Source organism: Herbaspirillum aquaticum, from assembly GCF_002213425.1.
Classification (GTDB): domain Bacteria; phylum Pseudomonadota; class Gammaproteobacteria; order Burkholderiales; family Burkholderiaceae_D; genus Herbaspirillum; species Herbaspirillum aquaticum.
This window is the reverse complement of sequence record NZ_NJGV01000026.1, coordinates 1-57,671: the sequence shown is the minus strand read 5'-3', so window position 1 is coordinate 57,671 and position 57,671 is coordinate 1. Positions and strand designations below refer to the sequence as shown.

Genomic DNA, 57,671 nt, shown 5'->3' with positions numbered 1-57,671 from the left:
AGCGCGGCCGGGTTCTCCATCACGGACATTGCATTCTCCAGGTGGCTTGCATCAGAATGAAGTCGAGTGTAGGGAGCGGCGTATCCCGGTTCAATCGGGAGCGCTGCAGCTTTTTTAGGGGAATAGGTGAAGCTTTCTAAAGAAAACCCCTAGAACCCATTTCACAAAGCAGCGCCGATGCGCACTTCCATGCGTGAACTCATCCTTGGCGGCGAGACCGGCCTGCAGATCATGAAGCAATCACCGAGACGAGCGATGCCAGAACAAACCGCTGCCCCAGTTTCCCCTGCCCTGCCGGATGACAGCATCCGCTTCGGGCTGGACGATTTCCGCCGCATGATGGAAGCACTGCCCATGTGCATCATCCTGCATGACGCCCAGACCAAGTCCATCCTCTGGGCCAATCCCTCGGCCTGCCAGGTACTGGGGTTCACGCTGGAAGAACTGCTGCCGCTCAAAGCCCCGGACATGAGCCGGCAGTCGCACGAATACCGCCGCGAGATCGGCCGCAAGTGGCTGCACGATGCCGTGCTCCACGGCAGCAACATGGTGGAGTGGTGCTACCGCGCCAAGAACGGCGACGAGATTCTTTCGGAGGCCATTGCCACGCTGGTGCCGCTGACCGAGCGTGACGTGATCATGGTGCAGTTCCGCGATATCGCGCGCGAGGAACAGATCCGGCGCGAGATGAAGAAGCTGGAGAGCCGCCTCAAGGAATTCATGCAGGACTCCGACGAAGGCGTGACGGTGCTGCGTTCGGATGGCGGCATCGAATACCTGAGCGACGCCGGACGCAAGCTGCTGGGCGTGCGGCCGGGCCAGAACCCGCCCAAGAACTTCGTCGAGCAATGCCTGCCGGAGTCGCGCGATGAATTGCTGGAACTGCTCACGCTGGCGCTGCCGGATGCGATCAGCTTCCCGCTGCGCTACCAGATCCTGCGCAAGGATGGAGCGGTGCGCTGGCATCATGCGGTGTGCCGCTACATCGAGATCGAGAACGACCTCAAGGGCCACCTGCTGCATTTCCACGACATCACCGACCAGGTCGAGGCGGAGGAAGCACGCCGCCGCGACCAGGCCTCGCTGGAATACCTGGCGCGCCACAATGCCATGGGCGAGATGGCCACTGCCATCGCGCACGAGCTGTCGCAACCGCTGGCGGCGATCCGCAATTTCCTCGAAGGCTCGGTGTTGCGCATCAAGCAGAGCGAGGCCCTGCTTGAGCAGGCCGGACAGATCGTGTGGGGGCTGGAGAGCGCCGGACGGCAGGTCGACCATGCCGCCACCATCATCAAGAGCGTGCGCGAATACGTGGTACGGCTGGAGCAGAGCGAAGGCCTGATCGACCTCAATGCCGTGCTGGAGGAAGTGCGCTGGTTCATCGAGATGAAGGCGGCCGAGGGCAAGGTACACCTGCATATCGAACCGGGCACGCAGCCGCTGGTGGTGAGCTGCGAGAAGGTGCTGGTGGGCCAGGTGATCTTGAACCTCGCCTTCAACGCCATCGAGGAAATGATGGCCTTTCCCGAGGGCGCAAGGCATGTGCGCATCAGCACCGCACGCAGCGCCGGCAATGCCCTGCTGACGGTGGCCGACGAGGGACGCGGCATCGATGCCGGCCATCGCGAGCGGCTCTTCGATGGCTTCTTTTCTTCCAAGGTCAGCGGCAACGGGATCGGATTGGCGCTGTGCAAGAACATCATTGCGCGCCATCGCGGCGATATCTGGGCACAGCCCGGAGAGACCTGCGGCACGCGCTTCTGCTTCACGCTGCCGTTGGTGGAACGCCACAACTAAAGATACCTTTAGCCGCACCACACGGCGCGCCGCCTTGGTGATCGCGCGCACTCGCGTGGTGAAGTTCTGCACGTTTATCCCGTCCACCAGGGGATTCATGCACCGGATTCGAGAGTCGGGGACTTATCTGCCACATGCATGAATCGGGCTTATTCCATCTATCCGCTGCATCAATTTGATCTGGCGCAAATGCGCTTCCTATGATGGGCACACATGACGACTTGTCATGCACGCCACGCAGACCTCCACCGCACCAGGCTGCGTTCGCCGCTGCGCACCGGACTCACCCGGCACGCTGCGCGACCATCACACTGCAACACCACAGGGAGCCTTGTCACATGAAGAAGAAACTACTGGCCGCCGCCTTGCTCGCGGCCGGCACGGGGATGGCACATGCACAAAGCAGCGTTTCCATCTATGGCCTGATCGATCTGGGCCTGACCTATTATTCCAACGCCCCCAAGACCGGAGGCGGCAGCGCTTCGCTGCTGCGCATGGACAGCGGCATTGCCCAAGGCAGCCGCATCGGCTTCAAGGGCATCGAAGACCTGGGCGGTGGCTTGAACGCCTTCTTCACCCTGGAAACCGGCTTCGGCGCCGATGACGGCAGCCTGGGCCAGGGCGGCCTGATTTTCGGCCGCCAGTCCTTCGTCGGCCTGGGCAGCAAGGAACTGGGCTCCATCAGCGTGGGCCGCCAGTACGACTTCATGGCCAACATCGGTGGCCAGTATGCGATGGGCGCGCTCTCGCCGGCCGGCTCCTTCGGCTGGGGCCTGCACGCCGATGCCGCGCACGGCACGGCCTTGAACAACCACATCTATGCGGGGGACCGCACCAACAATTCCATCAAGGTCAACAGCGCCAAGCTCGGTGGTTTCAGCTTTGGCGCCATGCTGGGCATGGGTGAGGTGGCGGGCAACAGCAATGCCGGACGTACCGTCAGCGCCCTCGGCCAGTACGACAGCGGCGCCTTCAGCGGCGGCCTGGCCTACACCGACATCAAGAACAGCACCGGCAGCGCGGCCACCCGCATCTACGGTGGCGGTGCGCGTTACCAGATCGGTGCCTTCACCCCCTTCGGCGTGATCACCCAGGTCAAGAACACCGGCACCGGCGCCAAGGCCACCACTTATGAACTGGGCACGGTCTATGCATTGACGCCGCTGTGGGATCTGGCTGCCGCTTACCAGTTCCAGAAGCGCAACCAGGGCGTGGGCAATGCCCAGGCACTGGTGGCGACGGTGGACTACAAGATCTCCAAGCGCACCGACCTCTACGTGGGCGCCGTCTATGACCGCGACAAGGGCTACAACGCCTATCCGGTCTTCGGTGGCGGCATCCAGTCGTCGACCGGCAACCAGACGGCCGTCCGCCTGGGCATGCGTCACCGGTTCTGAGAACGGGCTACTTGAGGAGGGACGGCCGCTGCCGACATCCGGTGGCCGTCCCGCACGCAGGAGAGAACGGCCCGCCGCAGTGGCGGGCCTTCTGCTTTGCGGCGAGATGGATCAGCTGCTGCGGCCGTAGCTCTGCAGCATGTCGATGACGATCTGGCGCAGCCAGGTATTGCCGGCGTCGGCATCGAAGGCCGGATGCCAGTGCAGGGTGATATCCACCGCCGGCAGCTTGACCGGCAGTTCGTAGGAAAGGAACACGTCCGGATGCTCGCTGTGGAACAGCTTGGCGATGCGCGCCGGCACGGTGGCCACCAGGTCGGATTTGCCGAGGATGCGCGGCAGCACCGTGAAGTGCGGAATCGACAGGCTGATCTTGCGCTGCACGCCGAGGTTGCGGAACGCGTTCTCGACCTGGTGATGGCTGCTCTCGGCCGACTCCACCAGCACGTGCGAGAGCGCCAGGAATTCGTCGAGCTCCAGTTGTTCCCGCGCAGGCAGTGCCGGGCGCTTGCGCATCATGCAGACATAGGTTTCGCGGAACAGCTGTTCGTGACAGGTCACCGCCTTGAGCGCCGGCAGGTTGCCGAAGGCGAAGTCGAGCTGGCCGGTGCGCAGCGCTTCTTCCAGGTGCGCCGGCGGTACCTGCTCCACCTGCAGGCGCGTATGCGGGGCCTGCGCGGTCAGCAGTTCGCACAGCTGCGGCAGGAACATCATCTCGGCCACGTCCGTCATCGAGGCGCGAAAGACGCGCGTGCTGGCGGCCGGGTCGAAACGCTCGGTGTAGCGCAGCGCATCCTGCACCGCCTGCAGCGCGCGGTTGATGGGCTTGGCCAGTTCCAGCGCCGCCGGGGTGGGCTGCATGCCCTCCTTGGTGCGGATGAAGAGCGGGTCGTCAAAGATCTGGCGCAGCCGGCCCAACGCATAGCTCACAGCGGGCTGCGACAGGTGCAGGCGGTTGCCGGCCAGGGTCAGGCTGCGTTCGTCGGCAATGGCCTGGAAGACGCGCAGCAGGTTCAGGTCCATGTTGTTGAAGGTCGCCATAGCAGTCTCCGGATGGGGTCGCGCGGGGCCTGGGCCCGATGAGTCAAATCAGGGAAAGCGGCGATCACTATCCATGCCGCTTATGTGAAAAATATTTTACATCAATTTGATCTATTTTAAGGCGACTTTTAGAATGCTTCACATCAGCCAAGGAAACCGCCTGCATGCCGCGCCCGACGTGGATTGCCAGCCTGGTCGGCCCCATTTGAACGGATGCGCGATGAGCCCTCAGCCAATTTCTTCATCTCCCTCGCCGACGCCGCGCAAGCGCAACGGCCAGGCGGCCCTCGCCGCCCTGCAGCAACAGGCCCGCATTGCCTGCCTGGGAGCGGCAGGATGAGCCACACTTCCCCGCGCACCGTCCCCGGCACCGGCAACGCCCTGCTCTCGCGTTTTCACCTCGGCGGCAGCGGCCCCACGGTGGCCATCAAGGATTGCATCGACATCGCCGGCCAGCCCACTTGCGGTGGCAGCGCCGCCCTGGCCGATGCGCCGCCGGCCACGGCCCACGCCGACGTGGTCAGGAAGCTGCTCGACGCCGGCTGGCAGATCACCGCACGTGCCAACATGCACGAGCTGGCCTATGGCATGACCGGCATCAATGACTGGAACGGCACTGCCGTCAATCCGCAGGATGCCAGCCGCATGACCGGCGGTTCTTCCAGCGGCTCGGCCTCGGCCGTGGGCGCGGGGCTGGTGGATGTGTCCATCGGCAGCGATACCGGCGGCTCGATCCGCCTGCCCGCGGCCTGCTGCGGCGTGATTGGTTTCAAGCCGACCTTCGGCCGCGTCAGCCGCGCCGGCGCCTATCCGGCGGTAAGCAGCCTGGATTGCGTAGGCCCCTTTGCGCGCAGCATGGACCTCATCATCAGCGCCATGGCCAGCATCGCGCCCGGTTTTGACCGCGCTGCCGCTACCGCAGCGGCAGCACAGGCCCGCGTCAAACTGGTGACCGTGCAGGCCGATCCCGGGATCGCGCAAGCAGTGGCCGCCGCCTTCGCCGCCAGCGGCTGGACGGGCGACGCCTGGCCCCCGCAGTACATGCAGCCCGCCTTCGAAGCCGGCATGACCCTCATCAACCGCGAGACGCACGATGCCTTCGGCCACCTGCTCGGCCTGGGCAAACTGGGCGCCGATATCGAGAAGCGCCTGGCGGCCGCAGCCGCCACCACCGATGAAGCCGTGGCCCAGGCCGAAGCCGTGCGTGCCGCCTTCAGCGCCGAAGTCGACGCCGCGCTGACTGACGCCGATGCGCTGCTGCTGCCGACCCTGCCGTCGCTGCCACCAACGCTGGAGGCGATCCGCCAGGGCGCCTCGGTGCTGATGCTGTCCTCGCTGGTGCGGCCCTTCAACCTGTCCGGCCATCCGGCCCTGAGCATCCCGGTGGCGATTGCCGGCAGCCCGCTCAAGGCCGGACTGCAACTGGTCGGCCGCAAGGGGGATGACGAACGCATCTGCGCACTGGGCCTGCACCTGGAACAGGTACTCAAGCAACGGCAATGACCACCACGCGGATCACGCATTGACCGCATCAAGCTCGCCACATCAACACTGACAACGACTGCAAGCCACTGGAGAAAGCCATGAACGCACCGCTACGCTTCCACCCGCGCAAGACCGATTCATCCTATGCCGACCTGGTACAGGATGCGGTGGTGGACCCTTCGCTCTACACCGATCCGGCCATCTTCGAAGCGGAGATGGACAAGATCTTCTACAAGACCTGGATCTGGGTCGCCCATGAAAGCGAGATCAAGAATCCGGGCGACTTCAAGACCGCCCAGATCGGCCGCCAGCCGGTGATCGTGGTGCGAGACAAGACCGGCAAGATCAACGTGCTGGAAAACCGCTGCCGCCACCGTGGCGCCACCGTCTGCGAAAAGCACAAGGGCAATGCCACCGGTTTCACCTGTCCTTACCACAGCTGGTCCTATGGCCTGGACGGCAAGCTGCGCGGCCTGCCCTATCCGGAAGGCTACGAAGACGTTATCGAGAAGGCCGACCTGCCCCTGCAGAGCCTGCGTGCGGAAAGCTACAACGGCATGATCTTCGCCTCCTTCAACCAGGAGATCGAACCGCTGTCGGACTTCCTCGGCCATGCCAAGAAGTGGATCGACCTGTTCATGAAGCAAGGCGCGGGCTTCCCCGTGAAGGTGCAGGGCGAGCACAAGTTCAGCTTCAAGGGCAACTGGAAGATCCAGCTGGAGAACACCACGGACGGCTATCACTTCCCGGTGGTGCACAAGACCTTCCTGTCGTCGGTCGATGAAGAAACTTCCGAGATGCTCTCCTTCATGACCGATGACCAGTCCATCACCCGCTCGCTGGGCAATGGCCACAGCGTCATGATCATGGTGCCGGAACACGTGGACCTGGATGTGGATGATGGCAGCGAACAACTGCAGGAGCGCTTCGCCCACGTCACCGAAGAACTCTCCAAGACCATGCCGCCCGAACAGGTGCGCCGCATCGTGCGCTCGCTGCACGGCGCCGGCTTCAACCTGAACCTGTTCCCCAACGTGGCCATGTCGATGTCCTTCTTCCGGGTGCTGCATCCGGTGTCGGTGGGCGAGACCCAGATCCGCCACGTGGCCCTGGGCATGGACGGCGGCCCCGAGATCGCCAACCGCGAACGCCTGCGCATCCACGAGCACTTCCAGGGTCCGTTCGGTTTCGGCAGCCCCGACGATGCCGAAGCCTGGGAACGCGTGCAGGCCGGTTCGCACGCCGGCCGCGATGCGCCCATCCTGGTCAACCGTGGCCTGAACCGTGAGTGGGTGGACGACAACGGCGACAAGGTGTCGCACTCGACCGATGAAACCGGCATGCGCGAAGCCTATGCCATGTGGAAAAAGATGATGGAGAAATGATCACCATGAACCAACAAGACACCCTGCAAGGCATCCCCGCGCCCATGGCGCGTGCCATCGCCTTCATCTGGAAAGAAGCTGAACTGCTGGACAAGAAGGACTATGCCGCCTGGCAAGCCCTGTGGACCGACGATGGCTACTACGTGGTGCCCATCGATCCCGACACCACCGATTACGCAGCCACGCTGAACTACGCCTACGACAATGCCCACATGCGCAAGATCCGCATCGAGCGCCTGACCTCGGGTCACGCGATGTCGGCCGTGGATGCGGCTGCGACCGTGCGTACCGTGTCGCGCTTCGTGCCGGTGCACCTGTCGGAGGAGCTGGTGGAGATCACCTCGGCGCAGGTCCTGGTGGGCTACAAGCGCCAGCAGCATACGATGTTCGTGGCCAACGTCACGCATCGCCTGCGCTTCACGCCCCAGGGTCCGAAGATCGAGCAGAAGGTGATCCGCCTGATCAACTCCATGGATAGCCTCAACGCCCTGGGCTTCCTGCTCTGAGCGCGCAGCGCACATTCGCAATTGAAATGAACCGACGAGTATTGGCCTCATGAAACTGATCGTAGACACCGTTACCGACGAAACCGGCGACATCCGTTCCTTCCGCCTGGTGCGCGCCGATGGCGCCCCGCTGCCGGCTTACGAGCCGGGGGCCCACATCGACGTCACCGGGCCGACCGGGATCATGCGCCAATACTCGCTGTGCGGTCCGCTCGAAGACCGCTGCGGCTACACCATCGCGGTCAAGCGCGAACCCGCCTCGCGGGGCGGTTCAGCGGCCCTGCACGATGCCGTGCGGGCCGGCACGGAACTGGAAGTGGGCACGCCCCGCAATCTCTTCGCCCTCGACAGCAGCGCACCGGAACACCTGCTCTTTGGCGCGGGCATCGGCGTGACGCCGCTCTTGGCCATGGCCTATCGCCTGTGGGCCGAACAGAAACCTTTCACGCTGCATTACTTCGTGCGCGCGCGCGAACATGCGGCCTTTGCCGACCTGCTGGAAAACGCGCCCTTCGCCGCGCAGGTGCGTTTCCACTACGCGGTCATGCCGGCGCAAATGGAGCATTACCTGACGGCCTGCCTGGAAGCCGGCAGCAGGGAAGCCCACGTCTACACCTGCGGCCCCGCCCCCTTCATGGATGCGGTGGTCAAGTGTGCCGCGGCCAGCCGCAGCGAGGATGCCATCCACCTGGAACACTTCGCCGCACCGGTGGCCCCGGCCGCTTCTGCCGACGGTGCTGCCGGCGGCGATGGCGCCTTCGAAGTGAAGCTGGCCAGCTCGGGCAAGGTGGTGCAGATCCCGGTGGGCATTCCCATCGTCGATATCCTGGCGCGCGAGGGCATCGTCATCGATACCTCCTGCCGCGAGGGCATCTGCGGCACCTGCGTGGTGCCGCTGCTGGAGGGCGAGCCGGATCATCGCGACAATTGCCTCTCCAAGAAGGAGAAGGCGGCCAATGACCAGATCTGCACCTGTGTCTCGCGGGCCAGGTCGGGGATGCTGGTGCTGGATCTCTGAGCACTGCTTTACCTTCTCTCCATTTTCTTTTTTCAGACAACCGTTCGGACTGGGTAGCGGCTTGGCCGCGTATCGACGGCGCCCAGAGGGGAGCGTCTTCGATACGTCGCTGCGCGACTAGCCGCGCAGGAGATGGATACCCAACCCCTCTCGCCCCGGTTCGATCTCCGGGCGCAACGTCAGCGCGGGTATCTCATAGTCTCCAGCGTTCTGCTTGCGGAAAGGGATGGGCGCTGTCGTCCCGAGTGCGTCCAGCCGCTGTCCCAGCGCCTCGCAGACCTGTGCGAATCCGACCTCATCGATCTTGCTCGTGCGGTAGATCACATGCGGGGGCAGTACGTCAAATCCCGGATAGAACAGGATGCCATGCTGGATCGGGAACAGGATGTCATTGATCGGACCGTTGATGCCGCGCGGCCCGTAATGCGATTCCCATCCGCCGGTGGTCACCACCAGCATCGCACGCTTTCCGGCAAACCGGCCTTCTCCGTAACGATCCCCCCAATGCGTATCGGAATGCTCGCCAACGCCGTAGGCGAGACCATAGGCATATACCCGCTCAACCCATCCCTTGAGGATGGCGGGCAATGAGAACCACCACAGTGGAAATTGCAGGATGACAGCGTCTGCCCAGCGCAGCTTTTCCTGCTCGCGTGCAATGTCGGCGCTTTGGGTGCCGTTCTCGAAAGCCTGCCTGGAGTTCAGAGAGACATCCAGACGTACGCCCGGCTGTAATGCAGTGTTATCTTCTGCATCCAGTGCAGCCTTCCACTGCATTGCATAGAGATCGGATACCTGGACGACATGTCCACCTCGCTGCAAGCGCTGGACAGCGAAATCCTTGAGCGAGCCATTGAGCGAACGCGGCTCCGGGTGGGCATAGACAAGAAGAATGTTCATCAGCGGATGCTCCATCAGTAAGTCAATCAATGAGCACACGATAGGCCTGTCTAAGATATATTGGAAATTAATTTCCAAAATTTCAGGTATTTCCATGGACAATCCACTGAGACGACTGGACCTCAATCTTCTGGTGACACTGGATGCCTTGCTGGTCGAACACAACGTCACCCGCGCGGCCGAGCGCCTGCACTTGGCGCAACCGACCGTCAGCCTGCAACTGGCCCGATTGAGGGACTTCTTCGGTGACCCCTTGTTGCTGCCCGGTCCACGCGGCATGCGTACCACCGCCCGCGCCGAAGAACTGCGCGAACCACTGCAACAGGCCTTGGCCGCCCTGGCACAAGCCGTGACTCCCTCAACTGCCTTCGATCCTGCCCATTCTCAACAGACCTGGCGCGCTGCGGCATTCGATTACAGCGAGTACACGATCCTGATGCCGGCCCTGGACGGCCTACGCAAGGCCGCGCCCGCGACCCGCCTCGCCGTGATTCAGACTACCCCCGCTCTGGTGGCGAGAAAGATGCAACAAGGAGAAATCGACTTGGCCTTCCTCACGGACACCGAGGCGCCACCAGAACTGCGCCGTCTGCCAATGTTCACGGAACGCTACGTACTTGCCGGACGTGCTGGACACCCGAAGTTGAAGCGACGCCCGACGCTGGCGCAGTTCTGCAAGTTGGAACATGTCATCGTATCCTCGGATGGCGGAGGATTTCACGGCGTGACCGATACCGTGCTGGCAGAAATGGGGGTGACGCGAAAGGTCGCCCTGTCAGTACCGCACTTCCTGTTTATCACCGCAGTCCTGACCAACACCGATCTGGTAGCGATGCTGCCTTCGCGTCTGGTGCACGGCAATGCCGCGCTGAAAGTGGTGGAAGCGCCTATCGAAGTCCCCGGCTTCGAGATGTTCATGCTCTGGCATGAACGGGTTCATCGCGACCCGGCGCATCAGTGGCTGCGGGAGCATATCGCCAGTTCTGTATGAGCATCACCACACATTTCGTTAATTGTGAACAGGCCCTAATCAGTCCGAACGGCTTTTCAATACGAAAAAACACCGCCGTAAAAGCATGAATGCCGTTCAGCATTGCGCTGAACGGCATTCATCGTTAACTCCAGGGAAAGAATCTTACAGGGCCGTACGCTTGACCTTGTGGAACAGCCGATTGAAATAGATGAGGCTGTCCTTCTTCTCATTGACCTTGACCTCGGCCAGCTCCACGAACATCACCGAGTGCGTACCCACTTCCTTGAATTCGCGGATGCGTCCCTGCAGCTTGACCAGCGCATCGGCCAGCACCGGCTGCCCCAGTTCGCCGGGTTCTTCCCAGATATCCCAGCCGAAGCGCTCTTCCATCGGGACCTTGGTGGCACCGGAGAAATGCATGGCCAGTTGTTCCAGCTCGTCCGAGAGGACGTTGACGCACAGCCGGCCATTCTTCTTGAACACGTCATGCATGGCGCTGCCACGATTGATGCAGACCAGGATCGTGGGCGGCGTATCGGTCACCGAACAGACGGCCGAGGCGGTGATGCCGCAACGGCCGCCTTCGCCATCGGTGGTGATGATGGACACGGCGGCCGGCAGGTGTGCCATGGCATTGCGGAATTCCAGTTGCTCGGGGGCAAGGGGCGCGCGCACCACAGGTGCGGCGGGCGGTTCTTTTTGGATGGCGGTGGTGCTCATGGGATCTCCCTGTTATGCACGCCGATGAAGCACGGCGCTCGATGACAGCAGGTTAAGGCATGCCCATGGTGCGGGCAATCCGTGCCACACGCCCGCCCCACAGGGGATTGCGGCAGACGATCTAGGTAAAAATACCTAGACCATCGTCCGGATGGGGGTGTTACAGTGTCGCTGATCCCAAGAATTTCAGGCCTGCTTTTTGCATAAGTCAAAGCATGACGTGTTGATTTGTGCCGACCAGTCCATCAAGAAATCGAGAGGGTCGGAAATAGCGCCGGTGCAAGCCGGCACCATTTTGACGAGACGAGGAGTGCAGATGGAAACCAACCCGCCGGTGGTCTACATCGTCGATGATGATGAAGCCGTTCGGACTTCGCTGGCCTGGCTGCTGAGCTCGGTCAATATCCGGACCGAATGCTTCGATGGCCCCGAGGCCTTCTTGAAGGCCTATGACGCCAACAGCCTGTCCTGCCTGATCCTGGACGTGCGCATGCCTGAAATCAGCGGCTTCCAGCTGCAGGATCGCTTGAAGGAAATCGGCGCCGACATCCCCGTGATCTTCGTCTCGGGCCATGGCGACATTCCCATGTCGGTACGCGCCCTGCACAATGGCGCGGTCGACTTCCTGGAAAAACCCTACAACTCGCAACAGATGCTGGAGCGCATCCAGATGACGCTCAAGAACGTGGCCGGCAACATGCAGGCCCGCGAGCGCCGCCAGCAGCTCAAGGCGCGCCTCAAGACCCTCACCGCACGCGAACGCGAAATCCTGGAGAAGGTCATCATGGGCCAGTCCAGCAAGCTCATCGCACGCGACCTCAACATCAGCGTCAAGACGGTGGACGTGCATCGCGCCAGCGTCAAGGACAAGCTGGGCTGCCAGAGCACGGCCACGCTGGTGCGCGACGTGCTGATGGATTTCGGGCCGGAATTTCTCAAGGCGGCCTGATTCTTTCTGATCGTTCCTGAGCCTGCATGAAAAGGGCCGCAGCATGCTGCGGCCCCCTCCGATATTTCCCGCTGCGCCCGATCGGCCTACGCTGCCTGCAAGGCGAAGAAGGCCACGGCGCGCTTCAATTGCGCCGCCTGGTCTTCCAGCGACTTCGCTGCTGCAGCCGCCTGCTCCACCAGTGCCGCGTTCTGCTGGGTCACCCCGTCCATCTGCCCCACGGCCTGGTTGACCTGGTGGATGCCTTCGGCCTGCTCGCGGCTGGCGGTGCTGATGTCGCCTACCAGCGCATGCGCGCCCTGCACGCTGCCCACCACTTCCTGCATGGTCTTGCCGGCCCGTTCCACCAGTGCGCTGCCGGCATCGACCTTGGACACCGAATCATCGATCAACTGCTTGATCTCCTTGGCGGCCGAGGCCGAGCGCTGCGCCAGGGCGCGCACTTCGGAAGCCACCACCGCGAAGCCACGGCCCTGCTCGCCCGCACGCGCTGCTTCCACGGCCGCGTTGAGTGCCAGGATGTTGGTCTGGAAGGCGATGCCATCGATCACGCCGATGATGTCGACGATCTTGCGCGAAGAGGCATTGATGTTGCCCATGGTGTCGATGAGCTCCTGCATCACCTGGCCACCCTGCCCCGCGATGGAAGCCGCCGACTTGACCAGGTCATTGGCCTGGTGGGCGTTTTCGGAATTGGTGCGCACGCTGGAGGTAAGCTGCTCGATGGAGGCAGCCGTCTCTTCGAGCGCACCGGCCTGCTCTTCAGTGCGGGCCGAAAGGTCGAGGTTGCCATTGGCGATCTCTCCGGAGGCCACTGCAATGCTGTCGGCCCCAAGGCGCACGGTGGAAACCACGCCATGCAGGCGTTCGCTCATGCCCTGCAGCGAGGCCACCAGCTGGCCCAGTTCATCCTGGCCCATGGGCTGGGCACGCGAGGTCAGGTCGCCGGCGGCCACGCGCTGCGAAATGGCCAGCGCCGCGTGCACCGGGCGGGTGATGCTGCGCGTGAGCAGCAGCGCGAAGGCAATGCCGCAGGCCAGGATCACGGCTTCCAGTGCGAAGATCTGCCACTGGCTGCTGGCCGCATCGCTCTGGATGTCGGCAGAGATCTCATCGATGCGCGCCCGTTCGAAATCCAGCAAGGAGCGCATCGCTCCCTGGGTATTGTTGGCGATGCCCACGTATTGCTGCTGGTAGAGCTGGTCCACCTTGGCGGCATCACCCTCCTTCTTGGCGGCATAGATCTGGTCGCGGATGGCAAGGAACTGCTTGCGCGCCGCGTTGATGGCCGCGAAGAGCTTCTTCTCTTCCTCGCTGGTGAGCAGTTGCTCGACGTCCTTCAGGGTCTGCGCGGACTCCTTGCTGGAGGCAGCGGCTTCCTTGGCCAGGAAGGCTTCCAGTTCGGGATCGCGGCTCTTGACCACGGTGGTGGTGCGCTGGATGGCGATGAGCAGCAGCGTGTTCCATTGCGAGACCAGGCGTTCGGTCTTCAGCGGCACGTCCATCATCTGCTGCGTCTGCTGCGCCACCGTCTTGAGGCGCCAGATGCCCACCGCCGCCACCACCATGGAAAACACCAGCACCACGGCGAATCCCGCCCCCAGGCGCGAGCCGATACGTATGTTCTTGATCATTTGCTTCTTCCCATCCCACCATGTTGTGTATGGCCCCCGAAGACGGACTTTCCCCAGCCGTCCGGTGTGCCCCCTGATGCCCACAGCAAGACCGGTGCCAGCCCTTGCCGTTCGGTAACGCCGCCCTGCCATGCGCTCGATTCTAGGAGCGCACCGCCACGGCGACCATATCAAAATCAAGAAACATGGTATGCCGTTACGGCAACGCAATCCGCAAACCCTTGCCAGACAAGGATAGACCAAAATAGCCTGGCGGAAACATTATGCAATGTAAAACATTAAATGTTGTGGTGCGGATGCGATGGCGGACCGGGCCGGGTGGCTTCTGGCAGCGGTGGCCTCCGTGGTTGCGCACGGCCGTGGACGCGCAGCGGGCCAAACTTGGGCACAATGCGCCTTTGCCTTCCCGTTTCCGGAGCCTTGCCGCACCATGCCGACGCCCTCCTCCCCCATCGCCCTGCTGCTGGCCGCCGGCCGTGGCAGCCGCTTTGGCGACCATGAAGAAAAGCTCTTGCAGCCCTTCGTCCATCACGATGGCCGCCCCGGCATGGTAGCCACTGCCACTGCTGCCGTCTTGCTGGAAGTCATGCCGGTACTGGCGGTGGTGCACGCGGAAGGTCCCTTGGCCGCGGCCCTGCGCCAGCTGGGCTGCACGGTCTGCCTGACGGCACCCGGGGCAACGCGTGAGATGAGCGCCTCCTTGCGCTGCGCTCTGCAGCAGAGCGCCGAGGCGCCGGCATGGCTGGTGGCCCTGGCTGACATGCCGCGCGTGCAGCCGGACACCGTGCGGCGCTTGCGCGATGCGCTGGCGGCGGGGGCGTCGATGGTGGTGCCGGTGATGCAGGGACGGCGCGGCAACCCGGCCGGCTTTGCGCATGCGCATCTGCCTGCGCTGCTGTCACTGCAGGGAGATCGCGGCGCGCGGGCTTTGCTGGAGAGCCCGGCGCTGGTGGAGATTGCGGTGGAGGATGCGGGGATTTTTACGGATGTCGATACGCCGGACGATCTGGCACGACTCCGGCAGAACCAGGGCTGAACTGCCGCCCGGTTCGCGCCGTCCGGATTGCGTCTTGGGGAATCCGCGCCTCAGATCCCGCTGAACCAGTTGTAGCCCTGGTCTTCCCAATAGCCGCCCGGGTTCTGGTTGCTCACGAAGATGGCCACCACATGCTTGGGATTCTTGAAGCCCAGCTTGGTCGGTACCCGTACCTTCAGGGGATAGCCGTATTGCGTGGGCAGGGCTTCCTTGCCGAAGTCCAGTGCCAGGATGGTCTGCGGGTGCAGCGCCGTGGGCATGTCCAGGCTGGAGTAATACCGGTCCGCGCATTTGAAGCCCACGTATTTCGCCGTGAGATCGGCCCCGACCGCCTGCAGGAACAAGCTCAGCGGTACCCCCGACCACTGGCCGATGGCGCTCCATCCTTCGATGCAGATATGGCGCGTGATCTGCGCCGCCTGCGGCAGTGCGCGCAGGCGCTCCAGGGTCCAGCTGCGCTTGTCGCTGACCAGTCCCGAGACCTCCAGCTTCCAGTCGCTGCCATCGATGTCGGGCGCATTGAACTCGTCATAGAAGGCGTTGAAGGGAAACGGATTGGTGATCTGGCTGGCCGCATAGGTCGGCGCCAGCTTCTGGCCCCGGAACAGCAGTGCCTGTACCCGGTCATTCCAGCGCGACATGGCCCACAGGACCTTGTCCACGCTGTCGTTGTCCTGCAGGTCGCAGCCCGAGAGCATGGACAGCGCGCCCACCGAGAGCGCCGAGCGCAGCATCAGGCGGCGCTGCACGTTCAGCAGGGCCGGGCGATGGTCGGCCAGCAGGATCTTGCCGGTCTTCTTCGCCGGGGTGGTCTTCTTGTCGTCCTTGTCTTTCATGATGCATTGGCCTTGTGCTCAGCCCCGCCGGTGAACATGGGAATGAGGGTCTTGGGAACGATGGCCACCAGCGCCAGGTGCACCACCACGAAGGCAGCAATTCCCGCCATGGCGGCGAAGTGCACCTTGCGCGCAACGTCGAAGCCGCCGAAGAGATCGGCCAGCCAGTCCAGCTGCACCGGCTTCCACAGCGCCAGCCCCGACAGCACCACCAGGATGCCCAGCAGGATCACCGCCCAGTACAGCAGCTTCTGCACGGCGTTGTACACGCCGGGCTGGTGCGGCAGGCGAAAGCGCATGGCCTGCACCGCATCGCTCACCACATCGGCTGCGCGCAGTGGCAGCAGGTGGCGGCGGAAGTGGCCGCTCAAGCTGCCATAGAGCAGGTAGAACAGGCCATTGGCCACCAGCAGCCACATTGCCGCGAAGTGCCAGGCAATGGAGCCGCCCAGCCAGCCCCCAAGGGTCATCCAGGGAGCGAACTTGAAGCCGAAGATGGGCGAGGCGTTGTAGATGCCCCAGCCACTGCTGATCATGCAGGCGATGGCCACGGCGTTGAGCCAGTGGGCAATGCGCACGGCCAGCGGATGAAGAACGGGTGAACGGGGCATCGCGGCACCTGCTTACATCGGCGGGGTGATGCCGTTCTTGCCGGCGCTCACGCTGTTGGCCGTCAGGCTGCCATCGGCGTTCTTGCGGGCGCGCACCACCACCTTGACGCCAGCGGCCAGCAGCGAGCGGTCACCGGCTTCAATGTTGACCACGGGCACATCCTCGGGCACCACGATCTTCTTCTCGCCGCCCTTGTATTTCAGGGTGAGGGTACGGCCCTGGCTGGCCACCACGTCACCCACGGTGCCATTGGTCATGGTGCTGTTGGGTGCCAGGTCGAAGGGACGATGGCCGTCACCGGTACCGGCCATGGCAGGCGGGAAGACGTGCACTTCCAATGCTTTCTGGGAGCCGTCCGGTTGCGGGATGCCGGCCGCGCCGATGTAGCTGCCGGGCTTGATGTCGTTGATGTCGGCAATCGAGATGGCGGCCACGCGGGTGTCCTTGTCCAGCATCACGTTCTGCTCGGCGCCCTTGTTGGTCTTGACCACCAGTTGATCCTTGTTGACCGAGACGATGGCACCACGGATGCCGACCTGCTGCGGCGCCTGCGCCATGGCCGGGGCAGCGAGCAACTGGGTGGCCAGCAGCGCCGGAACCAGCGCAAGACGGAAAACGCGAGGAATGAATATGTTCATCATGGGAATGTGCACCTGAACGACGTCATTAAAGGGGGAGATTGATTTTAGGCAAAAGAAAACGTCATTCGAATGACGGTTGAATGACAAAAATGTCATTCTTCTCGCGCACTGGAAGACCGCGCACAAGCGCCCATAGCCCGCACTGCAAGGCGGGCTATGGATGAGGTTGGGAGGGGGCTGGGGCGACGGCCGGCAAATGGGCCGGCAAACGAAGGGCGAACGGCCTGTGACTGGCCGATCAATGCGCCGGAACTCAGTTGTCCTGATGCGCCCAGTTCAAGCTCAGCGAGACGGGCTTCTCACCCACGCTGACCTTGCTGGTCTTCTTGACGCCGTTGTAGACGGCAGTGATCTCGTAGTCGCCCTTGGGCAGCTTGAGGTTGGTCATGGGGCCGGCGTTGGGCAGGCTGAAGACGCTCTTGCCGTGATGATCGGCCACGTCCAGTTTGACGTTGCTGACGTAGGCACCGTCCTTGGCTTCCGAGAACAGCAGGCGCAGGTTGTAGTCCTTGGCCGATTCGCGCAGCTTGGCCTGTTCGCCGGCGCCGATGCCGCCGTTCATGTAGGCGACCGAGCCCTGCATGTCCTGGGCGTAGGTCAGGGGCGCGGCCATGCCGGCCAGGCCGAAGACGATGGCGCTGATGGCGGTGATCTTGTTGATGTCCATGATGGCTCCTTGTCGTGGTTCAGGATGAAAGCGCTGCCGTCGGGGCCGCTCCACTGCTGAGCTGGCCGCCGATGCAGATACTGTAGGTCTGCAGAATTAAGGGATCCTTAACACGACAAAAGATTCCGGGGGGTGGAAAAATGCAGGCGCTCTTGCCCGCCTGCAAACTGCCCTGCCCCACCCCGCGCACCGCGTCAGCGCTGTGCCATGTCCTCCGGGACCGGCCGCAACTGTTCTTCAATGCTTGCCAGTTGCTGCGCATGCTCCTCGATGATGTCCTGCTGCACGGACACCGCATCAGACAGTCCCGCCAACCGGGCAGTACAGTGCCCGGCCACTTCATCGGCCAGTTGCTCCAAGGCCGCCAGTACACTTTGACCCAGCGCTTCGTACAGTTTTTCATAGGATGGCGGCAAGTCGTCGGCAACGCGTTCATAGCCGCTGCCCGCCGGCAGGACCAGCGCCACCGGTGCCGGCGACGCCAGCACATGGCTGTCCAGCACGGCGCGTGCGTGGCGGTCGAAGGCGTGCAGCAACTGTGGCTGCAAGCGAGCCAGCACGGCATCCACCTCGCCGCTGGCGGCATGCTGCTCCAGCAAGGCCGGCACACCGGGCATCACTTCGCGCCAGGCCAGTTGCACGATGCGGGCGCGCTGGGCGGGCAGCGCTGCCTGTTCGCCCTCCAGGACCTGCTGCAAGCCCTGCAGCGCCGCCAAGGTCTGTCCCAGCAGGGGCGCCAGTACATCCTCCTGCAGATGATGCAGCAGCACTTCGGCCGGCTTGCGATCGCGATAGGCCAGGGCCGGTGCCAGCAGGGTGGAGAGCGCGGCATACAGGCGTTCGAAACCGGCGCCGCGCATCGCTTCGGCATCCGCACCGGCGGTACGGGCCACATAGGCGGAGATGGAGACGGGGGCCTTGAGCTGATGCAATGCCACGCCCAGCGCCTGCAGTTTGTCGGCAGCACGCGCGCGGACATCGGCTTCCTGGTCGGCGCGGTTGGCATCGGATTTGTTGCGCAGGCATTTGACGATCTGGCCGTCCACCTCATCTTCGTCGATCACGTCGCTGCGCGTGAGCACCGGCAGCAGCGGCTTGCCACGGCGCAGTTCGCGCGCCAGTTCATCGAGCTCCTGCACCTGTCCCGGCGAAGTCGAACTGGTCAGCCACAGCACCGCATCGGCACTGTCCAGGAAACGCTGCGTCAGGGCGGCATTTTCGCCGGTGGCCGAATGCAGGCCGGGGGTGTCCAGCAGCACCAGCCCGTCGCCCAGGCAGACGCCCTGCAGGCGCGCCGTGGTTTCGGTAGCGCCCTCATGGAAAGCCTCTTCACTCTCCACCAACTGACCGCCTTGCAGGTGGAAATACTGCACCGCCTGCTGGCGCTGGCGGAAACGCTGCGCGAGAAAGTTGCATAGCGAGCTTTTGCCGGCATTGAACTTGCCGAACACCAGCAGCATGAGCTTGCCCTCGAATCGCTGGGCCAGCGCGCGCGCAGGGGCAAGGGCAATCCACTGTTGTTCGCGGCGCCGGGCCTGGTGGATCCGGTCTTCGTGCAAGGCGGCGATGCGGCGCGCCAGGGGGCTGGCCGATTGCAAGCCACCAGCCGGCAGCGGCGCATCGTCGAAGGCCTGTCCCAAGGCTGCAAGCCACGTACGCAGTGCGGCCAGCACCGGCTGCAGGTTGGCCTCGCCCTGGCCGGTGCGGCCGATGGAATCGATGAAATGCTGTTCTTCGCGGCTCATGCGCCCTCTCCTTCGCGCAGCCGCGCCAGCGCCTGCCGGGCGCGGGCATGCGCGTGCAGCTCGGCCTGGGTGATGGCGATCTGCTGCTGCAGGGCCTGGCGGTCCTCCGACAATTCGTAGTAATGCAGGAAGGATTGCTTCAGCTGCGCCTGCCCTGCGGGCTCACAGAAACGGCGGCGCAGGTCGGCGCGGTATTTGATGGAGATGCCCAGCACGGCCACCATCACCGTATCGAGACTGGCCACCGAGGTCTGCTGGCTGGCCGGCAGGCCCTCCACACCATGCTGGATCAGGTGTGCGCGAATGGCGATGCAGGCGCGCGAATAGGCAACATGGATGCGCGCCCGCTCGCGCTTGCCGGCGGTGAGCTTGAATTCGTCGGCGGCGGTATCGGGCACCAGGGCAGGATCGTCCCCTTGAAATTCCACGACCGGCAGCAGGTCCTGATGCACTTTTTCCAGCACGGCCTGCAATCCCTGTTCGAAATCCTGGCGCTGCTGCTGCTGGCGCTGGCGCAGCGCCAGCAGAGCGCTTTCCAACGCGGCCTGCTGCTGCTCTACCTGTCGGGCGATCTCGGTGAAGAGCAAGCTGCGTTCATGTTGGCGCGCGCCCGGCACCTGCTCGACCACCTCCCGCAGCAGGGCCTGCAGCGCCGGGATGCCGCTACGTTGCAGCAGCAGGGACTTGCCGCCCTCCACACCACTGCGATGCCGCGTCGATGACACCGGATGCAGCGCGAGTCCCGGCATCTGCCCAACGATGGCGGCGCTGACCTTGGCCAGTTGCTCTTCGTCGCTCATCTGGTCCACCTGCGTGAGCACGAACAGCGTCTGCCGCCGCGTGCGCTGCTGATCCTCGCGCAGGGCCTGCAGCAGGTGGCGTTCGGCCGCATCCAGTTCGCCCTCTTTGGCCGCATGCACGAACAGGCGCACATCGGCTTGCAGCCAGGTGGCTTCCTGGGCGTGACTGTCATCCTGCAGGGCGACGTCGGCATCCAGTCCCGGGGCATCCAGCCAGCGCAGTTCGGCGTGATGGTGCTCGGAGAGCGTCACCGTCTCGCGCCGGTCGGCCACCGCAAAGACGTCGCGCCCCATCAGCTCGTTGAGCAGGCGGCTCTTGCCGTGGTTGTACTTGCCGACCACCGTCACGGTCGGCGCGGCCTTGGCTTGGGCCAGCACGCGCAGGCGCGCCAGGTCATGCGCGCGGCCCGGCACCACGGCCAGGACTTCGCGCGCGAGCGGATCAAAGGAATCATGCTGCGGGTTCATTGGGAGTCTCCATGTTTTCATTTTTCCCGGGCGGGACGGCCGATGAGCCAGTGTGCGGCCATGCCGATGACCACGCCCCAGAAGGCCGCGCCCAGTCCGAACAGGGTCATGCCGGACGCGGTAGCGAGGAAGGTGATGACGGCGGGCTCGGCGTGGATGCCGTCCTCGCTCATCAGGCGGATGTTGGACACGATGGCGCCGATCAGTGCCAGCCCGGCCAGGGCCGCGATCAGTTCCTTGGGAAAGGCGGCAAACAGCGTCACGATGGAGGCCGCAAAGGTGCCGCCGATGAGATAGAAGACGCCATTGGCAATACCGGCGATGTAGCGCCGGCCAGGCTCGGGATGGGCATCCTTGCCGGTACAGAGCGCTGCCGTGATGGCGGCCAGTACGATGGTGATGCCGCCGAAGCAGGCCGTCACCAGCGAGGCCAGCCCGGTGCCGGTGACCACGGCGCGCGTGGGCGGATGGTAGCCCGCCAGTTGCAGCACCGCCATGCCCGGCAGGAACTGGCCGGTCAGGCTCACCAGCACCAGCGGCACGGTCAGGCTGAAGAACGTGCCGATGCTGAAGTGCGGAGCGATGAAAACCGGCTGCGCCAATTCCAGATGCAGGGCCGCCAGCTCGGTGCGGCCACTGGCGAAGGCCACCGCAAATCCGGTCAGTGCCACCACCACGATGCCGTAGCGCGGCCACCAGCGGCGTCCTGCGAGATAAGCCGCCATCATGGCAAACACCATCAGCGGCGCCCCCACGCTGGAGCGAAAGGCCTGAACCCCGAACTGGAACAGGATGCCGGCCATCATGCCGGCGGCAATACCCTTGGGAATGAAGGCGAGAATCTTTTCAAAGCCGCCGGTCACGCCGATGGCGATCAGGATGACCGCCGCCATCAGGTAGGCCCCCACCACTTCCGGCATGCCCACCCCGGGAAAGAGGCTCAACAGCAGCGCCGTGCCCGGTGCCGACCAGGCCGTGATGATGGGCATCCTGAACCACCAGCTCAGCAGCAGCCCGCTCACGCCCGCGCCCATCGAAATGCCCCACACCCAGGACACCAGTTGCGCTTGCGGTACCTGGCCGGCATGGGCCGCCTGCACGAAGATCACCAGCGGACCGGCATAGGAAATCAGGACTGCCAGGAAACCCGCCACCCACGCGGTGAGCGAGCCTTGTCGTTGAACCATCGAAGCTTCCTTGCGAAATGCAACAGCACGAGCGCACAAAAGGTCCGGCACCCGTGGAACGCTTCCCCAGGTGCCGGACCGGCTTGACCGACTACGATCTTAAACGCTGCGCGAGATCGGTGCGGCCGTCACGGTCGGTGCGGCCTCCGCCGTCACGGCACGCTGGCCATGACGATAGCGCAGCAGGAAGATGCCGATGGCCAGTGCGGCGACCAGTCCCGGCACGGCGAACACCAGGAAATTCATCTTCAGCGGCAGGGCTGCCGCCATCAGTGCACCGCCCAGCAAGGGGCCGACGATGGCGCCCGAGCGGCCCACCCCGGAAGCCCAGCCGAGGCCGGTGGAGCGGATCGCCAGCGGATAGAACTGGGCGGTGTTGGCATACAGCAGGATCTGCGTACCGATGGTCGTGGCACCGGCCACGATGATGAGCAGGTACAGCACCGGGGTCGGGCTGTTGAAGCCCAGCAGCGCAATGGCCACCGTGCCGACCGCGAAGAAGCTCACCACCACCTTGGGCAAGGTGAAGCGGTCCCCCAGCCAGCCGCCGCCGATGGCACCCACAACACCACCGAAGTTGAGCGCCAGCAGGAACGACAGCGAGGAGCCCAGGCTATACCCGGCGCTGGCCATCAGCTTGGGCAGCCACGAGCCCAGCGCATAGACCATCAGCAGGCAGCAGAAGAAGGCGACCCAGATCATCAGCGTACCGAGGGTGCGCTCCTGCTTGAACAATTCCAGCATCGGCGCGCCGGAACCCTTGGCGTCGCTCTGCACCAGCTGCACATCGGCACCCAGGGCCGCCTGCGGCGCGACCTGCGCCAGCATGGCACGGGCCTGCTCCTGCTTGCCTGCACGCAGCAGGAAACCGACCGATTCCGGCAGCTTCCACAGGATCACCGGCAGCAGCACCAGCGGCACGGCGGCAGCGAAGAACATCGATTGCCAGCCGAAGTTGGGCAGCATCCAGATGCCCAGGCCTGCGCACAGCACGCCGCCCAGCGAATAGCCGCTGAACATGATGGCCACCAGGGTGCTGCGCAGGCGCTTGGGCGCGTATTCATTCATCAGCGCCACGGCGTTGGGCATGAGGCCGCCGCAACCGAGGCCGGCCATGAAGCGATAGATGCCGAACTCGCTGGGCGAAGTGGCAAAGCCGCTCAGGAAAGTGGAGACGCTGAAGAGCACGAAGCTGATCGCCACGCCCTTCTTGCGGCCGATGCGGTCGGCCAGGGGGCCGAAGACAAAGGCACCGAACATCATGCCGAAGAGCGCATAGCTGCCCAGCGCACCGGCCTGCACCGGCGACAGGGACCACTCCTTCATCAGCACCGGCAGCACGGCGCCGTAGATGAACAGGTCATAGCCGTCGAACACCAGCAGCAATGCGCACAGGCACATCACCATCCAATGGAATTTCGTGAAACGTGCGCCATCGATGATCTGGCTCACTTCCTGGGTCTTCATGGGTCTCCTCCGTTGTCGTTTGTCTTGCGGGATTGGCGTTGTTATGTGTTCTTGTGTTTGTTGCGCCCAGCGTTTTTCTTGCGGTGATCCTGCGGGTCAGGCCGGTCCCTTCTTGCGCAGATGCGCCACCGCCTTGATCTCGATGATGTAGCCAGGCCCGCCGCCCAGCATGTGGGCGCCGGTAGCGGTCCAGGCTGGCAGCGGGTAGCTTGTCAGGTACTGGTTGCGCACCTTGATGAACAAGGGCAGGTCGCGCATGTCGGTATGGAAGGTGGACAGATCGACGATGTCCTCCAGCGTGCCGCCGGCCTTCTCCAGCACCCGCTTGAGGTTTTCGAAGGCCTGCACGATCTGGGCTTCGCGCGGCTCGACCAGCTGCATGTCGGGACCACGGCCAATCTGGCCGGAGACGTATAGAACATCGCCGACCAATACGCCGGGTGCATAACCGATTTTTTCGTAGACGTCTTCCATTCCCTCGGGAATGATGGCCTGGCGTTCAGACATGGTGTCTCCGTTCAATGAATGGGATCAAAGGGCCTCAGCCGTTGTCGCCACCGGCGACCGGCAAGACGGCCCCGGTGATGTAGCTGGCCTCATCGGAAGCCATGAAGAGGATCGGTGCGATCTGCTCTTCCAGCGTGGCATAGCGTTTGAAGAAGGTGGAGCCGGTCACCTGCTGCACGGCCTCCTGCATCCACGCCTGTTCCTGTGCGCTGTCGCCTTGCGCATTGCGCGGCACGCGGCGCGGCGGTGCCTGGGTGCCGCCGGGCGCAGTCGCCACCACGCGGATACCCTGCTCGCCATATTCCATGGCCAGTGCCATGGTCATGGCATTGACGCCGCCCTTGGCCGCGGAATACGGCACCCGGCGGATGCCGCGCGTGGCGTTGGAGGAGACGTTGACGATGGTGCCCCGGCCCTCGCGCAGCATGTGCGGCAGCACCGCGTGGCAGCCATAGAGCGTGGGCATGAGCGAGCGGCGGATTTCGGCATCGATCTGCGCCGCTTCGAATTCGGCGTAAGGACGCATGCGAATCGCACCGCCCACACCGTTGACCAGCAGGTCGATGCGGCCGTGCAGTTCGATGGCGCGGGCCATGGCGGCCTGCGCGCCGTCATAAGTTTCAAGGTCGGCGACAAATCCGGTGGCGCCGCCGCCAGCTGCTTCCATGGCGACTTCATGGATGAAGTCGGCACGGTCCACCATCAGCACCTGGCCCCCTTCGGCGGCGATGCCCAGCGCCACGCCGCGCAGGATGCCCTGGGCGGCGCCGGTGACCACGGCCACCTTGCCGGCGAAACGGGCCCGCGTGAGCGCAGTGCTCATGCCGCCACCGCCACCGGCTGGCTGGTGACGAACTTCTCGTAATGGAAGCTGGCCGGGGCGATGCCCTGCGACTGGAAGTGCTTCTGCACCGCCTCCACCATCGGCGGCGGACCGCACAGGTAGACATCGACTGCGCCATCGTGCAGTACCTCGGCCGGCATGTGCTGGGTCACGTAACCCTGGCGCGGATGCGTGGTCGCGGCATCAGCCACACAGGTGGTGAAACTGAACCCGGGCAAGCGCTTGGCCAGGTCTTCAAGACGATCCACCAGTACCAGGTCCTGGTCGCGCGTGACGCCATAGATCAGGTGGACCGGATGCTGCACACCCTGCTGCACCATCTCCTCCAGCATCGCCAGGAACGGCGCCAGACCGGTACCACCAGCCAGCATCAGCACGGGCCTGTTGACCGGACGCAGGTAGAAACTGCCCAGCGGGCCGGTCATCTCCAGCGCGTCACCGGCGCCGGCCTTGTTCAGCCAGCCGCTCATCAGGCCCCCCGGTACGTTCTTGATGAGAAAGCTCATGCGCGTGGCGCCCGAGGGCGAACTGAACGAATACGAGCGATGCTGGCCACTGCCCGGCACGGCGATATTGACGTATTGCCCCGGCAGGAAAGCCGGCGCGTCGGCCGCCACCTCCAGCACCAGTTCGAAGGCCGCCTCACCGAAGGCGGTGACCTCGGCCACCTTGCCGTTGAACTTGGCACTGCCGGTCTTGCAGGCGGTGGAGGCCACCGGCACGGCGACCACGCAATCGGAGTGCGGGATCATCTGGCAGGTCAGCACCAGGCCTTGCTCGGCTTCGTCGCTGCTGAGCGCATCATCGATGTAGTCGTCGCCCAGGTCGTACTGCCCGCTTTCGGCGCGGCACTTGCAGGTGCCGCACACGCCGTCGGAACAATCCATGGGCAGGTTGATGCGTTGGCGGAACGCCGCGTCCAGGACCTTTTCCTTGGCGCCGCATTGGATGATGCGGGTCACCCCGTCTTCGAAGTTGAGGGCGATGCGATAGCTGCTCATGTCATGTCTCCTGCGCGCTGGTCAGACGTGGTAGACGTCGATGACCTGGCGGATGTAGTCGTTCTTCAGGGCGATCTTCTTGCGGGCGATCTGGAAGCCGCCTTCGGTCTTGCGCAAGCTGACCAGGGTGGTGCCGAAGAACTGGTCGGTGATCTTGTAGCGGTGCGACAGCGTATGGAAGTTGTAGCGCACCTCCACCGCGTCATCGGTCTCCTCCAGGATCTCCACGTTGGCGATCATGTGGCTGGTGCGCGGCTCCGGCATGGAGGCGCTGGACCGCTCGGTCTTGATGCGGAAGACGCGGTCTTCCAGGCCATCGCGGTTGGCGTAGTAGATCAGCGAAATCTCGCGCTGCGGGTCTTCGGTGAGCTGGTCATCATCGTCCCAGGCCGGCATCCAGTATTCGACGTCCGCGGCGTACAGTTCCAGCCAGGATTCCCACTGGCGTTCGTCGAGATAGCGCGCCTCGCGATAGAGGAAGGCGCAGACGGCATCGAGTCGGGTCGGCTGGCTCATGCTTGTTCTCCTTGCCCTGCGGCTGCGCGTTCCTTGCTGACCGCCTTGCGCATCTGCTCGGTCCAGTAGTGGTGCTGGCAGACGAAGAGACCTTCGTCCTCGCTGCGCTCACCGCTCAGTTTGGGGTTCATGCCCATCTTCTTCGCATTCTCGTCCGGGCCCTGCTTCCACAGCGGCGCCCCCCGGCTCATGTCGTTGTAGCGCACGGCCGAACCGGCATAGCCGGCCTGGCAGGCGCGGAACTCTTCGAGGTCGTCGGCGGTACCCATGCCGGAGACATTGAAGAAATCCTCATACTGGCGAATCCGCACGCGGCGGTCTTCATCGCTCTCGCCCTTGGGGCCGAAGCAGAAGATGCTGATCTCGGTCTGGTTCACGCTGATCGGACGGGCCACGCGGATCTGCGTGCCGAACTGGTCCATCAGGAACACGTTGGGATACAGGCACAGGTTGCGGGTCTGGGCCACGATGGTATCGGCGCGTGCCTGGCCCACGCGGGCGGCGAGTTCTTCGCGCTGGTTCCAGATCGGGCGCACTTCCGGATTGAGCGTGTTGGTCCACAAGAGGATGTGGCCGTTCTCGAAACCGTAGACACCTGCAACAGCCTTGCTCCAGTTGTTGGCGTCGGTGGCCTTGGTGCCGCCTTCCTTGCGGCGGCTCATGGTGGCGGCGTAGTTCCAGTGCACCGAGCTGACATGGTAACCATCGCAACCATTTTCCATCTGCATCTTCCAGTTGCCGTCATAGAGGTAGCTGGAATTGCCGCGCAGGACTTCCAGGCCGTTGGGGGCCTGGTCGACGATCTGGTCGATGATGACGCGGGTCTCGCCCAGGTACTCTTCCAGCGGCAGCACATCTTCCGAGAGGCTGCCGAAGAGGAAGCCGCGATAATTCTGGAAGCGCGCCACGCGGGTCAGGTCATGCGAGCCGTTCTTGTTGAAGGAGACCGGATATTCGGTGGTCTTCTCGTCCTTGACCTTCAACAGCTTGCCGCTGTTGGAGAATGTCCAGCCGTGGAAGGGGCAAGTGAAGCTGCTCTTGTTGCCATGCTTGCGACGGCACAGCATGGCCCCCTTGTGGGCGCAGGCATTGATGATGGCGTGCAGCTCGCCGTTCTTGTCACGGGTGACCACCACCGGCTGGCGGCCGATCCAGGTGCTGTAGTAATCGTTGATCTCGGGGACCTGGCTCTCGTGGGCCAGGTAGACCCAGTTCGATTCGAACAGGTGCTTCATCTCCAGCTCGAACAGGTCGGCATTGGTGAAGATGTCGCGGCGGCAGCGGAAGATGCCGTTGGTGGCGTCTTCGTCCAGGGCGGTGTCGAGCAGGCGCTCGACCTCGTCATACTTGTCGGCGGCAAGGGTGGTCATGTCTTTTCTCCAGGGTGCAGCCCGCCTGTGGCGATGGAAAACCATCGCGGCAAGGCAGTCGGCGGGGGTGAGGCTGGCCTGCGCCAGCGGCTGGCGCAGGACGATCAGGCGATCAGGCGGCCAGGCGCGGACGGTCCACGACCTGGTTGTCGGCACCGTTGACCAGTGCGGTCAGGCTGATGTCGAAGACGATCTCGGCGAACGGGCCTTCCAGTCCTTCGGCCTTGATGCTGGCCGCGTCGGTGCGCTCGACCAGCGGCGGCACCAGGCCTTCGCGGGTGGCGTAGGCGAAGTCGTCATAGATCAGCGGATCACCGTCGATGTTGATCTGGGTGGTCAGCTTGCGATGGCCGTCCGCCGTGACGAAGAAGTGGATGTGCGCCGGACGGTTGCCGTGGCGGCCCAACTGGTTCAGCAGGCCCTGGGTGGGGCCGGCCGGCGGGCAGCCATAGGCGGCCGGCATGATGCTGCGGAATTTGTAGCGGCCCTGGGCATCGGTGATGATGGTGCGGCGCATGTTGAAGGGCTTCTGCTCGCCGGTCGGGTCGAAGTGGGAATAGAAACCCTTGGTGTTGGCATGCCAGACTTCCACCTGTGCGCCCGGCACGGGCTTGCCATCGGCGCCATAGACGGTGCCGTGCATGATGATGGTCTGGCCGTCCTTGTCGCTACCGTCATCCAGGCGCGCGAAGCCCTGTTCCACCGGCGCACCGGCCACGTACAGCGGGCCTTCGATGGTGCGCGGGGTGCCGCCGGTGATGCCCAGTGCGGCGTCTTCGGCATCCATGCGCATGTCCAGGAAGCGGTCCAGGCCCAGGCCAGGCGAGAGCAGGCCGGCTTCGCTGGACGCGCCCAGGCGATTGATGTAGGCCACACCGGCCCAGTATTCGTCGGAGGTGATCTCCAGGTCTTCGATGGTCTTGAACAGGTCGGACAGGATGCGATGCACGATCTGCTTGGTGCGCGGGCTGCCGCCTTCGGTATCGAGGCCGCTGGCCAGGCGCAGGAAGTCCTGGACTTCGGGGGTGCTGAAAATCTTGGCTGCCATGTTGAGTCTCCTTTTCGATTTGTAGATTGGGGAAGTGCGTTTTCTTGTTTTATCCGGCCAGGGTGGCCGGCCTCGCTGCTGTCACTGTCGCCCCTTGCTTGCGGTCGCGCCGGAAGTATTGCACACGCTCCTCATCGAGCACGATGCCCAGGCCAGGGCGGTTGGGGATGGCCAGCTGGAAATCCTGGTATTGCAAGGGCTCGGCCAGGATTTCCTCTGTCAGCAGCAGCGGACCGAACAATTCAGTCCCCCACTGCAATTCACGGAAGGTGGCGAAGGCATGGGCCGAGGCGATGGTGCCGATGGCGCCTTCCAGCATGGTGCCGCCGTACAGTTCGATGCCGGCCGCGTCGCCGATGGCGGCCACCTGCTGGGCGGCACGCAGGCCACCCGATTGTTCGATCTTGATCGCGAACACGTCAGCGCCGCCGATGCGCGCCAGCGCAAAGGCCGAGGCCGGGCCGGTGAGCGATTCGTCGGCCATGATGGCGATATTGTGCTTGCCCTTCAAGCGGGCCAGCGCCGGGGCCGAGGCCACCGGCTGCTCCACCAGTTCGCAGCCGGCATCGACCAGGCCGGCCAGGCCGCGCTGGGCTTCCAGTTCGCTCCAGGCCATGTTCACGTCCACCCGCACCGAGCCGCGGTCACCGAGGGCCTTCTTGATGGCGGCCACGTGGGCGACATCGGCCTCGACTTCGCGGCGGCCGATCTTGAGCTTGAAGATCTTGTGGCGGCGCGCGGCCAGCATGCGCTCGGCTTCGTCGATATCCTTGGCGGTGTCGCCGGAGGCCAGGGTCCAGGCGATCGGCAGGCTTTCACGGGCACGGCCGCCGAGCAGTTGCGAGATCGGCAGGCCGGTGCGCTGGCCCAGCGCGTCGAAGAGCGCAGTCTCGATGGCGCACTTGGCGAAGCGGTTATCCTGGATGGCCTTGTTCAGGCGCGCCATGATGGCCGGGATCAGGCTGGCATCGGCACCCAGCAGCAGCGGCGCGAAGTAGGTATCGATGGCCAGCTTCATGCCCTCGGGCGATTCGGCGCCGTAGGCCAGGCCACCGATGGTGGTGCCCTCGCCCACGCCGACGGTGCCGTCGGAGCAGTACAGGCGCACCAGCATCAGGGTCTGCCCGTTCATCGTCGCCATGGACAATTGATGGGGACGGATGGTCGGCAGATCGACCAGGAAGGTCTCGACCCGGTCGATCAGGGCCGGGGCCGCAGCGTGAAGGTGTTGTGGGGTATCCATGGACTGCATTGAACACCGGGAAGCCCTGCCATTGCCAACACCAAATTCGTCTAGTTTCATACCTTTTTCATATAGTTTATGAGCGCTCCTATAAAAATCAAAGGATTAGACATCATTAGTTTCTGTGAGATATGATTTTCCGCCATGGACATCAGACAACTGAAATACTTCGTGGCCGTGGCCAATACGCGCAACTTCACGCGCGCCTCGGAACAGCTGCACATTGCGCAACCGCCGCTGTCGCGCCAGATCCAGCTGCTCGAAGAAGAGCTGGGCGTGCAGTTGATCCTGCGCAACAGCCGCCCGTTGCGCCTGACCGAAGCCGGCCGGGTGTTCTACGAGCAGGCGCTGCAGATCCTGAACCGGCTGGAACAGCTCAAGAACGCCACCCAGCAGATCGGACTGAACCAGCGCCAGACGCTGTCCATCGGCTTCGTCGCCTCCACGCTCTATGGCGGCCTGCCGGTGCTGGTGCGCAAGCTGCGCCAGCACTATCCGGAGGTGGACATCCAGTTGCTGGAACTGACCTCGATGCAGCAATTCGCCGCACTCAAGTCGGGCCGCATCGACGTGGGTTTCGGGCGCATCCGCAGCAATGACGCGACGGTGGCACGCATCGTCCTGCGCGAAGAAAAACTGGTGCTGGCCATTCCCCCTTCCTTCCCGCTGGCCGCCAGCCACCAGCGCGTGAGCTTGAAGGAAGTGCATGGACAGAAGCTGATCGTCTATCCCAAGGAGCCGCGCCCCAGTTTCGCCGACCATATCCTGAGCCTGCTCAATGACCAGGACATCCATCCCTCCGAAGTCCACGAGGTGCGCGAGATCCAGACCGCGCTGGGCCTGGTGGCCGCCGAATCGGGGCTATGCCTGATCCCGGCCTCGGCGCGGCTGCGCAATGACCTGCATTACCGGCTCATCGACGATCCGCGCGCGACCTCGCCCATCATCCTCACGCATCGCATCAACGACAACGCCTGGTACATCGAAGCCATCAAGCAACTGGTGGCTGACATGTATGCCGAACGCCCGGCCTGGCTGGACATCGAAACCAGTTCCTTCCCGGCCACCGGCTTCCCGAATCCCGAACGGCGTGATTGAAGCGCGGGCAGGCGGCCCGTTGCCTTGAGCTTCGCGCACATTGACCAGCAGAAACCGTCTGCCCAAGTTGACAGTTCACGGCGCAGGCGCCTACACTCGTTTGTGCGAATAAAGGATTTATGTTCGTTTATCGAACATCACCATTTCCCGCCCCGCGTTCATCATCGCGACCAAGGCGCGCGCTGCACGACATCCCACCCATAACGACAACGGAGCAAACATCATGCTGTTCATGGTTCAAATGCAGGTCAACATTCCCGCCACGCTGGACAAGGCCGTGGCCGACCAGTTGAAGAAGGACGAGAAGGAGATGTCGCAAAAGCTGCAGCGCGAAGGCAAGTGGCGCGACCTGTGGCGCGTGGTCGGGCAGTATGCCAACGTGAGCATCTTCAATGTCTCGGGCAACGACGAACTGCACAACATCCTCTCGGCCCTGCCGCTCTATCCCTTCATGACCATTTCGGTCACGCCGCTCACCCAGCATCCGTCGGCCATCGCGCAGATTGGCTGATGACCGGCGCATCTGACTCTTTTTGATTCACCCATGCCCGCACCCACCGTGATGTGGGGCGGGCCGAGGATCTCTTCATGCCCTTTGCAACACTGAACGGAATCAAATTGCATTACCAGCTCGATGGCGACGCGGCCCTGCCGGTGCTGGTGCTGTCCAATTCGCTGGGCACCTCGCTGGCGATGTGGGACCCGCAGATCCCCGAACTGAGCAAGCATTTCCGCGTGCTGCGTTACGACACGCGCGGCCACGGTCAATCGGAAGTCACGCCCGGCCCTTACACCATCGCCCAGCTCGGCAGCGACGTCATTGCGCTGCTCGACCAGCTCGACATCAAGCAAGCGCACTTCTGCGGCCTCTCCATGGGCGGCAGCACCTTCATGTGGCTGGCGGTGAACCATCCGCAGCGCGTGACCAAGCTCATCCTCTGCAACACCGGTGCCAAGATCGGCACGCCCGATGCCTGGAACAGCCGCATCGACACCGTGCGACGTGATGGCCTCTCTGCCATTGCCGCTGCTGTCGTTTCCCGCTGGCTCACGCCGGAGTATGCAGAACAGCATCCTGAGCAGGTCCAGGCCTTGACCGCCATGTTGCTGGCCACACCGGCCGAGGGTTATGCAGGGGCCTGTGCAGCGGTGCGCGACAATGATTTGAGGGAAGCGATTGCGGGAATCCGGGCGCCCACGCTGGTGATTGCCGGCAGCGGCGACGTGCCGACGCCGCCGGCCGATGCACAGTTCATGCGTGCCACCATTCCGGGTGCACTGTATGTGGAATTCGATGCGGCCCACATCTCCAACCAGCAACAGCCACGCGCCTTCACGCAGGCGGTGGTGCAGTTCCTGACCGAGGCGAGCTGATCGCGGGAGCCGCGCCAAGGGGTGAGCGGCGGGCGATTGCGTGCACTTTGCAGGAGGCCACTATAATGGCGGCCATGTGAATTTTTGTTAGTGTCTGTTCAACGCACTCACATGGTCTCCTGTTACGAAATCACCGCCGACTCCTCCCCGTTCACCTTCCTGGTATGGTGTGCCGCCAATGACGCACAATGGTTCGTCAGTGGCGTGGAAATCCGTCATAGCACGATCGGCAAACTCTTCCCGAAACGTTCCCTGCCGGGCCGCTATACTTCGCGGCCGCTGGCCCTGGCGCGCGGCATCCACTGGTGCGAATGCGTGGCGCACCAGTTGCTGGAAGCGGAAGTGCCGGACGTGCCGGCCGGACTGCTGCCGCCGGCACCGCGCATCGTGCGCGAATTGCGCTGAAAAAAAAGCCGGCATCGCCGGCTTTTTCCTTGCACCCTGCAGTTCAACCGGGCTCAGGCATCCAGCCGCAAGCGCCGCTGCAACACGCCGATGGGCGGAGCCCAGCGCGCTTCGCGCGGCTTCTTCGAAGTGACCAGCGTGATATCGGCCGGCTCGAAGACTTCGACGTTGTGCGTGATGGGCGTAGTCAGCACGTACTGCGCGCGAGTCGACTTGAGGAAGTTGCCGACCAGCTGGATGTTGCGCACGTCCAAGTGAGCAAAGGGTTCGTCGATGAAGACGAAACCGCCCGGCATGTCGTCATCCTTCAACAAGCCCACCAGCAGGATCAGCGACTTGATGACCTGCTGGCCGCCCGACGCCTCGCCGTCATTGAGGCCAATCTCGCCCTTGCCATCGAAGTTGAAGCTGACCTTCAGTTCCGCCTGGCGCAGGATGGTGTCGTCATTGTCCAGGTGCGGCAAGTCGGCACTGACCACCACCCCGGCCAAGGCGCCGAGGTCGACGATGTTCTTGCGATAGCGGCGCACCGTCGCACGCAGCACGTCGATGTAACGTTCGCGCGCATTGCCCACCGCCTCCTCGGCCTGGTGATTGCTGATCTTGCGCGAATCCAGTTCGTTGCGCTGGTTGCCTACCGTGCCCTGCATGATGAGGTGCTTGTCCTCGACCGTGCCGTCCTTTTCCCACTGGCCGGTTTCCAGTTCGTTTTCGACAGAGGCCATGCGCAGCTCGGCCTGTTTGGCGTTGCTGTATTTCTCATACAAGGCCTGTACCGCGTCAGCGGCGGTCCAGCGCGCCGGGAAGCGTCCCTTCTGCGCGCGTGAAGCCAGCGCACGGGCACGCTGGTCGTCGTGACGGCTGCGCCACTCGCGCTCCTGCCCGGCCAGGTCGCCTTCGCTGTCGCGCAGGCGGCGCTGCAGGGCATCGAGCTTGCCATCGAGGATGGTGCGCTGTTCGATGGCCGCGGCATGCTGGGCATCGAACTGGCTGAACCGTTCACTGGCGGCCGCGCGCGCGGCCTTCAAGGCCGGCAACTGGCGCCGCGCCTCGTCGAACTCTTCACTTCTCCTGGCCAGCGCCTCTGCCGCGAGGTGGCCCTCGGTGGCTTTCTTGGCGGCGTCGAGCTGGCGCTTGACTTCGCTTTGCTTCAAGACGATGTCGGTCAACTGCTCGTCCAGCGTAGCCAGGCGCTTCTGGATCGAAGCCTGGCGCGCCGCCATGGCGGCCGCACCGAACTGGTAATCGCCCGGATCGCGCCACACGCTGCGCCCGCCCCGGCCATCGCGCCAGTAGGCTTGCGGCGTGATCCATTCGCCACCACTACGTGCACCTTCGGCGGTATCGGCTACGCGGCGGATCTGCGCCAGCTGGCGCAGCAGCCATGATGGTGCTTTTGCAGAAAAGCGCAGCACCGCAAGCAGACTCTCTGCCGGTGGCTGGGAAGTCGCCGTGGCGGCATCGGAGACCACGTAATGGCGATAGCGCTCACGCTCGGCCAGCGCCATGGCGGCGGCTTCGTCCTTGGGATCATCCAGCACCACCACCCAGCAAGAGGCGCGCAAGACGCCTTCGGCGGCGGCCCGCCACTGGTCGTCCGCGATCTCGATCACGTCAGCCAGCAGGTGATGGGCGATGCCGGCCTGACGCAAGGCCCGCGTGAATTGCTGCACGTCGTTGGGGCGCGGGGCCTGGCGTTGTCCGGTCAGGCGGTCCAAGGCACCGCTGGCGTCCTTGCGCTGCTGTTCCAGGTCGCGCCAGCGATCATGCAGGCTGTTCTTCTGCTGCTCCAGTTCGTCCACGCGGGCCAGCAATTGCGTGGCATCACCTTCCACGGCGGACAGGGCCAGCAGTTCATCGGCCTGCTTGACCAGTTCTTCCACGGGCTTCTCGGCCTCGCGTGCCTTCTGCTGGGCTTGATAGGCCTCGGCCTTGTCGTGTTCCAGCGTGGTCACTTTCTCGCGCGCGGCCTGTTGCTGCGTCAGCAGCGACGACAGCTGCAAGGTGTCGCTGCTGCGCTGGCGACGCAGGTGGTTGTGATGCAGGCGCTGGCGATGCAGTTCGCGCAGGCGCGTGGCCGTGCCTTGCCGCTCTTCGTGCCAGCGCAAGACCGGAATGACTTCGGTGGCCAGCGTTTCGCGTTCGCGCAGCTTGCCCTGGTATTGGCGATACAGCGTCACGCGGCTGTCCAGCTGCGCCAGTTGCGCTTCGCTGTAGGCCAGTTCCTGTTCGGCCAGCGTCACCTCGGCGGCCAGGTCGCGCTGGTGCCGGCGGGCTTCCTCGTAGCGGTCCAGCACTTCCTGGTCGCCGAAGACCTCGAACACCAGGCGCAGCAGTTCCTTGGGCGAGAATTCGCAGAGGCGGTCGGTCTGGCCCTGCTCCAGCGCCAGCACGCGCGCAATCGCACGCGACAGGCCGGCACCTTCCAGGCGCTTGCGCCAGTGGTCCAGGCCCAGCCAATCCTTCTCGGGCAATTGCGCCAGGGTTTCGATGGCGACATCGCCATCGTTCATGCAGTAGCGCCGCTGCCAGTCACCGCCGTTGCGCTCGATGCGGCAGGCCAGCGTGACCTGGTCCGCATAGAGCAGGTTGCGCGCAAACGGACGGGTCGAGGTCTGGCGGCCATGCGGACGGTTGTCCACCGTGGCGCGCAGCCAGGTGGTGTCGGCGTTGGCATGGCGGGCGTAGGTCTTGTAGCTGCGCCCGCCCGAGCAATCCAGGCCCAGCAGGGTGCGCATGGCGTCCAGCAGCGTGGTCTTGCCCGAACCGTTGGGGCCGGCGATGGTGATGATGGAACCGTCCAGGGGCAGCGTCAGGCGCTGGCAATAATCCCACTGCAGCAGTTCCAGCGATTGCAGGTGGAACATCAGGCGTCTCTCTCTTCGGATGATTCATCGGCGGCGTCGGCAGCAGCGTCAGCAGCGGCAGCGGCCTGCGCCTCTGGTGCCGCGTCCGCGTCCTCGCGCGGGGTGGCGCGCGCCAGCACATCGCCCAGGGCGCCGTCGAGGATGCGCGGGGCCAGGGCATCGTAGTCCAGCAGCAGGTCCAGCAAGGGGCCTTCGGCGATGTCAACGCCACGGCGCACGATGAAGCCGTGGGCCTCCAGGCGGCGCAGGTTGGTATCCATGCGCGTCTTCTTGCCGAGCTGGTTGCCGAAGTCGGCCAGCAGCGCCGTATAGGACACCACCGGGCTGACCTCGGCCGCCGTCGGCATGGGCTTGTCGGTGTGGAACATCTCGTCCTGCTGCTGGGCATCGTCGCCAGCAGCGCGCGCCGACTGGCGTTCGCGCTTGGGCAGCACGATCAGCGCCCACAGCACCACCAGCAGCGAGATGGCATCGCGCGGCAGGTCGAGGTTGTTGTTGGCATTCATGCCGGCCTCGCCGAACACGGCCGATTCGGCCGGGCGTACCAGCGCCACGCTGATGTGGTCGGCGTGGATGTTGTCGACCAGGCGCAGGCCGACCTGGGCCAGGCGGTCCTGCAGGGCTTGCCACAGGTCGGCATCGACCAGGGCGCGGCGCACGCGCGGGTGTTTGCGGGGCAGCCAGCGGCGCGCCAGCAGTTCGGCGGCCAACAGGCCGGCCTCGTCTAGGGTCTCACTCATTCGGTCTTTCCCGGGATGGATCTGGATGGACGGCCCCGGCGCTCATGGCGGCGACATCGGGGTCATCGACTTGGTCGACACGCGGCAGGAAGCCGGCCTGCCACGGCAGGCGCGCCAGGTCGCCGGTCTGCCCTTGCAGCGTGCGCGCTTGGGCGTCACCCAGCAGCGGCAACAGTTGCAGGCGATAAGCGGCCTTGCCGAAGCTGCCGCCCAGCACCACCGAGCTCAGTGGCTGCGGTTGCAATCCGGTGGCGTCCTCGCCTTCCGGCAGGGCACCCAGGCGTGTCAGTTGTTCAATCAGTTCGCCCAGCTCGACCGGCATGCGCAGGGCTTCGATCTTGCCTTCCACCGCCTGCGCCGGGGGTGGCAGGCCTTGCTGGCGCTGGGTATCGGGACGGTCGCGCTCGAATTCGCCTTCGGCCACGTCCAGCAATTCATGGCCGCTGACGAAGACCGGCTTCACGCCGATGGACAGCGCCTCCCCCATCAGGGACGACAAGTCGGGATGCGCTTGCAGCCAGCGCCGCACATCCGAGCTGGTCACGCCGGTGCTGCCGAGGGTGACGCGCTGGCGGTCGGCCTGCTGCAGGGCGCGGGTGAACTGGCTGGCCATGGTCAGCAGGCGCGCCTGGCCATTGCCGAGCGCACGCGCTTCGCGCTCCAGGCGGGCGTCGGCGTGTTCGCTGCGGATCAAGGCGGTCAGCGCTTCACCGGCGCGGTTGACCAGTTTCAGGGCCCGTTCGAAACGCGGCTGGGCCTGGCGCAGCAAGGCTTCCGAACCGCTGGCGATGGCATCGGCGAACTGGTCGTGCAGGCGCGCCAACTGCGCATGCAGGTGGCGGATCTGGCTGGCGTCGGACAGGCCCAGCGCCTGGGCACCGGCGACCTGCGCCAGCAGCGCGGCCATTTCGTCATCCTCGCCGACGGCACGCGTGAGCGGGGCCAGCAGGGCTTGCACCTGCTGGGCGATGGGCGAGAGCTGGTAATCCTGGCCGGTAGCGTCCCAGACCAGGAGGCCCAGGTCGCGCAGGCGCTTCAAGGCCGCTTCCATGGCCTCGGGCTTGAGGGCGTAAAAGAGCTGGTTCAGGTCTTCGCGCTGCAGGCGGCCGTGCGGCTGGGCCGCCAGTTCGAGGAACATCCAGATGCGCAGGCGCGCGGCGGCCTGGCCACCGGAGACCAGGCCGCGCAGCGCGTCCAGCACGTCCAGCCGCTGGCCCAGGCCCCAGGCCAGGGGCGCTTCGGCGGCTTGCGAAGGATCGCGGAAGTAGCTCTCGAAGGAGCCGGATTCATGCTCGTCCGCAAGGGGAGCGGGGTCGAATTCTTCTGTCAATTTGTCGTGGAGGTTGACCAGGCACAGGCCTGGGTCCTGCCCCGGTCGTTGGGCGGACCGGCAAGTTTAGCAGGCCCGGGGGGCGGCCTCCAGCAAAGCGGACGGCGGCGCACCTGAAAATGCACCGGAAAGGAAATGATTTATTGCATTAATGCAACGTTAATGCCCGTTGTAACAGCATTAATGGCAGCTTAATGATGGATCAACGGGCCAGTGAGATCGCTTCATAGGGGGTCTGCAGGTCGCGCTCGGGGATTTCCCACACCACCAGCTTGGGCGGCGTCTGGGTGAAAGCGGGGTTGGCAAAGTAATCGCGGGCGCTGCCGGAGAACTTGCCGCCATCCTTGGCGAAGCTGCCGATCTTTGCGCCCAGCGCCTGCTGCAGGAAGCCGACAAAGTTGGAGTTGCGCGAGAACGAGGTTCCGATCAGGGCCACGTTGGGCAACTGGCTGTCGCCCAGCAGGTCGTCGAGGTCATCCCCGCCCTTGGCGGCAGCCCCCTCCCCGGTCGCCGCCGCTTCGGTGAAGACGGTGGCGGCCACGCTTTCCGGCGTGGGTTGCCAGCGCAGCGGCAGCCAGTCCAGCCCGGCCAGGTGCACCAGGTCGCCGGGACGCTGCGCCAGCTTGCCCGGCCGGGCGGTATAGGCTTGCTGCGGCGTGGCCTGCACGCCGGCGGCCGTGATGCGCTGGGCGATGGCCTGGGCGGCAGCGTTCGCGCCGGTTTCGTTCCAGTGGGTATCGGTGTGCAGGTAGGCCGAAGCACCGAGCGGCGCCAGCGTGGGGGCGAGGTCGATGGCCGCTACGCCGTCCTGGTTCAGTTCGCTCACCCATTGCGCTGCACGCGCATTCAATTCGGCCGGACGGGTGAGGCCACACAGGGCGCTGGCCGCGATGCGGCTCTTGTCCGGTACCACCGCCACCAGCAGGCCGATGCCACGTTGCGCCAGCGCCTGCCTGATGGCCAGCACCGCAGCGCGCTTGGCCTGCGCGTTGGCTTGTGCGTGGCGATTGACCTGCAATTCTTCGGCCAGGAACAGCCAGCCGGGGCAGCCGGTGCGCACGCGCGGGCCGGTATCACCCAGCAGCAGCCAGCTGCCGGCGCGCTCCAGTTTGGCGGCCTGGTCCGGCAGCCAGGCGTTGGAAAGCTGCTTGGCCAGCTGATGCGTGAGCTCGCCATGGAGGGCGTCGTCGCGCGTCCAGCTGGCAGGCAGCCAGTCGATCTTGCCGGCGTACACCAGCCAGCCGCAGGAGATCAAACCGGCACACAAGACGGCGGCCAGCGCGGCACCGGCCCAGCGGCTGGCGCGGCGCGCCATGGCGCTGGGCTCTGGCGGGGTATGTGCAGCGTGAACGGGAGGCGTGCTCATCGTCGGCTCAGAACTGGAAGTAAAGGAAAGGCACGGTCTCGCGGCTGGCGATCAGTGCAAAGGAAAGCAGGAAGGCGGCAATCGGCCACAGGCGTACGAACCAGAGATAGAGCGCACGTTCGCCGCAGCGCGCCTCCAGCGCCGCCTGCCACAGCGGCGCGACGATCCAGAACAGGCCCAGCAGGACGGCCAGTGCCTGCACCGGCCGCAGCATCACCGCCAGCGCATCGCTCAGGCCCGTGCCATGCAGGCCGAACTGGCCCGCATACATCGTGGCAGCGGTGGCGAAATCCGGCGCGCGGAACAGGGTCCAGGCCAGGCACACGAACAGCAGCGTGAGCACATGCGCCAGCCACGCGGGGATGGAGGGCAGCGCAGACCGCGACCACGCGCGGTCGATGCACAGCGCCAGGCCATGCGCCGAACCCCACAGCAAATAATTCCAGCTGTCGCCGCCATGCCAGAGTCCGGCGATGGCCATGGTCAGGAACAGGTTGCGATAGGTCTTCCAGACCCCGTGGCGATTGCCGCCCAGGCCGATGTAGAGATAGTCGCGCAGCCAGCTGGAGAGCGAGATATGCCAGCGCCGCCAGAAGTCCTGGATGCTGCCGGCCAGGTAGGGATGGTTGAAGTTTTCGGGGAAGTGGAAGCCCAGCATCAAACCCAGGCCGATGGCCATGGCGCTGTAGCCGGAGAAATCGAAGAACAGCTGCATGGAATACGCCAGGCAGCCGATCCAGGCATCGACCAGGGTCGGATGCTCCAGGTGGAAGACCGCATCCACCAAGGGCGACAGCGTATCGGCCACCAGCACCTTCATGGCCATGCCAACCATGAAGCGGCGCGCGCCCAGCGAGAAATTTTCCCAATTGAACCAGCGCTCGCGCAACTCGCGCTGCACCCAGTCATACCGGATGATGGGGCCGGCAATCGAGTGGCCGAACATCGAGATGTAGGTGGCGTAATTGATGAAGCTGCGCTCCACCGCCACCGTGCGCCGATGCACATCCACCAAGTAGGAAATCGCCTGCAGCACGATGAAGGACAGGCCCGCCGGCAGCGCCACCTTCTGCCACGCCAGCGGCATGGCACCGTAGTACTGCATGAGATCGCTCACGGTCGCGGCCACGATGTTGGCGTACTTGTACCAGACCAGCACCGCCGTGTTGAACACGACCAGCGCGATCAGCAGCACGGGCCGGCGCAGGCTGCCCTGCCCTTCTTCACGCGCACGGTCCACCAGCAAGCCACCGACCCAGGCCACGATGGTCAGCACCACGTGCAGCGAGAGGAACAGCGGACTGAGCCAGCCATAGAACAGCCAGCTGCCCGCCAGCAGCACGCCATTGCGGGCGCGCTGCGGCGCCAGGGCATAGACCAGCAGGAACAGCGGCAGGAACAGCGTCAGGAATTCAAGCGATGCAAAGACCATGGCGTGGTGCAGTCGGCGTCAGTCGGCGTGATTCGATCAGTTGGCCAGCTTGTCGGTCGCAGCCAGCAAGCGCGGTCCGCTGGCCGAAGGCAGCAGCAGGACGCTGTAGCGCTCGCCCGCCTTCAACTCACCCAGGTCCAGCGCGGGGCCGGTATTGGTACCGCCGCACACCAGCTGCACCGACAGCTTGACCGGATTGATGGAGCGGCGCTGCAGGCTGCCCTGCGCCACGCCCTTGAACAGGTCGGCATTGCGCCCGGCCGGACGCAGCGCCGCCGCCGCGCAAGAGGCATCCAGGTTGAAGAAAGCCAGCGATGCCTTCAAGCCGTTGAAGTCATCCGAGTTGTCCTGCACCGTGACCTGGCGGATGCCCTTGGGGTCCGGCAGCACCACCACCGTGGCGAACTCGCCCGGCTTGGCCTGCACGCCCAGTTCCAGGCTCTTGCCAGCCACCGTGAGGGTGCCCTTGATGGTGGACTTGGCCTGCACCGGGAAGAACGAAGAAACCGGCTTGGCCGCGTCCAGCTTCAGCGGCGGCTGGCCCTTCTGGGCCACCACTTGCAGCGCCTCCGGCGTGGCGTTGATGAAGCGGATGAAGGCGGCATCCTCGGCCGGGCCGGTCGGATACAGCGGGATGTCAGCGGCCATGGCCCCTGCGCAGCCCAGCAGGGCCACGCTCGCCGTCAGTGCGCGCAGCACGCTCATTTCTTTGCTCCCTTGGCGCTCACGGCATCGGCCGGGAGCTTGCCCAGCGCATCGCCGATGGCCGAGCCCCAGGACTTGTAGCCGGCCACGGTGAAGTGCTGGCCATCGGTGGTGATCCACTGGCCCGGCTTGGACATGGCCAGGGAATCGATGTAGGTGCAGGGTGCCACGTTGGCGGCCAGGAACTGCGACATCAGCTGGGTGCGCGCATCGTTCTTCTGGTACATGCCGCCGGCCTTGCCCCAGGCCGGACCGACCCAGGCGCACTTGGTGCCGGTGGCGGCAATGGCCTTGGTCAGGCTGGTCACGCTTTGCCAGGCCCAGGCCTTGGGGAAGGCCGGCTTGTCGTAGGAGGCCATGGTGTCGCCGATGACCAGCACCACCAGGTCAGGCTTGTCCTTGGCGATGAGCTCGGCGATGGGCGTGGTGCTGGCGTCGCGGCCCTTGATCTGGATCTTGCCGTTGTCGACCTGCTCGGCGCCGCAGTCGACCTTCTTGGTGGTCAGCCAGTCGCCGGCGCTGGCGCCGCAGGCGCCGATGGAGTGGACCTTGGCGCCCATCTGGACCAGCTTGGCGTTCAAGGGTTCGGTGAGGTGGTCGGCCAGGCTCATGTGGCTTTCGCCCAGGACCAGGATGCTCAGACCAGCGAGAATGGATGCAGCTGCCATGGCAATCTCTCTATCAAAAAAGGTTCAATCAAGTCAGTTGGAGTACGGTGAACGATACGGGCTGACCGGCAAGGTCAGGAAACTGCCCTGCATGTTCTCCAGGGTGTAACGCAGGTACATGGCGACGTTGAGTTCGCGGAAGTCGCTCGAATTGTTCAGGCGCAGCGTGCCGCCCACGAACAGGCGCGGCGCGAAGCGGTATTCGCCGCTGCCTTCCAGGCTGTAGCCGATGCCGGTCTTGGTCTGCTGGGCGTAGGTCTTGCCGCTGGCCGCCTGTAGGGCGGCGTCGGTGGGGAAGTAATCGGCCCCGTCCTGGCGGAAATACTGCATGCCCACCGAACCCTTGAGCTGGAAGCTGAAGCGGTCGCTGCGCTTGGCCCAGGTCACCGGCACGCCCAGTCCCAGGTAGGCTTGCGGACTGAAGTAGCCGCCGTGGCCATAGGTGTAGAAGTTCTGGTTGTTGGCGTAGCTGATGAGGGTGGCGGAGACACCGGCCGTCATCTTCTCGTCATTGCCGTTGGCCAGGTACTGGTAGGCACCGCCGCCCAGTTCCACCCGCGTGTTGGATTCAACGTTGCGGCCTTGCAGGCTGTGCAGGGCGCCGTAGGCGTAGACCCCGGTCTGGGCATCATCCGAACTCATCTCGGCGCGCCCGCCATTGGCGGTCACGCCGCCCCAGGAGCGGCCGATGCGCGGATCGGTGCTGCCGGCAAAGGAGGTGATGCTGTCGTTGACCGCACGGCGCGACAGGTTCACGCCAAAGCGGTTGGTGCTGCTGCCGCCCAGGGGCTGCTCCACACTGACGCCGCCGACCACATTGGGATACTTGAAGCCGCTGGGCGTGGTGCCGATGTCAGCCTTGATGCCATCCTCAGGACGTTCGTAGGCCACGGCCACACCGACCCCGCTGACGCTCTGCTTGCCGACGCCGGTGGCACTGGCTCCGCCCCCGCCGAAGCGGCTGGCAGCTTCGTCGGTGAGCGTTCCGCCATCAAGCGAAACGGGCGTCACGCGCACGGCCACGCGGTCGTTGCCCAAAGGCATGTTCACTTCCAGCGGGGCTTCGATGTCGTTGATGCGGCTCAGGCCTGATTCGCTGGCATTGCCCCGTACCACCACGCCTTGCGTGACGTAGGGGCTGCGGGCTTGCAGGATGTCGTTGAGGGCGCGCTGCGCCGGCGTGAGGTTGTCGGCCGGCACGCCGCCCTGTCCTTGCAGCGCCAGCAGCGCGCGCTGGGCGGCGGTGGCCGCGCCCGGCAAGGCAGTGGTTGCGGCGGCGGGTTGCTGCGCATAGCCGCGCGCCGTGCCTGGCTGTGTGGCCGGCACCATCTGGGCCGGCGCCGCGTTGGCGTTGCTGAAGACCGGGCCGAGCGGCTGGCCATAGGCCACCGCAGGCGCTGCCGGTGCAGCCACCGGACGGGACGCTGCCGGCATCGGCAGCACGTCGGCCGCCGTCGGTGCGGCTGCGTTCATGACGGCCGGACGCAGCACGGTCTCTGCCGGTGGCGGAATGGCGGCCACGTTCTCGTTGCCCGGCAGGCGGCGCTGGGTGCGGAAGGGATTGATGGCGGGATCGAAGCCATTGCCCTGCGCAGCCAGGCTGCGCTGGCGTGCAGCGTTTTCGATGGCCACCGCCTTGCGCAGCAGGGCCGTGGCTTCGCCCACGCGGCCCATGGCGCGGTAGATGCGGGCGGCTTCGGTCAGGGTCGCCGGGTCGCTGCTGTCGAGCTTGCTGACCTGGTCCAGCAGGCCCAGTGCGTAACTGTTGTCGCGCGCCTGCATGGCCGTATCGGCCGCGCCCAAGAGCACGTTGACATCGCGCGGATTGCGCTGCACCAGCGGCTTGTAGAGCGCCAATGCGCGCTCATTGTCGCCGGCCGCATTGAACATGCGGGCCAGCGCCGAGAGGCCGCCGACATCGGTGGGCCGTTGCGACAGCGCCGGGGCCAGCGTGTCGTAGGCCGCCGCCAGGTCGCCACCCTCGCGCAGGCGTTCAGCCTGGCGCACGCGGTAGAGATAGCGCAGGTCGTCGAACTGCTTGCGCGTGGCCACGTCCATGTTCTGGTTCTGCAAGGCCGTCAGGACGCTGTAGACCTGCGCATCTTCACCGGCCTTGAGCAGCACCGAGGCGTATTGCAGGCGCGTGCCGAGCGTGGGCGTGGCCGGCGGTGAGACCAGCGGCTGCATCAGCGCCATGGCGCGCGGCGTATCGCCCGCATCCACATAGGCCGACGCCAGCGTGCCGGTGCGTTCGGCATTGCCGGCCGCTTCGCCCTGCACGCGATCGAGCAGGGCCAGGGCTTCCTGGCGCTGGCCGGTCTTGACCAGTTCGCTCGCATGGCCGACCTGGATGGTCAGCGTGACCTGGCGATACAGATCGGTCATCGGTGCGGTGCGACGGGCATCGGGGATACGGCGCAGGGTGTCCAGTGCATCCTGCCACTGTTCCATCTCCGCCGACAGCAAGGCGCTGGCGTAGAGCGCATCGACGTTGTCGCGATGCTCGCGGGTGAAATCATCGATGGTCACGCGCGCCTGGCGCGACTGGCCGGCCTTGATGTAGAGGCGGGCCAGGTCGAAGGTGGTCCAGACATTGTCGGGATCGTTGCGCACCGCCTCGCGCCGGGCATCCAGCGCGGCATTGAGATCGCCGCGCTGCTCGGCCAGGTTGGCCTGCTGGGTCGCACGCAAGGCGCGCAGGCGGCCCTGGTCGCCAAACTCGGCCTGCTGTTGCGGTGTGAGCTTGTCGAGCAGGCGCAGCGCTTCATCGGCGTGGCCGGTCTGCGAGAGCACGTTGACCAGGCCGCGAATGGCGCCGACCTGGGCGGGCTGCACCGCCAGCACCTGGCGATAGTGTGCGCTGGCGGCCTCGAACTGGCCGGCCGTGGCTTCGATGTCGGCAATGGCCACCAGGCCGTCGGTGTTCTTCGGATCCAGGCGCAGCGCCTGGGTCAGCGCGTCCTGCGCCTGGCGGGTCTGGCCGCGTGCCTGCAGCTCGCGGCCACGCTGGATCAGCAGCCAGTAGCGCACGCTGTCGAGCGCCTTCTTCCAGCCGCTGCCGCCCTTCGATACGGCGCGCGCCAGCAGCGGCTCGGCGTCGGCCAGGCGGTTCTGCTGCTGGCGCACCACGCCCAGGCCACCGAGTGCATCGGTTTCATCGGGATGGGTGGAGAGGCGCTCCTGGAAGGCCTTTTCGGCTTCCTGCAGGTCGCCTTTTTCCAAGGCCTGCAGGCCGCGCGAGAGCACCGTGGGCTGCTGCGCAGAGGCGACCTGCGAACGGCCCTTGGCCAGCAGCTCGCGGATGTCCTTGTCGTCCGGATGGACCTTGAGGAATTCTTCAAACAGCGGTGCCTGCGCCGGACTCGGCGGGCCCAGCCAGGTCAGGGCCAGGCGCCAGCTTTCATCGGCATCACCGGCAATGTCGGTCTGCCTGGTCAGACGCGAAAGGACGCGGATGCCCTCCACGCGACTGTCCTCATGGCGCGCCAGCTGCTTGCCGTAGAACAGCGCCAGGATGCTGTCCTCGGGGGTTTCGCGCAGCAGCCGTTCCATGCCCTTGCGCGCTTCCGGCCAGCTGGCATCGTTGAAGGCGAGGTTGTTGTAGTACTCGCGGCCGACCGTACCCGAGGGCGTGAGGCCATTGAACATCTTGCGGAAGGTATCGGTGGCGCGGTCGCGCTCGCCGGCATCGACCAGGCGGCGCGCTTCGGCCAGCAGGGCCTGGTTTTCCGGACGCGCCAGGGAGATGTCCTGCATCAGCTGGCGGGCTTGCCAGGGCTGGGGGGACAGCGCCTGCAGGCGTTCCAGGTACTGGTTGGCCTGCTGCGGCTTGTTCTGCTTGACGCCGATCAAGCCCATGCCGTACAGGGCATTGACCTGCGCATTGTCCAGCTGCAGCACCTTCTGCCAGACCTCGGCGGCACGCTGGTTGTTGTTGCGCGCTTGCCAGTACTGGCCCTGCTCCACCAGCTGGGACTGCAGGTCCGCAGGTGCGGCCGATGCGCCCAACAGTGCACTGAGCACTCCGATGGCTAGCGTGGTACGGCGCGTGCGCATGACTTCTCCCAGGACAAATTGAGTGTTCCGTCGTCGCGGAACTGATATCGCTGCTGGGCCCATCCGATTCCGAACAGGCCCAGCATGACGTTGTAATAAAGGATTTCCGGTTGCGTAGCAGGCTGCGCCAATCCGCTCTCCAGTTGCTGCGTGGCGCGAGCTTGCCAGAGCGCCGCCAACTCGGCTTCACCCTTGGCCTGCAGGTAAGGCAGCATCGCCGCACCAAAGCCGAACGGTGCCTGCCCTTCGGCGGCACCGGTGGTCACTTTCACCTTCTCCGGGACGGCACCGGTGGCGAGGATGGCTTGCCGCATTCCGTCCAGCGCCGCCAGCAATGCAGCAGCGTCGGGGTCGCGCGGCGAGGTCATACCGGCCCACAGGTAGACGCGGATGGCATCATAGCTGCCCAGCTCGCCCTTGGCCGGATCGACCATGAACTGCCCGGCTGACACCGAGCTCATCTTGTAGCCGACCCAATCGGCCACATAGCCCTTGGGGCTGGTGGCCTGGATCATGCGCACCGTGTTGCCGGCAATTTGCTGCCACGGCCCCTTGGGGCGTTCCTTGTGCAGGCGGCGCAGCAGCGGCAGCGGCAGGTAGCTCGGATTGAGCGTCCAGGCCTGGTTGCGCTGGCTGAAGCCCTGCGGTCCCGGCAAGACCATCTTGCCCAGGCCAGGCAGGTCGACCACCAGGCGCGCTTCAATGCTGTCGAGCAGGCGCAGGGCATCACTGCGATAGGTCGGGCGCTTCCACAGCCGCGCCGCTTCCAGCAGCGCATAGGCGATCCAGAGGTCGGCGTCCGAGGCCGAATTGGCATCCTGCAACTGCCATTTGCCGTCGGCGCCCTGCCCCCACAGCCAGCCGGGCAGGCGGTTGGCGGCATCGGCGGCCATCATGTTGTCGCGGGTCCAGCTCCAGATCTGCTCGAAGCGTTGCGAGTCGTTGGCAATCAGGGACAGCAGCAAGTTGTAGGACTGGCCTTCGGACGTCGTGTGATTGGGCAGCAGGCTGGAGTGCAGGACCCGGCCGTCGGGCTGCACATGGGCAGAGGCCCAGGCTTGCCAGGCCGGCCAGTCGGCCTGGCCACAATCGGACGGGGCGGCACTGGCCGACGCGCCCGCCGCGCCGAGCGCGAACCCGGCCATGGCCTTCAACACGGTACGTCGCAAGGGATAAAACGGCAGGTCAGGCATTGAGACGCTTCCTCGCCTTGGCGCGCAGGGTCAGGTAGGCCAGGCCACCCAGCATCAGGATGCCGCCGCCGATCAGCACGAACATGGCCAGCACATGGCGCGAGAGCCACCAGCGCAGCATGCGCAGCGGTGACATGCTGCCGACGAAATAATTTTCTTCCGCCAGCAGCGGATCGATGGTGCTGCCCCGCACCGCCACCAGGCTGCCCTGGATGGTCTCGGCTTCCGGATCCTTGCTGGCCATGGCGGCCAGGATCTGGTCCAGCCCCGTGGCATCGCCACCGGCCAGCACGACCACGCTGCGGCTACTGTCGAGAGGTGACTCGAAACCGGTCAGGTAGGAGGTCGGCTCGCCGCCAGAGAACGCCAGCGCCAGGCGCGCACGGCGCTTGGCGGCATCGTCCTCATCGAGCTTCAACCAGCTGCGCACGCGCAGGGACAAGTCGGCCAGCTCGAAGCGCTGCTTGTCGCCCGTCACGGCGGCCGGCAGGCGATCAGCCCACTGCTTGAGCAGGGGCTGGTTCTGGCCCGAGGCCAGCACCAGCAGGTCGCGTGAAGCGACCTTGTCGACCTGCGCAGCCTGGGTCACTGCCACGCCCGTGGCGGGATAGCCGGTAGCAGCGCCGAAGCGGCCCATGAGCGAGAGGTAGGCGCCAAGGTCTTCGACGCTGGCATTGTCGGGCAGCACCACGGCCGACTCCGACAGATCGGCCATGCGCGTGAAGGGGAATCCGGCATCCTTGAACACGCCCAGGTTGGGCATGGCCATGAAGTGGTCGTAGCCGCGCAGGTCGATGGTGGATTCCGGATCGATGCTGCCGCGCACGTTGTCGATGATGATGTCCTGGCATTCGCCCTGCTTGACGAAGTCATACATGTAGCGCAGTTGCAGGCGCGATTGCGGGCCAGCCAGGTTCAGCGGCAGGCGCACGTTCATCTCGCGGGTGAGGGCGTCATCCTTGATGGCAGCCAGCACGCTCTTGTCCAGCTTGTCCTGGGGCAGCAGTACTTCGGACTTGATCAGGCCATCATTGAGGCTGACCATGAACGAGGAGTTGGAGGATTTGGGCTGCGGCGTATAGCGATACACCAGCTTGAGCTTGGCACCATCCTGGCGCCAGCTGGAGAGTGCCGGCGGGAAGTTGAGCGGAATGGTGATCTCGCCCGGGTTGTAGCCGGCTACGTTCAGGCGCTTGGGATCGATCAGTTCCGAGAGCTTCACCGGACGGTCGGTGGGCAGCCAGTTGGGCGCGTCGTACGGCTGGCGCGGAGTCAACGGCTGCAGCTTGTCGATCACCACCGAGTTGCCCGAGAGACCCTTGCCGCCCAGTGCCAGCGCAGCGGCGGCCTGCTTGAGTTCGGCCACGTTGCGGCCGGAGACGATGAGCAGCTTGCCGTTGGCATCATTGGGATTGGGCTGCACGGTCAGGGTCGGTCCCTTGGGCGCGGCCACCTCCACTCCGGCAACAGTGGCCGGGGCCTCACCGGCCACCATCACCACGGCATTGCCGCGCGGGGGCAAGGCATTGACCTGCACCGGGAAGCGCGCACCGCGATAGGCGGCCAGCGCACCGAACCACGACGAGAGCGATCCGGCCGCCTCCAGCGTGCCATTGTCGGGATTGCCGGCAAAGACGAAAGGCAGGCTCAGCATGCGGATGTCACGGCGGTCGAAGAACGGCAAGGGCATCAACGCCAGGTCATCCTTGGGTGGCAGCGCCGTGGTCTGCAGATCCAGGGTGGAGCCATTGGCCACGCGCGCCCACAGGCTGGAATGCAAGGGGTCTTCGCATCCCATGGTGTAGTGGCCGATGAACTGCAGGCTCAGGCGGTTGAATTCGGTAATGAGCTTGGCCGGGATCTCGACCTTGGCAGTCTGCATGCTGCCCGAGCTTTCCTTGGGCAGCGGGATGCTGCCGGCCACCACATCGTTGACGATCACGTTGATCTGCGACAGGTCCGGCAGCAGCGCGGGCGAATACGTGTAGTACAGCGTCACATGCGCACCGGTGGCCACCAGCGAGACCGGCACGTCGAAGTTCAGGCTGTCGGTGGCATCCACCCCATGCAGGTTCATCGAGCCGTTGCGGCCCAGTTGCTTGAAGCTGAAGACGTAAGGGTCGCCTGCGACCGGCACCGGTGCGGGCAGTCCGGGAGTGGCTGCGGCGATGGGCGAGGCAGCGGCGGCTGCCGCCAGGACCGGCAGCGGCAAGCTGCCCGCCGTCATCGCGGCGGCCAGCATCAGGCAGAGGGAGCGCTGGCGCAACCGGATCAGTTGCGCTGGTGAAGCCTTGGATTTCATTATTGTTTTTCCAGAGTGTTATCGAGGGCAGGCGCGGTCGCTGCCGGGGCTGCGGGAGCAGGCGTGCGCCGCACGCTGCGCCAATGGCGCAACTGGAGCAGCGCGGCCTTGCAGAGTTGCCTCACGCCGTTCATGCCGATACCGGCCACCTCACGCAAGGATTTCAGGGGAGTATCAGGACGGCTCTTGCCCCAGTTGTTGGCCCAGATGTCGGCGCGCGAGAAGGTCAGGCGCACCAGTTCGCTTTGCTGGCGCAGCGTCAGTTCATGGAACTGCGCACCCACCATGTCGTTGCGGCTGAACACCACCACCGCCGGGAACACTTTCTCCTGCGCATTGCGGAACAGCGTCACCTCGATGCGGGCGTTGCGCGCGATGCTGGCGCCGGCCGGCAGGCGCAGGCCGATGCCTTTCTGCGAGAAGTCCAGCGTCTTGCCTTCGATGACGCTGCCATCGTCGAGCTTGATGCGCACCGGCAGTTCCGCCGCCACGCGCGGCTCGCTGCGCACCTGGCGGGTTTCGGAGGCCACGGCCATGGCGGCGCTGCTGATGATGACGTTGTAGAGCGTCCAGGCCATGTTGATGAGGATGGTCGTGACCGCGTTGGGGTCGCCATGGATCAGTTGCCAGATGCCGAAGCCCAGGCCCGCCACGTTGAGCAGCAGCAGCAGGATGTAGGGACGCGCCAGCTTCCAGTCGAAGTGGTCAGCGGTGATGATGCCGCCCTTGTCGGTCACGTTGAAGCCGCCCAGCTTGGGGTTCACCAGCGCCAGCAGCACCGGTCCCAGGATGTACCAGGCCAGCACGGTCTCGTAGACCTCGTTCCAGAAGGAATGGCGGAAGCGTCCCTGGATGCGCGAGTTGGTCAGGCTGGCGTGCAGCACGTGGGGCAGCACGTAGGCCGTGATCATCAGCGCCGAGGCCTGGAAGATGTGGGCCCCGAAGAACAGGTAGGTCAGCGGCGCGGTCAGGAAGATCAGGCGCGGCAGGCCATAGAAGAAGTGCAGCATGGCATTGAGGTAGCACAGCCGCTGGCCCAGCCGCAGGCCGCGGCCCTTGAGCGGATTGTCGACCCGGAAGATCTGTGCCATGCCGCGTGCCCAGCGCACGCGCTGGCGGATGTGGCGCGCCAGGTTCTCGGTGGCCAGGCCGGCGGCCTGGGGAATGGCGAGATAGGCGGTGTTGTAGCCGGCGCGGTTCATCTTCAGCGCCGTGTGGGCATCTTCGGTGAGGGTCTCGACGGCGATGCCGCCGATCTCCATCAGGGCAGTACGGCGCATGACGGCACAGGAGCCGCAGAAGAAGGCGGCATTCCACAGGTCATTGCCGTCCTGCACCAGGCCATAGAACAGCTCGCCCTCGTTGGGTACCGAGCGGAAGGTATTGAGGTTCTTCTCGAAGGGATCGGGCGAGAAGAAGAAGTGCGGCGTCTGCAGCATCGCCAGCTTGGGGTCCTTGTAGAACCAGCCCATGCAGATCTGCAGGAAGGAACGGGTCGGCACGTGGTCGGCATCGAAGATGGCCACGAATTCGCCATCGGTGACCTTGAGCGCCTCGTTGAGGTTGCCCGCCTTGGCGTGGCGATTGTTGGAACGCACCAGGTAGTTCACGCCGATGTTGTCGCAGAACTCGCGGAATTCCTCACGCCGGCCGTCGTCGAGCACGTGCACGCGCAGCTTGTCCTGCGGCCAGTCGATGGCCTGCGCGGCGAAGATGGTGAGCGAGACGATGTCCAGCGATTCGTTGTACGAGGGAATGAAGACATCCACCGTGGGCCACTGCGAAGGCGGCATGGTCAGCATCTGCGGCTTGCGGCGCAGCGGCCAGGCGGTCTGCAGGTAGCCCAGCGTCAGCACCAGCAGCGAATACAGCTCGGCCGCCAACAGGCCGTAACCAAAGACGATGTCCAGCCAGCTCTCGAAGGCCAGCGTGGAACTGATGCGCCAATACATGTAGCGCATCGAGACGGTCAGCGACAGCGTAATGAGCACCAGCACCGGGAATCGTCCCGACTGCTTGCGCAGCACCAGCGCGGCGACGAAGCAGCCGATGGCGAAGACGCATTGCGCGCCGAAATCCAGTGGCACCGAAATGATCAGCAGTGCCAGCAGCGTGGCAAACAGCAGCACCGTCCATTGCACCACGCGGCGCGGGCCGCGCGGCAGGCCTTCAAGACGGTTGCCCACCGCCTGCATCCATTGCTGCAGGCGGTTGGCCGAGGGCCGCGCGGAGGGCTCCTGCCCCGGCGGATGGGGGGACAGCGTGTCTGGCGATTTCATCTGGGTCGGTTCTTGCAGGGAGGGTTGCGATGGCGCTTGGGATCCGGTCGTCATGCCCGTCCACCTGCGGCGTGCGCCTTGGCAAGGGCAGCACGCAAGGCTTCGCTCACGCGCTGCAGTTGTTCATAAGCCGGCGAATCCCCGCCCTTGACCAGCGGATTGTAGCCATAGGCCAGGCCTTCGCTGATGGCGTGATCGAGGGCGATCACACCGGCCAGGCGCGGGCCCATCCAGCGCTTGAGCACTTCCAGCATGTCCTGGTTGAAGCTGCGGGTGCCATCGTATTTGTTGACCACATAGCGGCAATTGTTTCGGCCATGCAGGACCTGGCGCATGTGTTCCAACGCCAGGAAGGAACCGGCGTCGGGCGTGACCACGGCCAGCACCTGGTCGGCGGCCTGCAGGGCTTGATCGAGGTAGGGAGTCTGGCCGGCAGGCAAATCCAGCAGGACCACGTCGCCCGATTGCAGCTGCATGGCTTGCAGCTGGCGCAGCAGCCATTGGCCATCGTGCGCCATCTGCTGCGCCAGTGCCACTTCCCCGTTATCGGCCACCAAGGCATGGCTGACCACCTGGGTGCCAGCCATGCCTTGGGCCACGCCATCGCGCCACGAAGCGGCTGCGCCCGCCGGCGTCATCGCGGCAGCGGCTTGGGTATCCACGCCGAGATGGTATTGCAGGGCGTTCTGCGGATCGAGGTCGATGGCGAATACGCGGCCATGGCGCGCCAGGCTGCAGGCCAGCGCTGAACAGAGGGTGGTCTTGCCGACCCCGCCCTTGGGCGAGACCACGGCGATGACCTGCGCCGGTGTAGAGGGCGGCTGTGCGTCTTGCTGATCACCCGGACCGTCATTGCTGGCGCCTTGCTGCGCCTGGCGCGCACGCGCGGCTTCACCGAGCATCGAGCGCAAGAGCGAAGGAACGGGCGTATCGGTAGCAACGGCAGTATCGGCAGCATCGGCGGGAATGGCCGGGATGGCGGGAGAAGCTTGCGCAGGCGCGACAGCGATACGCGAGGACGGGGATGGCGTGAGCTTGGCCGCCGGTGGGACCGGGGCAACAGCAGCCGGGGCAGGCACGGGCACGGCGACGTTTGCCGCTGCCAAGGCAGGCTCAACGACAGGTTCGATGACGGGCTCGATACGTTGCGACGGGGAAACCGGGCTGCCCGCCAACATTGGAACCACGGCACTGGCCGCCACGACCGGCGCCGGATCAGCAGCGGCGCTCTCGTTCTCCACGGGAGCCATGGCGGGTTCCGCCTTGGCCACGACCAAAGGCGCCTTGACCTTGCGGGCCGGTTCCTTGTAGTCGATCGCCGCCTCGATTTCGAGGTATCCATCCACCGTGGCCCCGAACTTGCTCAGCAAGTTGGAGATATCGTTTCCCATGCTTGACTCCTGCCCAGCCCTGCACGCGGCGGCTTTTGACCTAGCCTGGAAGACCTGCCTGCAATTCTGTTAAAAATCGGTAAGTTTTCTCATTTGCTGCTATCCCCCAAGCTATTTTTGACATTCCGCTCTATCGGCGGTCCTTCTTTACTTCTCGTACCCGCTAGCCCCCATGCCAGCCAGGCTCAAAAATATTGTCAATAAGACCATATTTTGAGTTGCCATTAAAACAAATAAATCCTGACGGCGCAAGCGATTCTGTTGTCAAAAAGGTAAAGATCTGTCACCAAGCGCCACATTTCTTTTCAGGAACGAATTCGCTGCGAGGCGCGAATCTTACCCGGGCCGAAGCGCTTTTGTCGCTTTGCAGCGACATTTTGTTCCTGTCAACGTCGCGCTTTTGGCACAGTATTTCCCGTGTTTCATCACAGTTGCCACAGGGCATCGCCGCATTGCGCTTTCGCTCTCAATTGACGGGAGCTGCAGGGGTGCTTGCTGCGTTTTGCATCCTGGGTTCGTATGCTATGCGATCAGCAAAACTTGTCACTCGGGAAAAACCTGAACGGCCACACCGCAGCCATGTCGATGGCGCCGTTTCAGGCGCTCAACAAGCCGGGCTGGTCCAGCTGCCACCATGCCGGCAACAGCGCTTGCACTTCCGGCCGGCCGAAACGCTGGTCGATCAGCCAGACCGTGCCCTGGTCGGTTTCGGTGCGGATCACGCGGCCGGCCGCCTGCACCACCTTCTGCAGGCCGGGGTAGAGATAGGTGTAGTCGTAGCCGCAGCCGAAGAGCTGCTCCATGCGCTCACGCAACTGCTCATTGACCGGATTGAACTGCGGCAGGCCCAGCGTGGCCACGAAAGCGCCGATGAGCCGTTCGCCCGGCAAGTCCACCCCTTCACCAAAGGAACCGCCCAGCACCGCAAACCCGATGCCCTGCCCGCCGCTTTCAAAGCGGGCCAGGAAGGCATCGCGGTCGGTCTCGGACATGCGGCGCGACTGCTGCCAGGTCGCGATACCGGGATGGGCACGTACGAAGGCATCGTGGGCCTGCTGCAGGTAGTCGAAGCTGGAGAAAAACGCCAGGTAATTGCCGGGCCGCTCGTCGAACTGGCGTGCCATCAGGCTGCAGATGGGTGCGATGGAGGCGGCTCGGCGCTGCCAGGTGGTCGATATCTGGTGTGCCACCTTCACCTGCAACTGGCTGGCCTGGAAAGGCGACTCCACATCGATCCAGGCGGTGCTGGCGGGCATGCCAAGCAGGTCGGCAAAGTAATTCCAGGGCGCCAAGGTCGCCGAGAACAGCGTGGTGGCGTGGGCAAATGCAAAACGCGGCCCGAGGAAAGGCGCGGGGACCACATTGCGGATGCACAGCACGGTATTGCGCTCATCCTCGCGGGTCAGGTCAAACAAGGAATGCGGGCCGAAGGATTCGGCCAGCCGCACGAAGGCCATGGCATCGAAATGGAAATCCCGCAATGGCGGATCCAGCGGCACCGCCACCTGGGCCAGGAAGTCACTGATGGCGCCCACGCTGCTGCTCAATGCCTCGACGAACTTGGCCGGGGGCACCTCCAGCACTTGGTAGGGCAAGTCGGCCTTCTTGCCGGCGGCGGTCCAGGCACGCCCCAATTTCTCCAGCGGCTTGGCCACCGAAGGCGGGGCCACGGCGCGCGCTGCACGCAAGGCGGCGCGGCTCAGTTGTGCGCTATACATGCTGCGGGCGCGCGCAACCAGGTTGTGCGCCTCATCGGCCAGCACGCTCACGCGCCAGTCGTGCGCCTGCGCCATCCCGTAGAGCATGGCGCCGCCATCGAACCAGTAGTTGTAGTCACCCACGATGACATCGCTCCAGCGCGTCATCTCGCTGCCCAGGTAATAAGGGCAGACCTGGTGCTGCAGGGCCACGCTGCGCAAGTGTTCGCGGTCCAGCAGCGGCTGCGTGAGGCAAGCCGCGCGGGCGGCAGGCAGGCGGTCATAGAATCCTTGGGCCAGCGGGCAGGAATCGCCCCGGCACAGGCGATCCGGATACTCGCAAGCCTTGTCGCGGGCACACAGTTCCAGCACGCGCAGCGGCAATTCTCCCTGCGCCGTGAGGGTGGCGGCGGCGTCGAGCGCCAGTTGGCGGCCGGGGGTCTTGGCGGCCAGGAAGATGATCTTGTCCAGCTGCTGCGACGGCGCCGCCTTCAAGGCCGGGAAGAGCGTGCCCAAGGTCTTGCCGATGCCCGTCGGTGCCTGCGCCAGCAAGCTGCGCCGTCCGCTGTGTGCACGAAAGACTGCCTCGGCCAGTTGGCGCTGGCCGGGACGAAAGTCGCCATGCGGAAACCGCAGCGACTGCAGGGCCGTATCCCGCGCCGCGCGATGGGCCAGTTCCTGTTCGGCCCAGCGCATGAAACGCTCGCATTGCCCGACGAACAGCGCGGCCAGTTCCTCGCGGCTGCGGGTTTCCTCCAGCACCGTTTCCTGCTGGCTGCCAATGTCGAAATACACCAGCGCGAGGTGGATCTGCGCCAGCCCTTCCTTCTCGCACATCAGGTGGCCATAGACGCGCAATTGCGCCCAGTGCAGGTGGCGATGATTGTCGGGCAGGCTGGAAAGCTGGCCGCGATAGGTCTTCACTTCTTCCACCAGTTGGCGCCTGGGATCGTAGCCGTCGGCCCGACCCCGCACGTGCAGCGCGCCGTGCTCTGCCGACAGCGTCACTTCGCTCTGGTAGCCCTCGCCGCGCCGCTGCGCCACGATGGCGTGACCGGCGATACCTTCCTGGGCGGTGGGTGTGGGCGTAAAGCGCAGGTCGAGATCGCCCTGTTTGGCAGTGAATTCGCACAGGGCGCGCACTGATACGGTGTAGCGCGGCGCGGACTTTTCCTGTGCGGCGACGGGGGCGCGGTCGGCATTCATGCGGCAGCCTGCTCCCATTGCAGGTAGCACACCGCCACCGGCATGGCGTGTTGCGCGCAATAGTCCAGCCAGCGGCGCTGGTTGTCCTGCAGGCGGTCGCCCGGTCCCTTGACCTCGATCATCCGATAGCGCCCTTCCTGCGGCCAGAACTGGACCAGGTCGGGAAAGCCGTTGCGATTCTCGCGCACGTCTTCCAGGATGCGCAGGCACCACAGTTTCAGGTGGGCGGCGGGGATGCAGTCCAGCGCCGTCACCAGTATCTCGCGCGTGATCCAGCCCCAGGCCACGAAGGGCGACTGCAGGCCCTGCTTGGCCTCATAGGTCGCGAGGATATGCGCGCGATGACTGCCGTCATCAAGGCGGCCCAGGCAGCGTTCCAGCTGTTCACGCCGGCGCGCTGCGAAATCGGCGCTGAGCAGATCGGCCGGCTCGCGCTGGAAGGGGTGGAAGAAGGCACCGGGAATGGCTGCAAAGATGGCCTCCCAGCACAGCAGGCCAAACAGCGTATTGGCCAGCGCATTCTCGACATAGAACACCGGCGCCTGCGCTTGCTGCAAGTGTGCTTGGACTGCTCGCTCGACGCGGCTGCCATCCGGCGGCAGTACCAGGTCGATCTGTGGGACCACGGCCGCGCGCGGGCGCAGCGCCGGCGGCAAGCCCAGCTGGCGCGCCAGGCGCGGTGCGATGCGCAGCAACTGCTGGCGTTCGGCCTCGCTCTCCGGCGCCTGCCGGGCCAACTTCAGCAGCGCGTGGGCGGGACCAAAGCGGCCCTGCTTTTCGAGTACCCGGATCGCACGTGCCCGCGCGCCAGGATAACGGCAGGCCGAATAGACCTGCTGCGCCTGCGCCAGGTCCCCGGCCTTTTCGCACTGCTGGCCGAGCTGGAACAGCAGGCGTTCACGGCGGCTCTCCAGCCAGGGATTGTCGAAGCTGCCCGAAGGCAGCGTCGCCAGGATCCCGGTGGCTTCCTCGCCGGCAGAGTAGCGCTCCTTGCAGGCCTGCAGCTGCAGGTAAAGGTCGATATCGCCCCGGCTGCGGAAACCCCGGGCCTCGGGCGCCAAGGCAATTTGTTCATAGCGCAGCGTGCCCAGGTCGGCCAGCACGAATTCGCTCCAGTCCTGGCGCAGGTTGCCGAAGAACATCAAACGCAAGCGTTCACACAGCCCGCTCACCCGCATGGACAGGACTTGTTCGCCACCCTGCCCGTCCGTCATCCAGTGCGCCAGGGGGCGCGGTTCCGCATGGGCCGGATCGGCCGCCAGGGCAGCCAGCAGGTCCTCCTTGCGCGCACTCCTGAGGGCGCCCCGCAGGCCGAACCAGCGCACCAGCTCGGGCTTGGTCGCCAGGGCAAACACCTGGGCCAGCGACAGCGCTGCATCCTGCTCCACCCACGCCGATGGCAGGCCCTGCGCGGCCTGCAAGGGGCAGCCGATTTCGGGGTAGTCCAGCCGGCTGGTGCGGAAGTGCTCGCCCCGGCGCATCATCATGCGCACGAAGAGCGCGCGGGCTGCCAGCGGCAAACCCGCGAAGGTCTGGAGGAAGGCGCACTCCTCTTCGCTGAGCAGGTCGGCATAGCGCTCGGCCAGCCACGCCAGCGCCTGCTGGAAATTGCTCAGGTAGTAGAAGCGGTGATCGGGGACGACGGGCATTGCGGGCAAAGGAAGCGGGAGCAAGAGTCGGGTAGCAAAGACACGTCGCCGTGCCTCCGCCCCCTAAGAACCGTACGTGCCAGTTTCCCGGCATACGGCTCAAGCCTCTCAAAGGCCCGT

At 64.9% G+C, this 57,671-nt stretch carries 47 protein-coding genes (1 of these 47 running past the window's edge); 13 read left to right on the top strand and 34 right to left on the bottom strand.

Going from position 1 to position 57,671, the window contains the following annotated elements:
- Positions 1-29 carry the 5' end (the start) of an acyl-CoA dehydrogenase family protein gene (locus CEJ45_RS21495; RefSeq protein ID WP_088757098.1) on the bottom strand. Its footprint begins 1,132 nt before the window's first position, so only the first 29 of its 1,161 coding nucleotides appear in the window; the start codon lies at positions 27-29; the stop codon falls past the left edge of the window.
- Between the two features lie 226 nt (positions 30-255).
- Between CEJ45_RS21495 and CEJ45_RS21490 the strand changes: the two genes are divergently transcribed.
- On the top strand, positions 256-1,797 hold the full coding sequence (locus CEJ45_RS21490) for a PAS domain-containing sensor histidine kinase (protein WP_088757128.1): 1,542 nt from the start codon (positions 256-258) through the stop codon (positions 1,795-1,797).
- Positions 1,798-2,135: 338 nt separating this feature from the next.
- Positions 2,136-3,194 carry a porin gene (locus CEJ45_RS21485; RefSeq protein WP_088757097.1) on the top strand — a complete coding sequence of 353 codons (1,059 nt, stop codon included), beginning with the start codon at positions 2,136-2,138 and terminating at the stop codon, positions 3,192-3,194.
- A gap of 111 nt (positions 3,195-3,305) precedes the next feature.
- Here the strand turns inward: CEJ45_RS21485 and CEJ45_RS21480 are convergent, their stop codons facing one another.
- Positions 3,306-4,235 (bottom strand): LysR family transcriptional regulator, encoded by a 930-nt coding sequence (locus CEJ45_RS21480; RefSeq protein WP_088757096.1) that lies wholly within the window; start codon positions 4,233-4,235, stop codon positions 3,306-3,308.
- 336 nt (positions 4,236-4,571) lie between these two features.
- Between CEJ45_RS21480 and CEJ45_RS21475 the strand changes: the two genes are divergently transcribed.
- The 4 genes from CEJ45_RS21475 to CEJ45_RS21460 all read left to right on the top strand — a co-directional run bounded on the left by CEJ45_RS21475 (position 4,572) and on the right by CEJ45_RS21460 (position 8,629).
- Entirely contained in the window at positions 4,572-5,738 is a 1,167-nt protein-coding gene (locus CEJ45_RS21475) for an amidase family protein (RefSeq protein ID WP_088757095.1), read from the top strand.
- Between the two features lie 80 nt (positions 5,739-5,818).
- Positions 5,819-7,105, top strand: coding sequence for an aromatic ring-hydroxylating oxygenase subunit alpha (locus CEJ45_RS21470; protein ID WP_088757094.1), 1,287 nt, complete (start codon positions 5,819-5,821; stop codon positions 7,103-7,105).
- Positions 7,106-7,110: 5 nt separating this feature from the next.
- Positions 7,111-7,611, top strand: a complete 501-nt coding sequence (locus CEJ45_RS21465; protein ID WP_088757127.1) for an aromatic-ring-hydroxylating dioxygenase subunit beta — start codon at positions 7,111-7,113, stop codon at positions 7,609-7,611.
- Between the two features lie 49 nt (positions 7,612-7,660).
- A complete protein-coding gene (locus CEJ45_RS21460; protein ID WP_088757093.1) occupies positions 7,661-8,629 on the top strand; it encodes a PDR/VanB family oxidoreductase in 969 nt (322 codons plus the stop codon).
- 117 nt (positions 8,630-8,746) lie between these two features.
- Here the strand turns inward: CEJ45_RS21460 and CEJ45_RS21455 are convergent, their stop codons facing one another.
- Positions 8,747-9,529 carry an NAD(P)H-dependent oxidoreductase gene (locus CEJ45_RS21455; protein WP_088757126.1) on the bottom strand — a complete coding sequence of 261 codons (783 nt, stop codon included), beginning with the start codon at positions 9,527-9,529 and terminating at the stop codon, positions 8,747-8,749.
- 94 nt (positions 9,530-9,623) lie between these two features.
- Here CEJ45_RS21455 and CEJ45_RS21450 point away from each other — a divergent pair, with 94 nt between their 5' ends.
- Positions 9,624-10,520, top strand: coding sequence for a LysR family transcriptional regulator (locus CEJ45_RS21450; protein WP_088757092.1), 897 nt, complete (start codon positions 9,624-9,626; stop codon positions 10,518-10,520).
- A 144-nt stretch (positions 10,521-10,664) separates the two neighbouring features.
- Here CEJ45_RS21450 and hpaC read toward each other — a convergent pair whose 3' ends face one another.
- Positions 10,665-11,222 (bottom strand): 4-hydroxyphenylacetate 3-monooxygenase, reductase component, encoded by a 558-nt coding sequence (gene hpaC / locus CEJ45_RS21445; protein WP_088757091.1) that lies wholly within the window; start codon positions 11,220-11,222, stop codon positions 10,665-10,667.
- Between the two features lie 316 nt (positions 11,223-11,538).
- Here hpaC and CEJ45_RS21440 point away from each other — a divergent pair, with 316 nt between their 5' ends.
- Entirely contained in the window at positions 11,539-12,171 is a 633-nt protein-coding gene (locus tag CEJ45_RS21440) for a response regulator transcription factor (RefSeq protein ID WP_034337633.1), read from the top strand.
- Positions 12,172-12,257: 86 nt separating this feature from the next.
- Here the strand turns inward: CEJ45_RS21440 and CEJ45_RS21435 are convergent, their stop codons facing one another.
- Positions 12,258-13,805: a methyl-accepting chemotaxis protein gene (locus CEJ45_RS21435; RefSeq protein ID WP_088757090.1), complete on the bottom strand. Its 1,548-nt coding sequence runs from the start codon at positions 13,803-13,805 to the stop codon at positions 12,258-12,260.
- Positions 13,806-14,235: 430 nt separating this feature from the next.
- Between CEJ45_RS21435 and CEJ45_RS21430 the strand changes: the two genes are divergently transcribed.
- Positions 14,236-14,841: a nucleotidyltransferase family protein gene (locus CEJ45_RS21430; RefSeq protein WP_088757089.1), complete on the top strand. Its 606-nt coding sequence runs from the start codon at positions 14,236-14,238 to the stop codon at positions 14,839-14,841.
- Between the two features lie 50 nt (positions 14,842-14,891).
- Here CEJ45_RS21430 and CEJ45_RS21425 read toward each other — a convergent pair whose 3' ends face one another.
- The 15 genes from CEJ45_RS21425 to CEJ45_RS21355 all read right to left on the bottom strand — a co-directional run bounded on the left by CEJ45_RS21425 (position 14,892) and on the right by CEJ45_RS21355 (position 29,793).
- The gene (locus CEJ45_RS21425; RefSeq protein WP_088757088.1) at positions 14,892-15,677 is read right to left on the bottom strand and encodes a molybdopterin-dependent oxidoreductase; all 786 of its coding nucleotides are present in this window, start codon (positions 15,675-15,677) and stop codon (positions 14,892-14,894) included.
- On the bottom strand, positions 15,674-16,288 hold the full coding sequence (locus CEJ45_RS21420; RefSeq protein ID WP_088757087.1) for a cytochrome b/b6 domain-containing protein: 615 nt from the start codon (positions 16,286-16,288) through the stop codon (positions 15,674-15,676). The genes CEJ45_RS21425 and CEJ45_RS21420 overlap by 4 nt, the downstream gene beginning before the upstream one ends.
- Positions 16,289-16,300: 12 nt before the next feature.
- Complete coding sequence (locus CEJ45_RS21415; RefSeq protein ID WP_420913316.1) at positions 16,301-16,927, bottom strand: DUF5666 domain-containing protein; 627 nt, start codon at positions 16,925-16,927, stop codon at positions 16,301-16,303.
- A gap of 256 nt (positions 16,928-17,183) precedes the next feature.
- The gene (locus CEJ45_RS21410; RefSeq protein ID WP_088757085.1) at positions 17,184-17,597 is read right to left on the bottom strand and encodes a hypothetical protein; all 414 of its coding nucleotides are present in this window, start codon (positions 17,595-17,597) and stop codon (positions 17,184-17,186) included.
- A gap of 194 nt (positions 17,598-17,791) precedes the next feature.
- On the bottom strand, positions 17,792-19,342 hold the full coding sequence (locus CEJ45_RS21405) for a dynamin family protein (protein WP_088757084.1): 1,551 nt from the start codon (positions 19,340-19,342) through the stop codon (positions 17,792-17,794).
- The gene (locus CEJ45_RS21400) at positions 19,339-20,610 is read right to left on the bottom strand and encodes a GTPase (protein ID WP_088757083.1); all 1,272 of its coding nucleotides are present in this window, start codon (positions 20,608-20,610) and stop codon (positions 19,339-19,341) included. Before CEJ45_RS21400 ends, CEJ45_RS21405 begins: the two co-directional genes overlap by 4 nt.
- 17 nt (positions 20,611-20,627) lie before the next feature.
- A complete protein-coding gene (locus tag CEJ45_RS21395) occupies positions 20,628-21,797 on the bottom strand; it encodes a benzoate/H(+) symporter BenE family transporter (RefSeq protein WP_088757082.1) in 1,170 nt (389 codons plus the stop codon).
- 99 nt (positions 21,798-21,896) lie between these two features.
- Entirely contained in the window at positions 21,897-23,264 is a 1,368-nt protein-coding gene (locus CEJ45_RS21390) for an MFS transporter (RefSeq protein ID WP_088757081.1), read from the bottom strand.
- Between the two features lie 96 nt (positions 23,265-23,360).
- Entirely contained in the window at positions 23,361-23,771 is a 411-nt protein-coding gene (locus tag CEJ45_RS21385) for a RidA family protein (protein ID WP_088757080.1), read from the bottom strand.
- 34 nt (positions 23,772-23,805) lie between these two features.
- The gene (gene benD, locus CEJ45_RS21380) at positions 23,806-24,594 is read right to left on the bottom strand and encodes a benzoate diol dehydrogenase BenD (RefSeq protein ID WP_088757079.1); all 789 of its coding nucleotides are present in this window, start codon (positions 24,592-24,594) and stop codon (positions 23,806-23,808) included.
- On the bottom strand, positions 24,591-25,616 hold the full coding sequence (benC, locus tag CEJ45_RS21375; RefSeq protein WP_088757078.1) for a benzoate 1,2-dioxygenase electron transfer component BenC: 1,026 nt from the start codon (positions 25,614-25,616) through the stop codon (positions 24,591-24,593). Before benC ends, benD begins: the two co-directional genes overlap by 4 nt.
- 21 nt (positions 25,617-25,637) lie before the next feature.
- Positions 25,638-26,132 (bottom strand): benzoate 1,2-dioxygenase small subunit, encoded by a 495-nt coding sequence (benB, locus tag CEJ45_RS21370; protein WP_088757077.1) that lies wholly within the window; start codon positions 26,130-26,132, stop codon positions 25,638-25,640.
- Positions 26,129-27,502, bottom strand: coding sequence for a Rieske 2Fe-2S domain-containing protein (locus tag CEJ45_RS21365; protein WP_088757076.1), 1,374 nt, complete (start codon positions 27,500-27,502; stop codon positions 26,129-26,131). Before CEJ45_RS21365 ends, benB begins: the two co-directional genes overlap by 4 nt.
- Positions 27,503-27,614: 112 nt before the next feature.
- The gene (gene catA / locus CEJ45_RS21360) at positions 27,615-28,550 is read right to left on the bottom strand and encodes a catechol 1,2-dioxygenase (protein WP_088757075.1); all 936 of its coding nucleotides are present in this window, start codon (positions 28,548-28,550) and stop codon (positions 27,615-27,617) included.
- Between the two features lie 49 nt (positions 28,551-28,599).
- Positions 28,600-29,793, bottom strand: a complete 1,194-nt coding sequence (locus tag CEJ45_RS21355) for a muconate/chloromuconate family cycloisomerase (RefSeq protein WP_088757074.1) — start codon at positions 29,791-29,793, stop codon at positions 28,600-28,602.
- Between the two features lie 144 nt (positions 29,794-29,937).
- Here CEJ45_RS21355 and CEJ45_RS21350 point away from each other — a divergent pair, with 144 nt between their 5' ends.
- The 4 genes from CEJ45_RS21350 to CEJ45_RS21335 all read left to right on the top strand — a co-directional run bounded on the left by CEJ45_RS21350 (position 29,938) and on the right by CEJ45_RS21335 (position 32,670).
- A complete protein-coding gene (locus CEJ45_RS21350) occupies positions 29,938-30,891 on the top strand; it encodes a LysR family transcriptional regulator (protein WP_088757073.1) in 954 nt (317 codons plus the stop codon).
- Between the two features lie 223 nt (positions 30,892-31,114).
- The gene (gene catC / locus CEJ45_RS21345) at positions 31,115-31,402 is read left to right on the top strand and encodes a muconolactone Delta-isomerase (protein ID WP_013233325.1); all 288 of its coding nucleotides are present in this window, start codon (positions 31,115-31,117) and stop codon (positions 31,400-31,402) included.
- 77 nt (positions 31,403-31,479) lie between these two features.
- Positions 31,480-32,265, top strand: a complete 786-nt coding sequence (gene pcaD, locus CEJ45_RS21340; RefSeq protein WP_088757072.1) for a 3-oxoadipate enol-lactonase — start codon at positions 31,480-31,482, stop codon at positions 32,263-32,265.
- Between the two features lie 111 nt (positions 32,266-32,376).
- Positions 32,377-32,670 carry a hypothetical protein gene (locus CEJ45_RS21335; RefSeq protein ID WP_088757071.1) on the top strand — a complete coding sequence of 98 codons (294 nt, stop codon included), beginning with the start codon at positions 32,377-32,379 and terminating at the stop codon, positions 32,668-32,670.
- Positions 32,671-32,723: 53 nt separating this feature from the next.
- Here the strand turns inward: CEJ45_RS21335 and CEJ45_RS21330 are convergent, their stop codons facing one another.
- The 14 genes from CEJ45_RS21330 to CEJ45_RS21265 all read right to left on the bottom strand — a co-directional run bounded on the left by CEJ45_RS21330 (position 32,724) and on the right by CEJ45_RS21265 (position 57,551).
- A complete protein-coding gene (locus CEJ45_RS21330; protein WP_088757070.1) occupies positions 32,724-35,537 on the bottom strand; it encodes an ATP-binding protein in 2,814 nt (937 codons plus the stop codon).
- Entirely contained in the window at positions 35,537-36,277 is a 741-nt protein-coding gene (locus CEJ45_RS21325; RefSeq protein WP_088757069.1) for a hypothetical protein, read from the bottom strand. Before CEJ45_RS21325 ends, CEJ45_RS21330 begins: the two co-directional genes overlap by 1 nt.
- Positions 36,270-37,607: a hypothetical protein gene (locus CEJ45_RS21320; protein WP_088757068.1), complete on the bottom strand. Its 1,338-nt coding sequence runs from the start codon at positions 37,605-37,607 to the stop codon at positions 36,270-36,272. Before CEJ45_RS21320 ends, CEJ45_RS21325 begins: the two co-directional genes overlap by 8 nt.
- A gap of 202 nt (positions 37,608-37,809) precedes the next feature.
- Entirely contained in the window at positions 37,810-38,973 is a 1,164-nt protein-coding gene (locus tag CEJ45_RS21315; RefSeq protein ID WP_241517398.1) for an alginate O-acetyltransferase AlgX-related protein, read from the bottom strand.
- Between the two features lie 7 nt (positions 38,974-38,980).
- Entirely contained in the window at positions 38,981-40,405 is a 1,425-nt protein-coding gene (locus tag CEJ45_RS21310; RefSeq protein ID WP_088757066.1) for an MBOAT family O-acyltransferase, read from the bottom strand.
- 36 nt (positions 40,406-40,441) lie between these two features.
- A complete protein-coding gene (locus CEJ45_RS21305) occupies positions 40,442-41,110 on the bottom strand; it encodes an alginate O-acetyltransferase AlgF (RefSeq protein WP_088757065.1) in 669 nt (222 codons plus the stop codon).
- Positions 41,107-41,778 (bottom strand): SGNH/GDSL hydrolase family protein, encoded by a 672-nt coding sequence (locus tag CEJ45_RS21300; protein WP_088757064.1) that lies wholly within the window; start codon positions 41,776-41,778, stop codon positions 41,107-41,109. The genes CEJ45_RS21305 and CEJ45_RS21300 overlap by 4 nt, the downstream gene beginning before the upstream one ends.
- A 33-nt stretch (positions 41,779-41,811) precedes the next feature.
- Positions 41,812-45,834 carry a cellulose biosynthesis protein BcsC gene (locus CEJ45_RS21295; RefSeq protein WP_088757063.1) on the bottom strand — a complete coding sequence of 1,341 codons (4,023 nt, stop codon included), beginning with the start codon at positions 45,832-45,834 and terminating at the stop codon, positions 41,812-41,814.
- On the bottom strand, positions 45,810-47,027 hold the full coding sequence (bcsZ, locus tag CEJ45_RS21290; protein WP_088757062.1) for a cellulose synthase complex periplasmic endoglucanase BcsZ: 1,218 nt from the start codon (positions 47,025-47,027) through the stop codon (positions 45,810-45,812). The genes CEJ45_RS21295 and bcsZ overlap by 25 nt, the downstream gene beginning before the upstream one ends.
- Positions 47,020-49,329: a cellulose biosynthesis cyclic di-GMP-binding regulatory protein BcsB gene (gene bcsB / locus CEJ45_RS21285; RefSeq protein ID WP_088757061.1), complete on the bottom strand. Its 2,310-nt coding sequence runs from the start codon at positions 49,327-49,329 to the stop codon at positions 47,020-47,022. Before bcsB ends, bcsZ begins: the two co-directional genes overlap by 8 nt.
- Positions 49,329-51,608 carry a UDP-forming cellulose synthase catalytic subunit gene (gene bcsA / locus CEJ45_RS21280; RefSeq protein WP_241517397.1) on the bottom strand — a complete coding sequence of 760 codons (2,280 nt, stop codon included), beginning with the start codon at positions 51,606-51,608 and terminating at the stop codon, positions 49,329-49,331. Before bcsA ends, bcsB begins: the two co-directional genes overlap by 1 nt.
- A 50-nt stretch (positions 51,609-51,658) precedes the next feature.
- Positions 51,659-52,999 (bottom strand): cellulose biosynthesis protein BcsQ, encoded by a 1,341-nt coding sequence (bcsQ, locus tag CEJ45_RS21275; protein WP_088757059.1) that lies wholly within the window; start codon positions 52,997-52,999, stop codon positions 51,659-51,661.
- 596 nt (positions 53,000-53,595) lie between these two features.
- On the bottom strand, positions 53,596-55,902 hold the full coding sequence (locus CEJ45_RS21270; RefSeq protein WP_088757058.1) for an ATP-dependent DNA helicase: 2,307 nt from the start codon (positions 55,900-55,902) through the stop codon (positions 53,596-53,598).
- Entirely contained in the window at positions 55,899-57,551 is a 1,653-nt protein-coding gene (locus CEJ45_RS21265) for a VRR-NUC domain-containing protein (RefSeq protein WP_088757057.1), read from the bottom strand. Before CEJ45_RS21265 ends, CEJ45_RS21270 begins: the two co-directional genes overlap by 4 nt.
- Positions 57,552-57,671 lie beyond the last annotated feature (120 nt).

Bases quoted from the DNA above. Each gene is read 5' to 3' on its own strand.
- CEJ45_RS21270 (WP_088757058.1), bottom strand. From the start codon at position 55,902: ATGAATGCCGACCGCGCCCCCGTCGCCGCACAGGAAAAGTCCGCGCCG.
- catC (WP_013233325.1), top strand. From the start codon at position 31,115: ATGCTGTTCATGGTTCAAATGCAGGTCAACATTCCCGCCACGCTGGAC.
- CEJ45_RS21450 (WP_088757092.1), top strand. From the start codon at position 9,624: ATGGACAATCCACTGAGACGACTGGACCTCAATCTTCTGGTGACACTG.
- CEJ45_RS21400 (WP_088757083.1), bottom strand. From the start codon at position 20,610: ATGAACCCGCAGCATGATTCCTTTGATCCGCTCGCGCGCGAAGTCCTG.
- catA (WP_088757075.1), bottom strand. From the start codon at position 28,550: ATGGCAGCCAAGATTTTCAGCACCCCCGAAGTCCAGGACTTCCTGCGC.
- CEJ45_RS21415 (WP_420913316.1), bottom strand. From the start codon at position 16,927: ATGAACATATTCATTCCTCGCGTTTTCCGTCTTGCGCTGGTTCCGGCG.
- CEJ45_RS21465 (WP_088757127.1), top strand. From the start codon at position 7,111: ATGAACCAACAAGACACCCTGCAAGGCATCCCCGCGCCCATGGCGCGT.
- CEJ45_RS21310 (WP_088757066.1), bottom strand. From the start codon at position 40,405: ATGGTCTTTGCATCGCTTGAATTCCTGACGCTGTTCCTGCCGCTGTTC.
- CEJ45_RS21470 (WP_088757094.1), top strand. From the start codon at position 5,819: ATGAACGCACCGCTACGCTTCCACCCGCGCAAGACCGATTCATCCTAT.
- CEJ45_RS21420 (WP_088757087.1), bottom strand. From the start codon at position 16,288: ATGCCCCGTTCACCCGTTCTTCATCCGCTGGCCGTGCGCATTGCCCAC.
- CEJ45_RS21485 (WP_088757097.1), top strand. From the start codon at position 2,136: ATGAAGAAGAAACTACTGGCCGCCGCCTTGCTCGCGGCCGGCACGGGG.
- CEJ45_RS21480 (WP_088757096.1), bottom strand. From the start codon at position 4,235: ATGGCGACCTTCAACAACATGGACCTGAACCTGCTGCGCGTCTTCCAG.
- CEJ45_RS21330 (WP_088757070.1), bottom strand. From the start codon at position 35,537: ATGTTCCACCTGCAATCGCTGGAACTGCTGCAGTGGGATTATTGCCAG.
- CEJ45_RS21385 (WP_088757080.1), bottom strand. From the start codon at position 23,771: ATGTCTGAACGCCAGGCCATCATTCCCGAGGGAATGGAAGACGTCTAC.
- CEJ45_RS21325 (WP_088757069.1), bottom strand. From the start codon at position 36,277: ATGAGTGAGACCCTAGACGAGGCCGGCCTGTTGGCCGCCGAACTGCTG.
- CEJ45_RS21265 (WP_088757057.1), bottom strand. From the start codon at position 57,551: ATGCCCGTCGTCCCCGATCACCGCTTCTACTACCTGAGCAATTTCCAG.
- bcsZ (WP_088757062.1), bottom strand. From the start codon at position 47,027: ATGCCTGACCTGCCGTTTTATCCCTTGCGACGTACCGTGTTGAAGGCC.
- benB (WP_088757077.1), bottom strand. From the start codon at position 26,132: ATGAGCCAGCCGACCCGACTCGATGCCGTCTGCGCCTTCCTCTATCGC.
- CEJ45_RS21405 (WP_088757084.1), bottom strand. From the start codon at position 19,342: ATGAGCCGCGAAGAACAGCATTTCATCGATTCCATCGGCCGCACCGGC.
- bcsQ (WP_088757059.1), bottom strand. From the start codon at position 52,999: ATGGGAAACGATATCTCCAACTTGCTGAGCAAGTTCGGGGCCACGGTG.
- bcsB (WP_088757061.1), bottom strand. From the start codon at position 49,329: ATGAAATCCAAGGCTTCACCAGCGCAACTGATCCGGTTGCGCCAGCGC.
- CEJ45_RS21365 (WP_088757076.1), bottom strand. From the start codon at position 27,502: ATGACCACCCTTGCCGCCGACAAGTATGACGAGGTCGAGCGCCTGCTC.
- CEJ45_RS21475 (WP_088757095.1), top strand. From the start codon at position 4,572: ATGAGCCACACTTCCCCGCGCACCGTCCCCGGCACCGGCAACGCCCTG.
- CEJ45_RS21300 (WP_088757064.1), bottom strand. From the start codon at position 41,778: ATGGCAGCTGCATCCATTCTCGCTGGTCTGAGCATCCTGGTCCTGGGC.
- CEJ45_RS21440 (WP_034337633.1), top strand. From the start codon at position 11,539: ATGGAAACCAACCCGCCGGTGGTCTACATCGTCGATGATGATGAAGCC.
- CEJ45_RS21430 (WP_088757089.1), top strand. From the start codon at position 14,236: ATGCCGACGCCCTCCTCCCCCATCGCCCTGCTGCTGGCCGCCGGCCGT.
- CEJ45_RS21335 (WP_088757071.1), top strand. From the start codon at position 32,377: ATGGTCTCCTGTTACGAAATCACCGCCGACTCCTCCCCGTTCACCTTC.
- CEJ45_RS21460 (WP_088757093.1), top strand. From the start codon at position 7,661: ATGAAACTGATCGTAGACACCGTTACCGACGAAACCGGCGACATCCGT.
- CEJ45_RS21490 (WP_088757128.1), top strand. From the start codon at position 256: ATGCCAGAACAAACCGCTGCCCCAGTTTCCCCTGCCCTGCCGGATGAC.
- CEJ45_RS21305 (WP_088757065.1), bottom strand. From the start codon at position 41,110: ATGAGCGTGCTGCGCGCACTGACGGCGAGCGTGGCCCTGCTGGGCTGC.
- CEJ45_RS21410 (WP_088757085.1), bottom strand. From the start codon at position 17,597: ATGGACATCAACAAGATCACCGCCATCAGCGCCATCGTCTTCGGCCTG.
- CEJ45_RS21355 (WP_088757074.1), bottom strand. From the start codon at position 29,793: ATGGATACCCCACAACACCTTCACGCTGCGGCCCCGGCCCTGATCGAC.
- CEJ45_RS21425 (WP_088757088.1), bottom strand. From the start codon at position 15,677: ATGAAAGACAAGGACGACAAGAAGACCACCCCGGCGAAGAAGACCGGC.
- CEJ45_RS21390 (WP_088757081.1), bottom strand. From the start codon at position 23,264: ATGAAGACCCAGGAAGTGAGCCAGATCATCGATGGCGCACGTTTCACG.
- CEJ45_RS21315 (WP_241517398.1), bottom strand. From the start codon at position 38,973: ATGAGCACGCCTCCCGTTCACGCTGCACATACCCCGCCAGAGCCCAGC.
- CEJ45_RS21395 (WP_088757082.1), bottom strand. From the start codon at position 21,797: ATGGTTCAACGACAAGGCTCGCTCACCGCGTGGGTGGCGGGTTTCCTG.
- benD (WP_088757079.1), bottom strand. From the start codon at position 24,594: ATGAGCACTGCGCTCACGCGGGCCCGTTTCGCCGGCAAGGTGGCCGTG.
- CEJ45_RS21435 (WP_088757090.1), bottom strand. From the start codon at position 13,805: ATGATCAAGAACATACGTATCGGCTCGCGCCTGGGGGCGGGATTCGCC.
- pcaD (WP_088757072.1), top strand. From the start codon at position 31,480: ATGCCCTTTGCAACACTGAACGGAATCAAATTGCATTACCAGCTCGAT.
- benC (WP_088757078.1), bottom strand. From the start codon at position 25,616: ATGAGCAGCTATCGCATCGCCCTCAACTTCGAAGACGGGGTGACCCGC.
- CEJ45_RS21350 (WP_088757073.1), top strand. From the start codon at position 29,938: ATGGACATCAGACAACTGAAATACTTCGTGGCCGTGGCCAATACGCGC.
- bcsA (WP_241517397.1), bottom strand. From the start codon at position 51,608: ATGAAATCGCCAGACACGCTGTCCCCCCATCCGCCGGGGCAGGAGCCC.
- CEJ45_RS21295 (WP_088757063.1), bottom strand. From the start codon at position 45,834: ATGCGCACGCGCCGTACCACGCTAGCCATCGGAGTGCTCAGTGCACTG.
- hpaC (WP_088757091.1), bottom strand. From the start codon at position 11,222: ATGAGCACCACCGCCATCCAAAAAGAACCGCCCGCCGCACCTGTGGTG.
- CEJ45_RS21455 (WP_088757126.1), bottom strand. From the start codon at position 9,529: ATGAACATTCTTCTTGTCTATGCCCACCCGGAGCCGCGTTCGCTCAAT.